Genomic DNA, 55,317 nt, shown 5'->3' with positions numbered 1-55,317 from the left:
AGACAGTATCCTTTGCAGTATATGATAATAGTGCAGATGCAGTCTTAAATGTATCTTACACGACCCAGACAATTCCAGGCGGAGATCTGGGTTATCCTCCGGATCTGTTACCTATTGCAGCAACAACCGAAATAACAACAGAAAGCTGTTTGACGGGAGAAATGCTAAGTGTATATTTCCCGATCGGAGAATATGAAATAACATTAACAGTAACGGATGATGGTGGAGCTACAGATAGTGAAACAACCACCGTAACCGTCACAGAATATAATAATCCCCCGGTAGCCGATACCGGCGGACCTTATGAAGAATCAGTTCTTGAAGGCGGAACAGGAGCATTTGTGGGACTTGACGGAACAGAATCTTATGATGTAGATGGTGAGATAGTAAGCTGGGAATGGTGCTGGATCGGAGAAGGTGGATTAAGCTTCCCGAGACCCTGGGATGTAGTATATTACACCAATAGCACCGTAGCTTATGGAGAAGTAACCATTGATGGTGAATTAGCAGCTACAGATGATGAAGTAGGAGCTTTTGTAGGAGAAGAATGCCGTGGTATTGGCTACGTAGTGAATGACGGCACAACAGCAATAACTACCTTGAACATTCAGGGAGAAGAAGTAGAGACCGTGAATTTTGCAGTATATGATATAAGTGCTGGCGAGTTATGTACAGTAACATTTAATACTCAAACCTCACCAGGAAATGATCTAGGTTATCCTCCAGACCTGCTTCCGATCTATGCCGTAAGTACAGGCGGCGGCGGTGGAGAAGAGCTAACGATCTTTCCACGTCCTTGGGATATGGTAACATACACCAACAGTACAGTAGCTTATTGCGAAGTAACTATCAATGGATCACCAGCAGAAGCCGGTGATGAAGTAGGAACCTTTGTAGATAGCGAGTGCCGTGGAGTTGGAACCGTAACTGTAAACGGCAGTCAGGCGATCTGTTCGATAAATATCCAGGGAGATAATCCCGAGACAGTAGAATTTAATGTATATGATGCAAGTGCATCGACGATATATGGAGTATCCTATACCACCCAGACAATTCCTGGTGGAGATCTAGGTTATCCACCAAACATGTTGCCAATAGCAGCAACCAGCAGTGGCGGAACGGGAACAGTTTCATTCCCACGCCCATGGGATATGGTAACATACACCAACAGTACTATAGCATATTGCGAAGTAACTATCAATGGATCACCAGCAGAAGCCGGAGATGAAGTAGGAACTTTTGTAAATAGCGAATGCCGTGGAATTGGAACCGTAACTATAAGTGGCAGTCAGGCGATCTGTTCGCTCAATATCCAGGGAGATAATTCCGAGACAGTAGAATTTGCAGTATATGATAATAGTGCAGATGCGGTCTTAAATGTATCTTACACGACCCAGACAATTCCAGGCGGAGATATAGGTTATCCACCGGATTTATTACCAATATCAGCAAGCAGTAGTCGAGGCAGTTTCACACTAAGAGAAGACTTCCCACGTCCCTGGAATTTTGTAACCTATACAAATAGCACAGTAGCATATTGTGAAGTAACCATAGACGGAGAATTAGCAGCAACAGGCGACGAAGTAGGAACCTTTGTAGATGGAGAGTGCCGTGGAGTAGGAACCGTAACTAATGACGGTACAATGGCAATAACAACCTTGAATATTCAGGGAGATAATCCTGAGACAGTATCCTTTGCAGTATATGATAATAGTGCAGATGCAGTCTTAAATGTATCTTACACGACCCAGACAATTCCAGGCGGAGATCTGGGTTATCCTCCGGATCTGTTACCTATTGCAGCAACAACTGAAGTAACAACAGAAAGCTGTTTGACGGGAGAAATGCTAAGTGTATATTTCCCGATCGGAGAATATGAAATAACATTGACAGTAACGGATGATGGTGGAGCTACAGATAGTGAAACAACAACCGTAACCGTCACAGAATATAATAATCCCCCGGTAGCAGATGCCAGCGGACCTTATGAAGAATCAGCCGAGGAAGGTGGAACATTTGCCTCTGTAGGATTAGACGGGACAGGATCCTATGATGTAGATGGTGAGATAGTAAGCTGGGAATGGTGTTGGATTGGTGAAGGTGCAGTTTACTATTCACGTCCATGGTTACCAGAGATCTATAGTAATAGTACGATCTGTTATGGTGAAGTACGCATAGATGGACTTGCAGCTATGGATGATGATGAAGTAGGAGCCTTTGTAGGTGAAGAATGCCGTGGAGTAGGTTATGTTCGTCGAGAAGGATCTGAAGCTTTAGTAACGCTTAATATTCAGGGAGAAGAAGTAGAGACCGTACATTTTGCCGTATATGATATAAGTGAGAGTACAATATGTACAGTAACTTATTATACCTTAACTAATCCAGGTGGAGATATAGGTTATCCACCAGCAGAAATACCGATCTATGCTTATTCAAGTGAAGGTCAGGAAACCGAGATCTTCCCGCGTCCCTGGGATGTAGTGAATTATACAAATAGTACAGTGGCATATTGCCTTGTAACGATAGATGGCAGTCCTGCTTCATTCGGTGATGAAGTAGGAGCCTTTGTAGAAAACGAATGTCGAGGAGTAGGTGTAGTTGTTGATAATAGTCGCGAGACGATCAGCAGCCTTAATATTCAGGGCGAGAGTGTTGAGACCGTAAACTTTGCCGTTTATGATCTAAGCGCTAATTCCGTATATGGAGTATCCTACAGTACCTTGACGAATCCCGGTGGAGACATAGGCTATCCTCCAAACATGTTGCCAATAGCAGCACTAAGTAATGGAGGTACAGGACCCGATGTATTCCCACGTCCCTGGAATATGGTAACATACACCAACAGTACGGTAGCGTATTGCGATGTAACTATCAATGGTTCAGCAGCAGCAGCCGGTGATGAAGTAGGTGTATTTGTAGATAGTGAATGTCGTGGAGTTGGCAATGTAGTGATAAGTGGATCAGATGCAATCTCTACAGTAACTATTCAGGGCGAGAGCGTTGAGACAGTGAACTTTGCCGTTTATGACCTAAGCGCAAATTCCGTATATGGAGTATCCTACAGTACCTTGACTAATCCCGGCAATGATATCGGTTATCCACCGAATTTATTACCAGTAGCAGCAAGCAGCAGTCGAGGCAGTTTCACCTTAAGAGAAGACTTCCCACTTCCGTGGAATGTAGTCAATTATACTAATAGTACAGTAGCATATTGTAATGTAACAATAGATGGCGAGATGGCAACAGAAGAAGATCAAGTAGGAGCATTTGTAGGAAGTGAATGCCGAGGAGTCGGAGATATCTCACTCCTTTCCGGTCAATCAATCAGCAGTCTTAATATTCAGGGTGAGTCAGCAGAGACAGTATCCTTTGCAGTGTATGATTATAGTGCAGATGCCGTCATAAATGTATCTTATACAACAATGACTAATCCTGGAAATGATATAGGTTATCCACCAGATCTGTTACCTATAGCAGCAGCAACCGAAGTAGTTCAGGAGCTTACCAACTGTTTCAGTGGTGAAACCCTTGATGTGATATTCCCAATTGGTGAATATGAAGTAACATTGACAGTAACGGATGATGATGGAGCCACAGATAGTGAAATAACAACTGTAACCGTTCTGGAATATAATGAAGCACCAGTAGCAGATGCCAGTGGACCTTATGAGGAATCAACCCAGGAAGGTGGAACATTTGCCTCTGTAGGATTAGACGGGACAGGATCCTATGATGTAGATGGTGAGATAGTAAGCTGGGAATGGTGCTGGATTGGAGAAGGTGCAGTTTACTATTCACGTCCATGGTTACCGGAGATCTATAGTAATAGTACGATCTGTTATGGTGAAGTACGCATAGATGGACTTGCAGCTATGGATGATGATGAAGTAGGAGCCTTTGTAGGTGAAGAATGCCGTGGAGTAGGTTATGTTCGTCGAGAAGGATCTGAAGCTTTAGTAACGCTTAATATTCAGGGAGAAGAAGTAGAGACCGTACATTTTGCCGTATATGATATAAGTGAGAGTACAATATGTACAGTAACTTATTATACCTTAACTAATCCAGGTGGAGATATAGGTTATCCACCAGCAGAAATACCGATCTATGCTTATTCAAGTGAAGGTCAGGAAACCGAGATCTTCCCGCGTCCCTGGGATGTAGTGAATTATACAAATAGTACAGTGGCATATTGCCTTGTAACGATAGATGGCAGTCCTGCTTCATTCGGTGATGAAGTAGGAGCCTTTGTAGAAAACGAATGTCGAGGAGTAGGTGTAGTTGTTGATAATAGTCGCGAGACGATCAGCAGCCTTAATATTCAGGGCGAGAGTGTTGAGACCGTAAACTTTGCCGTTTATGATCTAAGCGCTAATTCCGTATATGGAGTATCCTACAGTACCTTGACGAATCCCGGTGGAGACATAGGCTATCCTCCAAACATGTTGCCAATAGCAGCACTAAGTAATGGAGGTACAGGACCCGATGTATTCCCACGTCCCTGGAATATGGTAACATACACCAACAGTACGGTAGCGTATTGCGATGTAACTATCAATGGTTCAGCAGCAGCAGCCGGTGATGAAGTAGGTGTATTTGTAGATAGTGAATGTCGTGGAGTTGGCAATGTAGTGATGAGTGGATCAGATGCAATATCTACAGTAACTATTCAGGGCGAGAGCGTTGAGACCGTAAACTTTGCCGTTTATGATCTAAGCGCTAATTCCGTATATGGAGTATCCTACAGTACCTTGACGAATCCGGGCAATGATATCGGTTATCCACCGAATTTATTACCAGTAGCAGCCAGCAGCAGTCGAGGCATTTTCACACTAAGAGAAGACTTCCCACTTCCGTGGAATGTAGTCAATTATACTAATAGTACAGTAGCATATTGTAATGTAACAATAGATGGCGAACTGGCAACAGAAGAAGATCAAGTAGGAGCATTTGTAGGAAGTGAATGCCGAGGAGTCGGAGATATCTCACTCCTTTCAGGTCAATCGATCAGCAGTCTTAATATTCAGGGTGAGTCAGCAGAGACAGTATCCTTTGCCGTATATGATTATAGTGCAGATGCCGTCATAAATGTATCTTACACGACAATGACTAATCCCGGAAATGATATAGGTTATCCACCAGATCTGTTACCAATAGCAGCAGCAACGGAAGTAGTTCAGGAGCTTGCCAACTGTTTCAGTGGTGAAACCCTTGATGTGATATTCCCAATTGGTGAATATGAAGTAACATTGACAGTAACAGATGATGATGGCGCCACAGATAGTGAAACAACAACCGTAACCGTTCTGGAATATAATGAAGCACCAGTAGCAGATGCCGGCGGACCTTATGAAGAAGTAGCTGATCCAGAGAGCGAACTTGGAACAGTAAATCTTGATGGAAGTGGATCTCATGATGTAGATGGTGAGATAGTAAGCTGGGAATGGTGCTGGATTGGAGAAGGTGGATTATACTATTCACGTCCATGGCTACCGGAGATCTATAGTAATAGTACGATCTGTTATGGTGAAGTACGCATAGATGGACTTGCAGCTATGGATGATGATGAAGTAGGAGCCTTTGTAGGTGAAGAATGCCGTGGAGTAGGTTTTGTGCGTCGAGAAGGATCTGAAGCTTTAGTAACGCTCAATATTCAGGGTGAAGAAGTAGAGACCGTACATTTTGCAGTATATGATATAAGTGAGAGTACAATATGCAATGTAACGTATTATACCTCAACTAATCCAGGTGGAGATATTGGTTATCCGCCAGCAGAATTACCGATCTATGCTTATTCAGGTATCGGTCAGGAAGTAGAGATCTTCCCACGTCCCTGGAATGTAGTGAATTATACAAATAGTACAGTAGCTTATTGCCAGGTAACGATAGATGGAAATTCTGCCTCTGTTAATGATGAAGTAGGTGCATTTGTGGATGGAGAGTGTAGAAGTATAGGAAATATTGCTATTTATGAAGGCATGACTATATCTACAATGAACATTCAGGGAGAAAGCATTGAAACAGTACAATTTGCTGTTTATGATGCAAGTATGGATGAAGTCTATAGCGTCGCCTATATTACCCTTACGGCTCCAGGTGGAAATATTGGTTATCCGCCAGATCTTTTACCTATTAATGCGATCAGTGGAAGAAGCAGCAAATTCTCTCTTTCAAGAGAAAGTTTCCCACGTCCTTGGAATGTGGTCAATTATACTAATAGTACCGTGGCATATTGTAACGTAACAATAGATGGCGAACTGGCAACAGAAGAAGATCAAGTAGGAGCATTTGTGGGAAGTGAATGTCGAGGAGTAGGAGATATATCCCTGCTCTCCGGTCAATCAATAAGCAGTCTTAATATCCAGGGTGAGTTAGCAGAGACAGTATCCTTTGCAGTATATGATTATAGTGCAGATACAGTCTTAGATGTTTCTTACACAACGATGACAAATCCTGGAAATGATATTGGTTATCCACCAGACCTATTACCTATAGCAGCAGCAACAGAAGTTTTTCAGGAGCTTGCCAACTGTTTCAGTGGTGAAACCCTTGATGTGATATTCCCAATTGGTGAATATGAAGTAACCCTTACTGTCACAGATGATGATGGAGCCACAGATAGTGAAACAACAACAGTAATAATTACAGAATTCAACTATGAACCTGTAGCGGATGCTGATGGTCCATATCTGGAAGAAGCAGAAATAAATGGATTAGGTGAAATCGGTCTTGATGGAAGTGGATCTTATGATCTTGATGGAGAAATAGTCAGTTGGGAATGGTGCTGGTATGGTCAAGGTTCGGAATACTATCCAAGACCATGGTCACCAGAAGTATATTCTAATAGTACTATAGCCTATGGTATTGTAACTATTGATGGTGAAAATGCAGCCGAATATGATGAGGTAGGAGCATTTATAAATGGAGAATGCCGAGGTTTGGGATATGTAAGTATAATTAATAGTGATGGCATGGTGACAATGAATATTCAGGGAGAAGAACCAGAAATAGTACATTTTGCAGTTTATGATGTGAGTGAAGATGAGATTTGTATGGTCTCATTTTTCACAATAACAGATCCTGGAAATGATATTGGATATCCACCAGATTTATTACCATTAGCAGGATATTCAGTTGGTAATACACCTGGGTATCAAGTCTTCCCACGCCCCTGGAATGTTGTAAATTACACTAATAGCACTGTTGCTTATGGTGAGGTTACAATCGATGGAATCCCTGCATCTCCTGGCGATGAAGTTGGTGCTTTTGTTGAAGATGAATGTAGAGCAATTGGAAATGTAGTAGATAATGGTGGTCAGTCGATTGTTACTATGAATATTCAAGGTGAATCGGTTGAAGTAGTCAATTTTGCAGTTTGGGATTTAAGTGTGGGAGAGGTGATTGGTGTTACATTTGCTACTTACACAAATCCGGGTGGTAATATTGGTTATCCACCGGATCTTCTACCAATTGCTGCTTCAGGATCAATTAATCGGACAATATTCCCGCGTCCATGGAATGTAGTGAATTATACAAATAGTACCGTAGCCTATGGAGAGGTGACAATCAATGGAATTCCTGCATCTCCTGGAGACGAAGTAGGTGCTTTTGTTAATGGTGAATGTAGGGGAAATGGTGTTGTGACTGATGTTGCAAGAACTTCAATAGTGAGTCTAAACATTCAAGGTGAAGTAGTTGAGATTGTCAATTTTGCGGTCTGGGATAGTAGTGAAGATGAAGTATTACAGGTAATATATACAACAATGACTGATCCAGGACATGATATTGGCTATCCACCCTATTTATTGCCAATTGCTGCATCCACTGAGGTCCCAAATGAAACATTGAACTGTGTATATGGTGAGAATGTTGATGTCTTCTTCCCAACAGGTACTTATGAAGTGACTTTGACTGTGACTGATGATGATGGAGCAACTGCAACTGATCAAACTACAGTAACAATCACTGATTATAATTATCCACCTGTAGCTGATGCTGATGGCCCTTATGAAGCCGAGGCTCAGGAAGGTGGAGTAGCAGGTGTTCAGCTTGATGGTAGCGGATCATATGATCTGGATGGATCAATTGTAAGTTATGAATGGTGCTGGGCTGGTGATGGTAGTACCATCTTCCCGCGTCCATGGAATGTTGTAAATTACACAAATAGTACTATTGCTTATTCTCGTGTTACAATTGATGGGGAAAATGCCACAATTCGCGATGAAGTAGGTGCTTTTGTACAAGGTGAATGTAGAGCCGTTGGATCAGTTTTTGTTGATAATAATAGTTCATATTCAACCTTTAATATCCAGGGAGAAATTGAAGAGACAGTAAACTTTGCTGTTTACGATTATAGTGAAAATCAGGTTTGGTCTGTATCATATTATACTCAAACTAATCCGGGTAATGATATAGGTTATCCCCCAGATTTTCTACCAATAAATGCGATATCGACAACTGGTTCGTATGGCTACGTATTCCCTCGTCCCTGGAATGTAATGAATTATACTAATAGCACAGTTACTTACGGAAGAGTTACAATTGATGGAGTTTCAGCAGAAATCGGAGACGAAGTATGTGCATTTGCTGATGATGAATGCCGGGGAGTCGGTTTTGTGACACTTAATAGAACAGAGGCAATTGTGACCTTTAATATCCAGGGTGAAACGATTGAAACTGTGAACTTTGCAGTTTATGACCAAAGTGCAGATGCTGTATATGGTGTTATCTATTCAACTCAAAGTAATCCTGGTGGAGATCTGGGATATCCTCCGAATCTATTACCGATAGCAGCTACCTCAAATAGAACGTCTCTAGGTAATAGTCGTAGCAGGAATTTCCCAAGACCTTGGGAGCCAGTTTATTATACAAATAGTACTGTAGCTTATGGAAGAGTCACTATTGATGGACAAAATGCAACTTTAGATGATGAGGTTGGTGCGTTTATAAATGGTGAATGCCGTGGAGTTGGCAATATAGCTATGGTTGAAGGAACGTCAATAGCAACGCTGAATATTCAGGGTGAAACGATTGAAACGGTTAATTTTGCAGTTTATGATGCAAGTGAAGATGCAATTTTAACAGTTAATTATTCCACTCAGACTAATCCAGGTAATGATATTGGTCTGCCTCCTGATTTGTTACCAATTGCAGCAGTTACAGAGATTAATTATAATTGCGTATATGGTGAAAATCCGTTGGTTTATTATCCAGTAGGTAATTACTTCGTAACTCTTACTGTTACTGATGACCGAGGTGCCACTGATACAGATTTAACTACAGTAACTGTAACAGAATATAATAATCCACCAATTGCCGTTGCCGGTGGTCCTTATGAAGAGATTGCTTCTACGGAGACGGGAGTGGCAACAGTTAATTTCGATGGATCCGGAAGTTATGATATTGATGGTGAAATCGTAAGTTATGAATGGTGTTGGGGTGGTACACCAGGTAGTTCAGGCAATATCCCAAGACCTTGGGATATAGTTTTCTACACAAACAGCACCGTGGCTTATGGTGAAGTAACCATAGATGGTGAACCTGCATCCCCAGGTGATGAAGTTGGTGCCTTTGTAAGTAACGAATGTAGAGGGATTGGGGTTGTTGTAGATAATTCTCGTAATTCTATTATAACAATGAATATCCAGGGTGAAACCGTAGAAACAGTTCATTTTGCAGTCTGGGATCAGAGTAGTGATCAAGTATATAATGTGAGCTATTCCACACAAACCAGTCCTGGAAATGATATTGGTCTTCCACCAGATCTATTACCCATAGCAGTTATTACAAATTCAAGATTTAGTAAGACATCATTAGTAAGAACTGCTTTCCCAAGACCTTGGAATATAGTTAATTATACAAATACAACAGTTGCATATGGTGAAGTTACAATAGATGGAGAACCAGCTTCTCCAGGTGATGAAGTGGGAGCATTCGTAAGTAATGAATGCAGGGGTATTGGTTTTGTAACCGATAATAGTAGAAATTCGATAGTGAGTTTGAATATTCAGGGAGAATCAGTGGAATTGGTTCACTTTGCAGTTTACGATGTTAGTGAAGCTGAAGTAATTTCGGTTTATTATACTACAATGACCAATCCAGGTTATGATATTGGTTATCCTCCCAATCTTCTACCGATAGCAGCGTATACAGAATCAACAGAAGAAACCTGCATATATGGTGAATTTCCAAGTTATGATTTTCTACCTGGAGACTATGAAGTTACATTAACAGTTACTGATAATGATGGAGATACAGCTACCGACGTAACAACAGTTAGTGTGATTGCAGAAAATCTCAGTCCTGTAGCAGATGCAGGTGAAGATTATTTTGAACAGGCTCAAGATGGATATGCAGAAGTTACCCTTGATGGATCGGGATCTTATGATACTGATGGAACTATTGTCAGTTACTATTGGAACTGGGATGGCGGCGGAGTCGTTGTTTTCCCAAGACCTTGGGAACCTGTAGTTTATACTAACAGTACTATTGCTTACGGTATCGTAACCATTGATGGAGAACCGGCCGGAATGGGCGATCAGGTTGCTGCTTTTGTTGGTAATGAATGTCGAGGTGTAGCTGATATAACATTGGATAACAGTAGAAAAAGAAACTCAAAAACTCGGAGAGATTTAACTTCTCTAGTAACTCTGAATATTCAGGGTGAAGAAGTTGAACAAGTTCAATTTGCTGTTTGGGATAGCAGTACAGACCAGGTATATTCTGTAAGTAATACTTATATGACTGATCCTGGTGGAGATATTGGTTATCCACCTAACGAACTTCAAATCAATGCATCTTCATTTAATGGAGCGCGTATTAGTGCCATTGGTGAATTCGTTTCTGTTGTATTCCCGATAGGTATTTATAATGTTCAGCTTACTGTTACCGATAATTATGGAGCAACAGATTCTGATGAAGCTATTGTTACTGTTGGAGCACAGGCAGAACCATCACAGATTTTCCCCAAACCATGGGATATTGTTACTTACACAAATAGTACAATAGCTTATGGAATAGTTACAATTGATGAAGAACCTGCAGCAATTGGAGATGAAGTAGGTGCTTTTGTGGGTAACCAGTGTAGAGCAGTTGCAAGTGTTTATCACATAGATGATGGAAGAAATCGCGAGATCAGTGCCCATGTAACAATGAATATTCAGGGTGAAACTATCGAACAGGTTCGTTTTGCCGTCTGGGATGCCAGTGTAGATGAAGTACTCAGTGTTGCCTTTAGCACATATACAAATCCCGGGTACGATATTGGTTATCCTCCTGATGAATTGCCCATTGCTGCTACAAGATATGCAAGACCAGATCTTCCAGATTATCCCTGGTATATAAATCCGAATATCTGGGATGATTATACTACTGCGGTGTGTACCGTGTATATTGATGATTATCCTGCAGCTTCGGGTGATATGGTGGGTGTATTTGATCTCAATGGTATTCCTCGTGGTGAAGGTGAAGTAATCAATAATGGAACTCAAGGCCTTACAACTTTCGAAATACTCGGTGATTATTCAGAGATTATCTATTTCTCAGTCTGGGATGAAAGTGCTGACTTCATGTGCTTTGTTCAAGAATACACTTATTCAGCTCCAGGAGATACATTATATCTCACGATTAATGCCTATACAAATATGTTACCAGTAGCTGTTCCAGGAGGTCCTTATATAGCTCAGGCTGATTTATCTGGAATGGCAGATGTTGCATTAGATGGATCAGAATCCTATGATTTTGATGGTGAGATCGTTTCCTATCAATGGTTATTAAATGATAATATCATATCTGAAACAGCAGTATTTACCTATACCTTTGATGTTGGAATTCATAATATGACTCTTGTTGTTACTGATGATGATGATGGTATTGGTTCAGCTGATTTCACGGTTGAAATCATATCTATGACTAATGAGCCACCAGTCGCTATAGGTGATAATTATTCAATTGCAGAAGACACTCAACTACTTGTTATTTCAGAAAATGGTGTTCTGGCAAATGATATTGATACAGTTCCAGGTGGCTGGCCTGATTCTCTGACGGCTGTCCTGACTGATTCTGTAATACACGGTAGCCTTGAATTCAATTCTGATGGATCATTTAGTTATATACCTGTTATGAATTTCAATGGTCAGGATAGATTCCGTTACATAGCCTTTGATGGTCTTGATTATTCTGAAGAAGCATTAGTCTTAATTAATATTACTGCTGTAAATGATGCCCCGGTAGCTGATGCAGATGGACCTTATCCAGGACAGGCAGATCTTTCAGGATTTGCAGAAGTTACTCTTGATGCTTCTGCTTCTTATGATCTTGATGGTGAAATAATTTCTTACCTGTGGTCATGGAATGATACTCTATCAATTACTGGTGTTAATGCTACAGCATCATTCCCTGTAGGACCAACAACAGTATATCTTACCGTTACGGATAATAATGGTGCAACAGATAGAGACTCAAGTTATGTAGGAATTTCAGATTATATTAATATTACACCAGTTGCTGTAGCTGATTCGTTCTATACTTTAGAAGATCAAAATCTTGTTGTTACTTCTTCAACAGGTATAATGGTCAATGATACGGATGATGGATATCCTGGTCGTTTAGTTGCGATCTTAGCTGATAGTACTACTCATGGTACCCTGGTTTATGAAATTGATGGATGGGATGGAGCATTCACTTACATCCCTGATAGCAATTATTATGGAACAGACATGTTCAGATATTATTTATTTGATGGTCAAACCTTTTCTAATGTGGTGCAGGTAACAATCTATGTAGAATCTGTAAACGATCTACCAGTTGCCGAAGCTGGAGGACCTTATCAAACTCAGGCAGATAACACGGGATATGCTACAATTACGCTCGACGCGAGTGAGAGCGATGACATTGATGGGTCAATAGTGCTTTATCAGTGGACATGGGATGATAATAATGTAGCTACTGGAATGATTCTGGAAGCAGTATTCCCATTAGGAACTACGACTGTCACTTTAACAGTAACCGATGATAGTGGTGATTCCGATACTGATAGCACCTACGTTGGAGTTGCTCAATACGATAACCAGATCCCTGTAGCTTTACCTGATAATTACAATATTGATGAAGACACAATTCTCATTGCTGATACTGCTCAGGGAGTTTTAGCTAATGATACAGATGATGGTTACCCTGAAATACTAACAGCAATATTGGCTGACAGCACTATTTATGGTTCAATAAGTTTAAATTCTGATGGTTCATTTACTTATATTCCAATGAGTAATTACTATGGTTCTGATTCATTTACCTATGTTGCTTACGATGGACAGGTGATTTCAACATCAACACTAGTTACGATTTCAATAAATTCGATTAATGACGAACCTGTAGCTGATGCTGGAGGTCCCTATAATGCCCAGGCCGATGAGACTGATTCCGCAGTGATCACTTTGGATGCTTCAGGAAGTTTTGATGCTGAAAATTCCATTGTTAGTTACCTATGGACATGGTCTGGAGGATCCGCTAATGGTGAAATTGTTTCTGCAAGCTTCCCAGTTAATACTACAATAGTAACTCTTACAATAACTGATTCAGAAGGTGCAATTGATACAGATACAGCCCTGGTGGGAATAGCTGCATATAATAATCAGATACCTGTTACCGAGATGGATCAATATGAAACTGATGAAGATGTTGTTCTCACAGTGCTTTCTGCTCAGGGTGTTCTTGCTAATGACAGTGATGACGGTTATCCAGAAATACTAACCGCAATATTGGATGAAGGCACTACGTATGGTTCAATTAGTTTAAATTCTGATGGTTCATTTGAATATACTTCTCAATTGAATTATTTCGGAAGTGATCAATTTACTTATGTTGCCTTTGATGGTCAGGTTTATTCAGATATTACTTATGCTTATATTACAATCAATTCTGTTAATGATAATCCTGTAGCTGATGCTGGTGACCCTTATAATGGGATTGCTGATACTACTGATACTGCAGTTATTACGCTCGATGGTAGCGGCTCATATGATCTTGATGGTGAGATAGTTTCCTGGTTGTGGAGCTGGGAAACCGGCATTGCATCCAGAGACAGAAATAGAGAGTCAATGGAAGGTGAAATTGTTTCTGCTACCTTCCCAACAGGAACTACCAATGTTACTCTAATCGTAACTGATGATCAGGGTGGAACAGATACGGATGATACTATAGTGAGTGTTTCATCTTACGATAATCAAACTCCAGTTGCTTATCCAGAAAACTATTCTGTACTGGAAGATGAGATTCTTGTTGTAGGTGCGATAAATGGTGTTCTTGTTAACGATTCTGATGATAATTATCCAGAGTTATTAACTGCTGTTCTAGCACCGAACGGTGATGTACAACACGGTAATTTGGATCTGCAGGCTTCAGGTGCATTTATTTATACGCCTGATGCGGGATTTGTTGGTTATGATTTCTTTGATTATATGGCTTATGATGGAGAAGTAAATTCTCCTGCAGTTACCGTTACAATCGAAGTGATCAATGTTAATGATCCCCCGGAGATTGTATTACCAGATTTCTTCACCTTTAATGAAGATTCGCAATTGATCGAAGACTTTGCATCATACATTTCCGATGTCGATTCACCGGAATTAGAACTGACTGCAGAAGGTAATATTAATATCAATATCAGTATCGATCAACTGGTAGTAACTTTCTCAGTACCAGAAAACTGGTATGGAAATGAAGTTATCTATTTCACTGTAGATGATATGCAGACAAGGTTAATTGCTACTGATAGCGTGAATGTTATTGTAAATTCAGTTAACGATGATCCCGTGTTAGTTCAGGAAATACCTGATTATTATCTTATAGAAGATTTTGATCCATTCGATGTCGATCTTAGTGATTACTTCCAGGATGTGGATAATGAATTAACCTATATAGTAGATTATGAAACTTTCCAGATTTCAGCAATGATCAACCAGGAATGGCTGACAATATCCTCAATACTTAACTGGTATGGCACAACCGAGGTAGTGGTAACTGCTGAAGATGGTATGTATCGTTCAGCAGTTAGTGATACTTTCATGGTCTTTGTTGCTATGGGTGGTAATCAGGTGCTTGATTTGATTGAAAACTGGAACTGGATATCATTCTATATTCATCCTGAAGATACAAGCTTAAGTGGTGTCTTTGGTCCTTTAGATGATAATGTTAATGTAGTTAAATATCAGACCCAATCAGCTCAATATATTCCTGAATATAATGATTGGATGGGTGATTTGGAATATGTTACCGATGGTCAGGGTTATCTGGTTCAGATGAACCAGGAATTCCAGGATTTCACAGTTATTGGTTCTGTTATTCCAGTTGCTACTCCAATTGAGATGACTGAGGATTGGAACTGGATAGCTTATTATCCACAAACTCCTGACAGTTTGAATAGTGCCCTGGCAACTATCCTGGATAATGTGGAAACTGTTAAAGATCAGCAGCATTCCGCTGATTACTATCCAGAATGGAATATTTGGCTTGGAGATCTTGACGTAATGCAGGCAGGAGTTGGTTACAAAGTAAAATTAGCAAGTCCTGATACTTTAACTTATCCTGAGATATTCACAAGGCAGAAGCACCGGGATGATAGTCAGGATTCAAATAACAGCACTGACAATACGTTAAACAGGCGCTGGGAAATAATGCCGGGTACTGAAAACAATATGATCGTAATGGCACAGATGACAACTCCTTCTGGCAATATTCTGCCACTGAATGATATTTCATGTGCCGTATTTGATCTTGATGGTAATTGTAGAAGCAATGGTTACTGGCAATATGTACCTCAATTAGATTGCGGTTTCTGGTATTTCACTGTCGTTGGTAATTTGGAAAATGAACCTCTTCACTTTGCTTATTATGATGCAGAAGGCAATGAATATATAAGTGATTATGAGTTGATCTTTGATTCAGATAGCAAATTAGGTGATCCTTATAATCTGCTTACTGTAGAATTCCTTATAACTGAAGGCAACGAAGATCTTGATGTTCCTTCCAGTTATTCATTAAACCAGAACTACCCCAATCCATTTAATCTAAAATCAGGAGAGAGAGATTTTAATACCTGCATAAGGTATGGTTTACCCGTTTCAGGAGATGTCAAATTGTCCCTCTATAATATAAGAGGACAAAAGGTGTGTGATATTGTTAATGAGGTTCAGGAAGCTGGATTCCATACTATTGAGTGGGATGGGACTGATAAGTTTGGTAATTCGGTTTCTGCAGGTTTGTATTTCTATTATCTCAAATCTGGTGAAACTTCATTACACCGTAAATTGATCATCTTAAAATAATTAAGTAAATGGCTGATAGCCTGCAAAGGCTATCAGCCAAATGAAGAGCCAAATGAAACCAGATGAAAATAACTCGTTCGAGGGGGTTTATTAAAATGAAGATGTTAAAAATTGTTGTTCTTAGTGTTATCATGATTTTGTGCGTGAATGTGTCTGCTGAAATACCAGATTGGGAAATAATTCCTGGTACTCAGTATAGTATGCAAGTCTATTCTCAGGTAGAATTCATGGCTCAATATTTCACAAACTCAAATCCAGATAACATCGTTGCTGCCTTTGGACCAGGTGGCGTTACAGATTGTCGTGCTATTGCGTATTGGAATGAATACAACCAGTTTCAGCTCTGGTACATGACTATCGTAAGTAATGCAGAACCTGATACTGAGCTCATTACTTATAAAGTCTATGATGCAGATAGTGATCAAGTTCTGGATTGCCGTGAAAGCTCAATGTTTGCAGATAATACTATTATTGGCTCCTATAATAGTGCTTTCCTGCTCACGATTCCTTATGTAATAGATGATTTCTATGGAGCTTATGAAGATTCACTTTTAACTATATTGCCAGCATCAGGAGTATTAATAAATGATTTCATTTCGCAGGTTTATATTGATGAATTCGAGGTAGTTTTGGATCAAGATGTTAGCCATGGTTATCTTACATTAATTGATAACGGCTCATTTACTTATCGACCATATCCAAATTATTTCGGTAGCGATTTCTTTGAATATTATGCTACTGATGGTGTGTATCAAACCAATATTGCTGTTGTGGAAATCCAGGTTCAGAATGTTAACGATCCGCCGATTATTAATTTACCAGATAGTTTCATTTTCCCAGAAGACACTGTCTATGGAGTGGATTTCACGCAATATATTTACGATAGTGATAATACTGAACTTGTTTTAAATTTTAGTGGCAATGTACATGTTGATGTTGATATTGTTGGTTTTTATGTCACTTTCACACCTGAACTAAATTTTAATGGTATCGAAAATATCACATTTACAATCAATGACAGTCCTGTCAGATTGATCGATAGTGATATTGTTCAAATTGAAGTTACCCCAGTTAATGATCCACCCTATGTAGAAAATCCGATTGCCGATTTCAATTTCAATGAAGATACAGTGGACAATCACATAAACCTTGATTTTGCCTTCTCAGATATTGAAGGCGATTCTCTTGAATACAATGTTTTGGATAACATCAATCTAAATATTGTCATAGACAGCTTGGCAAATGTAACAATTTCCACATTCCAGGAGAATTGGAACGGCTCAGAAACTGTTGTTTTTACAGCAGAAGATCTGGAATACACTGTTTATGACACAGTTTTTATCACAGTTAATCCAGTAAATGACGCTCCAGAAGTAATCTTACCTTTGCCGGATATCGAGCTTATAGAAGACTTCGAAGATCAGATAACTGACCTTGATGATCATTTCATTGATGTTGACGGAGATGATCTTCATTTTTCTGCTAATTATGATTTTAATCATGTCACTATTGCAATTGATGAAAATATCATGACTATTTCTTCTGTAGAAAACTGGCATGGGATTACTGACGTGACTATTACTGCGCAGGATGATTATAACCGTCTCATAGCATCTGATACTTTCCAGATCACAGTTCTGGAAGAAAATGATCCTCCCATATTACTGGTCGATCTTCCTGATACATATATGAACGAAGATGATGACCAAATTGCCAGAAACCTTAATTATTACTTTGTAGATTACGATAACGATCCACTTGATTTTTCAGTTGATTTCGAGTCTAATGATTTGAATGTCTGGATTGATAATGATTTCCTTTATTTCCAACCAATTGCTGACTGGTATGGTACTTCCACGGTTACTGTTACTGCGGCAGACCTTTTTAATGATGTCTCTGATTCTTTTGATGTAATTGTAACTCCCGTTAATGATCCCCCTTATGTATATTTGGAGATTCCTGACTATATATTAGAAGAAGCATTCCCAGCATTCGATATTAATCTCTATGATCACTTTATTGACGTTGATAATGACACACTATTATTCTCTGCTTCTTTAAATGAGAATAATTCTATAATTGTTGATATTGTTGGAGAAATCATGACGATTGCTTCTCTTCCTCAATGGAATGGCTCAGTTGATGTTACGGTAACTGCACAGGATGAATTCGGTCGTTTAACAACTAACGATACCCTTACTGTTCAAGTGAATCCTGTTAATGATCCTCCTGTTCTTGCTTCACCTGTTGATGATCAAAACGTGAATGAGGATTTCCTGCCTTTTGATCTTGATCTAAGCACTCATTTTAGTGACCCGGAAGATGATCCCATTACATATTCAGTTGATTTTAACGATAACCAGATTGGCATTACTGTAAATGACAGCATTCTTGCTATTAGCTCTGTATTTAACTGGTATGGTACAGCTAACGTAACCGTTTACGCCTCAGATAACATCCCTGGTAATGATCCGGCAGTTGATCAATTCGATGTAATTGTCCAGCCTGTTAATGATCCACCGTATGTAGATGTTCCGATAGACGATCAATATGTTGATGAGGATTTTGAAGCAATAGTTATTGATTTAAACCAGCACTTTGTTGACTATGATGATTCTCTTAGTTATGACGTTGAGTATGATATAGACCTTATAAATGCTTCTATTGATCAAAATACTCTCACAATTTATTCACGTTTAAATAAATCTGGCGATACAGAAGTTTCTGTTACTGCCAGTGATGGAAATAGAGTTACTGTAACTGATGATTTCTGGGTTTATATTGCCCCTGTTAATGATGAACCGGTTATTGCTTTACCAGAAACCTTTGAATTTTATGAAGATAATATCTTAGATGTAGATTTTTCTCAGTATGTTACTGATGTTGACAGCGATAGTCTTTTTCTTGAAGCTACTGGTAATACCAATGTCTTGATCGATATTGTGGGTTTGATGGTTAGTTTTTCTAATGTAGAAAACTGGAATGGTCAAGAGCTTGTTACTTTCAGTATTTCTGATGAAGAATTCACTAATTCTGACCAGGTTCAGGTTATTGTTCTTCCACAGGCAGATGAATTAACTATTATATTACCTCAAAACTTCACTTTTGATGAAGATGAATCTCTTCCTGTTAATTTTGCTCCCTATATAAGCAATCCTGATAATTTCGATATTCAACTAACTTACCAAAATGCAAACTATATCACAGTTGAAATAAATGAATTTGTTGTCACGTTTGGGGCTTATCCGGACTGGAATGGTCAGGAACAGATCACCTTTGAAGTTTCCAATATCAATGGACCAGAAAATTCATCCGATTCTGTTGATGTTATTGTACTGCCGGTTAATGACCCGCCAACTGTAACTCCTATCCCTGATCAGTATATTCTGGAAGATTCTGGTACTCATAGTCTTGACTTGGATTATTATTTTGATGATGTAGATGGTGATATTCTGGAATATGCAGCTTCTTTTGAAAATACTGCTATTAATGTGGATATTATCTCAAATATGCTGTATTTTGAACCTGAAACTAACTGGAATGGAACAACCTCGGTTACCGTTACTGCTCAAGATGGAAATGATCGGGTAACTGTCAGCGATACCTTTGATGTCATTGTTCAGCCTGTCAATAATCCTCCAGAAATAGTTACATATTTCAATGATGTTACTAAAGCAGAGGACTTTGCTACTTTCCAGATTGATTTTACCGGATATTTTATTGATGTTGACGGAGACCCGCTTACTTATAGCGTCGATTTCGTATCAGAAGAAGTCAATATTAACTTGATTGGAGCTGTTCTGGAATTATCAGCAGTTTCTGACTGGTTTGGTACTACAACTATTGAAGTAACTGCCAGCGATGAAATCAACAGGTTATCTGTCTCAGATCAGTTTGATCTTGTTGTTACTCCTGTAAATGATCCTCCCGAATTAATTATTCCTCTTGAAGATTTGTATCTGCAGGAAGACTTCGTAGCCTTTGATATTGATCTGGACTATCATTTCAATGACGTTGACCAGAATCTTACCTATTATGTAAACTATAATGAAGATGATATTTCAGCCAGCATAAACCAGAATTTCCTTAATCTAAATTCTCTTGATAACTGGTATGGAACTACTACGATCGAAGTTATTGCCAATGATCTGCAAAATAGAGCAGTGGTTACCGATACTTTCGATGTGTTTATTGACCCAGTTAATGATCCTCCTGTTGTTCAGGTTCCATTAGGAGATATCACTATCGATGAAGATACTGTCTCTGATCCAGTTAATCTTGATTCTAATTTCTTTGATATAGATGGAGATCCCCTGGTTTATTCAGCTCAGGTCTCTGATCCTGGTGGTGTGATTATTATTGAAGATAATATTATGACAATAACAGCTATCGAAAATTGGTTTGGATCCTTCGATGCATATATCACAGCAGATGATCAAATGGGTAGAGCTACTGTTACTGATACATTCCACGTTTTGATTATGCCGGTTAATGATCCACCAGTCATAATAACTCCATTAGAAGATCTCTTTTTTGATGAAGACTTTGAGCCTTACCAGTATGATATGGCTCCGAATTATGCTGATGTTGATAACAGTCAGTTATATTTCTACGCTGATTATATCAGTGATCACCTCACAGTGACGCTTAATGGTTCTTTGATGCAGATTAATTCTGTAAATGACTGGACGGGAGATACTGAGGTTGTTATTCATATCTCCGATCAAGTAGTTAGAGCTGCAATTGCTGATACTTTCCAGGTTACTGTTAATCCACTCAACGATCCTCCTTATGTTGCAGCTCCAATTCCTAATCAGAGTAAACTTGAAGACTTCGATACTTACAGTATTGATCTCGACCTGTATTTTGATGATATTGATGGTGATGTTCTCTCTTATGAAGCAGTAGCCAGTGACACAATAGTAACACTCGATATACAGGATAATCTACTCTATTTCTACTCTGTTCCTAATCTTAATGGATCAGTGAATATTACAGTTACAGCAGATGACGGGATCAATAGACTTACTGCAGAGGATACATTTATTTTGACTATTTCTGCTGTTAATGATCCTCCTATGCTTCTTCTTCCCGAAGAATTCACCTTTGATGAAGATACTATTTTGATCCTTGATTTTATAGATATGGGTTATGTCTTTGATGTAGATACTGATCTAGCAAATCTTACGTTGACATCTGCTGACGGTGAAAATGTTATCGTAGTTATTAACGGCACAATTGTCACTTTCTCTGCTGACTTGAACTGGTTTGGAACTGAAGTTATCACTTTCTCACTTGCAGATGAATCGCGTCGTTTTGTAGTCACAGATACTGTTAATGTAGTAGTTAATCCTGTTAATGATCCACCATATTTCGCTTTCCAGATTCCTGATCAACAGGTCCAGGAAGGGAATCTCTTCAATACCATTGATCTTGATTACTATGTAAATGATGTGGATGATGAAGATGAAACTCTGACCTGGCAATATTCCGGTAATACGGATTTACTGGTTGATATTGATCCAGTAACTCATTTTGCAGTAGTCACAGCTCCTGATCCTGACTGGAATGGTGATGAGGATATCACTTTCACTGTTACGGATACTTATGGGGAAAATGCTTCTGATCTTGTAAACTTCGAGATTATTCCCGTAAATGATGCACCTGTTGTCTTAGTTCCTATTCCTGACCAGTTTGTTGAAATCAATTTCTCTGATTTTGATATTGATCTTTCACCTCATTTCTATGATGTCGATGGAGATATGTTAACTTATCAGGTTGATTTTAATGACGAGCAAATTAGCGTTACTGAATTAGATGGAATTCTTACCATATCTTCTATCATCAACTGGAATGGAGTTTCTGAGGTTATTGTTACTGCCGATGATAATGTCACTCGTGCCTCTGTTACAGATACTTTCATGGTTGATGTAACTTACAATATAACTCAAACGATGAGCCTTATGACAAACTGGAACTGGATCTCATTTTATGTCCAGCCTGAAGACTATTCACTGGAATATGTATTCAGTGATACACTTGGCGAAAATGTAAATACTGTTAAATATCAAACACAAACTGCTGATTATTATCCAGAAATCCCTGGATGGTTTGGAGATCTGGAATTTATTATAGATGGCGGTGGATACCTGGTTAACGTTGATGATTCGGTCTCTGTATTCTCTCTTACGGGAAACCGGATAATGTCTGACACTCCGATTGAGATGATAGCAGATTGGAATTGGATAGGATATTATCCTCCCACTGAAGATTCTTTAACTTCTGCTTTAAATTCAATACTGGATAATGTTCATATTGTAAAAAATCAAACCCAGTCTGCTGAATATTTCCCGGAAGTAGGCAGCGGTATCTGGTTTGGTGATTTGAAGATAATGGCACCGGGAATAGGATACAAAGTTCAAATGACTAACCCTGATATTCTGATATACCCACTTTATCCATTGATTACAAGAGATAGAAATGGTCATGCTCAATCAATGCCAGATAATTCTCCTGCAGAATGGGAAATCTTATCTGGTACTTCGGATAATATGATCCTGATGCTTAGTGCTCAGTATGATAATGAAATCTATGAGTGGGCAGATGATAGAGCAATGGGTATCTTTGATGCTGAAGGAATTTGCCGTGCTCATGGTATCTGGCAGGAAAGCTCATATCTTGAACAGGGATTTTGGTACTTCACTATCGTAGGTATTACTACCGGTGACCCTCTTTATATTCGCCTTATAGACGAAAATAATTGTGAAAGTACCTGCCTCGATATGATCTCATTCCAGGCTGATACTAAAATCGGTACCCCATTTGAACCTTTCCAGGCTGCTTTCTATCCTGTTGATGAAGAGGATGATCAAATTGTTACCGCAAATGTTCTCAACCAAAACTATCCAAATCCGTTTAATCCTGTTACCACTATTTCATTCGAATTAGCTGCTCAGGATTTCGTGACCATAAATATCTTCAATTTGAGAGGAGAGAAGATAAAGGCTCTCGTGAGAGAACCAAGGGAAGCTGGATCACATAGCGTCATCTGGGACGGTACAGATGATAATGGAAATCAGGTTGCCAGTGGCATCTATTTCTATTCGCTTAATTCTTCTCAATTTTCAGCGACCCGTAAAATGGTGATGATCAAATAATCATTCACCAGATTGTCCGGGCTGCTGCGGCAGTCCGGACACACATAAAATTATTATAAAAAAGTATAAGTGAATTATTAAAAGGAATGAAAATGAAAAAAAAAATAAATTTGGAGGTACGGGATGTATAAACAAAAAATATTATTATTTGCTTTAGCTTTAGTACTTACCTGCCTGGTATTCGCTGATCCACCACTATGGACTCCTATGACTGGTAATCAGTACAATATGCAGGTATACACTGAGGTTTCCTTATATGGGCAAGAGTTTAATAACGAAAATCCCGATAACATTCTGGCAGCATTTGGACCCGGCGGTGTAGATGATTGCCGGGCAATTGCTGTCTGGGACCAGGTAGGTCCTTATGCTATGTGGTATCTTACTGTTCGCAGTAATGCCGAATCTGGTGATCAGGAACTTATTACATTTATGATCTATGATGCTGCTGCAGATGTGGTTTATGATTGCGAAGGAGATTACCCGATCTATTTCGCTGATAACTCTGCTGCTGGTTCGCTTTATGATCCTTACCAGCTCTATGCTCCTGCTGATCTGCCCCCTGTTTCTGTGCAGGATGCCTATAATGTCAATGAAGACATGCTTCTTGAAGTAAGTGCTGATAATGGAGTTCTGGCTAATGATTATGATCCGGATGGGCTTGATTTAACGGCAATATTAGTTAACAATGCAGTAAATGGTGTTTTGGAATTTAATAGTGATGGCTCGTTTAGTTATCAACCTGATCTTAATTTCTTTGGTAATGATCAATTTACTTATCAGGCATCAGATGGTTCACTTATTGGTGATGAGACCCTGGTTGAAATTACTGTCTTGCCGGAAAATGATCCACCTCAATTTCAATTCCCTCCTCTGGGATTCAGTTTTGATGAAGATAGTGATTTAATTGAATATTTTGATACATATATTTCTGATCCAGAAGGTGATGCCATTGATGATCTCACTGTCTTCCAAACAGAAAATATCATTATTGATATTGCCGGGCTGGTAGTTCAATTCTCTGCCGCTGCAAACTGGTTTGGCTCAGAAACAGTGACTTTCGAGGCTACAGATATTTATGGCGCTACCAATACTCAAGAAGTCCTGGTAACTGTTAATTCCGTGAATGATCCTCCAGTGATCGAAATTCCTTTTGATCAATTTATCATGACTGAAGATGTTGAGGAAACTATTGATCTAACCCAATATATCTCTGATATTGATAGTGATCAACTTGTCCTTTCAGTAATGGATAATGATAATATCTATGCTGATATTGATGGCTTCTTTGTAACTCTGATACCACTTAATAACTGGAATGGTTCGGAAGTTTTGAATTTCGTTGTTTCAGATGGGGTTTCACGCTTAACTGATAACGACTTTGTTGAGATCGTTGTTGAACCACAAAATGATGCACCTGTAATTAATATCCCCCAGGAAGAATACAGCTTTTATGAAGATGAATCTCTGATTCTTGATATTTCCGATTATGTCATTGATGTGGATGATATTGATTTATCAATATCTTTTTCTGGTAATATTGACCTGAATTTTGAGACCATTGCCTTTGCTGTTTATAATGTAACTGCTCCTGGTAACTGGTTTGGTTCAGAATTAATAACATTCACGGTTATCGATACTGCCGGACTTTCGGATACTGATGCAGTCACAATCAATGTTATTTCTGTTCCTGATAGTCCGGTAATTCAATTACCAGATTACTTTGAAATAGTTGAAGATGAAAATCTTATAGTCGATTTTGAGGCAATGGATTACGTATATGATGTAGATAGTGATTCTCTAACCCTTATTGCAGAAGGTGTAAATATTCAGGTAAATATCAATGGACTTATAGTTGAATTTATCCCTCTGCCAGATTGGAATGGTTCTGAGATGATCACATTCACTGTATATGATGAAACTCTTATGGCAGATGATAATGTGGATGTTATTGTTAGTCCTGTTAATGATCCGCCTACTATTGATATAGATGATTCTTACACATTGCATGAAGACGAATCTTTAATGGTTGATTTTGCTCCCTATATAAATGACATTGATCTGGATACTATTACTCTTTCGGTATCCGGCAATATGAATGTACTGATAGATATTGATCAACTCATAGTTACATTCAGTGCAATACCAGACTGGTTTGGTTCAGAGATCCTCACTTTCACCGTGGATGATAATCAGGGTAGAGCAATTGCATCAGATACAACTGAAGTTTTTGTTATACCGATTAATGATCCTCCGCTCATTGATCTGCCACCAGTAATTTCTTTTTATGAAGACCAGCCTTTGGAGCTTGATTTTGATCAGTATATCACTGATGACAGCGATTCACTTTCATTATCAGTTACCGGCAATGAGAATATTTTCGTTAATATTGATCAGTTGATGGTTACTTTCAATCCTGATTACAACTGGTATGGTTTTGAGACTATGACTTTTACAGTTTTTGATGGTGAATTCTCTGGTTTCGATGTTGTTGATGTAAGTGTGATCCCCGTAAATGATCCACCTCAGATCAATCTGCCTCTGGAATTTGTCTTCAATCCTAATCAGAATTATAATGTCAATTTTGTAAATTATGTCTTTGATCTTGATGGAGATGATCTTATTCTCACACATTCAGGGAATCAGAATATCGGTATTGAAATTAATGGTCTGATGGTCACATTTATCACTAATGAATGGTTGGGCGTAGAAAGAATCACTTTCACGGTAGATGATGGTCAAGATCGCGCTACTTCGTTTGATTTAGTAGATATTATCATTACCGATGATACTATAATGCCAGTTATCTACTTACCTGATCTCTTCTCATTCAATGAGGATTCCTCACAAACTATAGATTTCAATCAATACATTTATAATGATTACAATATTCAGGTTAATTTATCTGCCGAAGGAAACGATAATGTTATCGTAGAAATTGATTCTCTCACTAATCAGGTCACTTTTTCTGCGGTAGAGGACTGGTTTGGTTCAGAAGTTATCACCTTCACGATTTATGCTCCCGGATATGACTATTATAATTCGGATATAACTACTGTCACTTTTAATCCCGTAAATGATGCTCCTGTAATTAACCTTCCTTATGAAGGTTTCTCATTCCAGGAAGATGAATCTCTGCTAGTTGATTTCAATCTCGGAAGTGGATATGTATCTGATATTGATAGTGACTCTCTATTTATCAACCTGTATGCAAATGCTGCTGAACCCAATATTGATGTAGTATTTGTGAATAACATTGCAACATTTACTGCTGCTCAGGATTGGTTCGGTGAAGAACAATTTACCATTTCAGTTAATGATGGATTAATTTACTTGGAACAGGCCTTCATCGTTGTAGTAACCCCGGTTAATGATACTCCTGTGATAGATCTTCCTGATGATGGATTCACATTCCCTGAAAATAATGATCTAATAGTTGATTTCAATCAGTTCATCTTTGATGTTGATCAGGATATTCTCACTGTTAACCTTGTTAATTTCTCGGAATTTGTGTTCTCTGAAATTAACGGCACAATTGTAACTTTATCGGCTTTATCAAATTGGAATGGAAATGATGCTCTGGTATATTCTGTAAATGATGGGATGGGTAGAGCAATTGGTATTGATACTGTGATGGTCTATATTACTCCAGTTAATACACCACCTTATGTTCAAAATCCTCTGCTAGATCTTGAAATAATGGAAAATAGCACCGATAACTCCATAAATTTAAACAATGTATTTGCTGATTATGATACCGATCCTGAACTCAATGAAGTTGTTACTGATTACCTGGTTTATTCCTATCTGGAACCAGGCGATATGGTTTTCAATATTTCTATAGTTGATGGCAGCGTAACTCTCACTCCGGAGCAAAACTGGTTTGGTGAAAAAACTATATTCTTTTATGCTACCGATAGCGCCGGACTTATGGTAGCTGATTCTACTCTGATAACTGTTATTTCAGTTAATTATCCACCTGTAGTAATTCTTGATATTCCAGATATTGATAAACTTGAGGATTTTGCTGATTTCAATGTTGACCTTGAGCAATATTTCTTCGATCAGGATGGTGATGATCTGGTTTATTCTGCCCAGTTTGACCCGGCTCAGGTGATTGCGCAAATAAATGGTACTATCCTTACTATCTCGTCTCTGGATGACTGGTTTGGACAGGCGGGTATTATAATTACTGCCACTGACATAGATAGCTTAACAGCATCTGATGGTTTTGTGGTAAATGTAGCTCCTGTTAATGACGCACCGGTAATCGTTCTTCCTGATCAATTTGATCTAATGGAAGATGTTGAATATATCTCAGATTTCAGTAATTATGCCAGTGATGGCGATAATGATGAGATCACGATCTTCCATGATGCTACTCAAAATCTGAATATTACTTACGGTGTTGAAGATCCACTGGAAGTACATATCATAGGAAATCCTGACTGGTTTGGTGCAGAAACGGTCACTTTCTATGTAAGTGACCAGACGACCGGAAGATTACTTGATTCTGATGATGTGCTGGTAGTAGTTACTCCCGTGAATGATCCTCCCCAGATTAATGTGCCTGATGAGGGGTTCACTTTTGCTGAAGATGGACAATTGGTTGTAGATTTCACGCCTTATATCTCAGATATTGATTCAGAAGATCTCTTAATTAATGTTTCTGAAGGTGATAATATTCAGACCATTGTAAATGCTTATCAGGTAACTTTTATTTCTAATGAAAACTGGTTTGGCTCTGAACCCCATGAATTTACTGTTGCTGATGGTGAGTTATATGCTTCTGAAAATGCACCTGTAACTGTTACACCAGTCAATGACCCGCCAATATTTAATCTGCCTGCTGCCTTTAATGCTGTGGAAGATACACCTTTAGTCGAAGATTTTACTGAATATATTACTCTGATAGATAATCTCATTGGAGATATTACTATTACTGCCGTGGGAACCTATCCTAATGTGGGCATCAATGTTTCGGGTACTCAGGTAACATTTACACCAGCCCTTAACTTTAATGGAACGGTCAATATTGGCTTCCAGGTTGATGATAATGCTGGGGGAATTAGCTCAGATAATGTTGATCTTATCATTGCTTCTGTAAATGATGCTCCTACTATTGATTTACCCGCGACATATACTTTTGGTGAAGATCTAAGTTTAGAAGTTAATTTTGAACCATTTATAAATGATGTTGACGGTGATAATCTTGTGCTTTCTTCACAGAATGCTGTTAATATTAATGTAAATATTGATCAATTTATGGTAACATTTAGTGCCGGAGCAAACTGGAATGGTAATGAAGATATCACTTTCATTGTAAGTGACGATCTAACTCGTGCTACTGATGATGATATAGTGAATGTGATCGTTACCCCCATTAATGATGCTCCAGATATCAATTTACCAGACCAATTCAGATTTAATGAGGATAATACTCATGAAAGAGATTTCCTCTCATATATCTCTGATGTTGATACTCCAATTGATGACCTTTCGCTTATGGTCTCTGGAAATACGAATATCATAGTAGGTATTACTGAATTGAATGTTTTATTCTCGACTAATGCCAACTGGTATGGCAATGAAACAATTACCTTCACCGTTTTCGAGGATGGTGCCAGACTTCAGGATTCTGATGATGTGCTGGTAGTAGTTACTCCTGTGAATGATGCACCCGTTATTAACCTGCCTGAAAGCGTAAACGTTAATGAAGGTGGGTCAATTACGCTGGATTTCTCAGATTATATCTCTGATGTTGATAATAATTATTCTGATCTTATACTGGTTGAAGTAGGTGGACTGGATGATTCTCTTACTGTAGAGATCGATAGTCTTAATGTTACGATTTCTGCCCTGACTGATTGGACTGGCTTTGGTATGATCGAATTCTCTGTCAGTGATCCTCAATATAGTGATAATGATAATATGAGGGTTGTTGTTCTTCCGATCAATGATGCCCCGACTATCGAATTACCGGATCAGTTTGAGGCATTAGAGGATACTCCACTGACAATTGATTTCACCAGCTTTGTAGATGATGTTGATAATAACCCTCTTACTCTTACTGTAACAGGTAATGAAAACATGTTGGTGATCATTGATGGACTAGCCATAACTATTCTGGGAGATCTTAACTGGCATGGTGAGGAAACTCTCCAATTTACTGTTGATGATAATTTTTCCAGACTTACTGATACTGATTCCGTTTTAATTGTTGTCCAGTCAGTAAACGATGCTCCAGTGATCAATTTACCTGCTTTCATTATCGCCATTGAGGATTCGGTGGAAACATTTGATTTCTCTGAGTATATCTATGATGTGGATGGAGATTCCCTCACCCTAACCTATGAAGGTAATGATTATATTGATGAATTTATCATAGATGGTCTCACTATCACTATCGTAGATGATACGTGGGGTGTTAATGAAAATGTTCTCTTCCGTGTTTCTGATGGAATTGATTCCAGAACCGATATTGTTAATTTCACCCTGTTAACTGCTGAATTCCCACCACTTACCGGAGATGTTGTTATCACCTTGCCAAACCTTGATGGTCTGGAACCCGGTGAAGATTTTGATTTGCCGGTTAATGTAAATCTATTGATAGAAAATTGGGAAGTATTTGGTTTCGAGTTCTGGTTACTCTTTGATCCTGAAATCCTGGAATTTTTAGGGTTTAACTTTGATGGGACTATTATAGATACCACACGATTTGCAAGATCGGGTAATCACTTTTCGTTCCGTGAAACTTTCATCAATTATGATCTGCCAGATACCACTCAGTCAATCATTGGAACCGGAGCCATGGTAAATCTGGAATTTAAATATATATCTACTGAATATGAACAGGCTGTCGTGGAGCTCGATGAATTTGAATTCCATGCTCCAGCTCCATTCTTCCCCACTGTATTTGATGGTGTGATAAATAATGATTTCCCAACTCTGGCAATTCCTTTGCAAGATCAGGGTTTAATTGAAGATTTCCAGACTGTCAGTGTCGGTCTGCAAGATTTCTTCTTCGATAACACTCCTCAAAGTGAACTGCAATTCAGTGTAGCATCTGCATCGCTGGATTTTGCTGTTACTATTGATAATGACAGCCTGCATATCATATCCATGCAGGATGAATACACTACGCAGCAATGGCCCGTAAAGGTTGTTTGCTGGGATAGATTCATGTATTCAGTTCGTGATACTTTCTTCGTATGGATTGATCCTGTTAATGATGCACCGGCGATCTCCTTTGTTAATGATTTCCAGGTGGCTACAAATAGCCAGCTTGATGTTGATTTCAATGATTATATCACTGATGTAGATAATAACGTGGCTACTGAGGTTACTATTGATATTGTAAATACTACTGATACAAGTGATCCTGATATTCAGATCATTCCATTTACTTTCCTGCCTGATCTTAAAACAGCTACTTTCTATGGATTGCCTAATTGGACTGGCGAAAATAGCTTTGAAATTACTGCCTCTGACCTGTTGTCAGATTCCACGGCAGTATTCAAGGTAACTGTAATTTACGAGGGTAGCGATGATATTCACTGCTATCCTAATCCTTTTAGTACATCTACTGGTACAAATTTTGTGATCAATACCGTGACTCCACTTGCTGATGTATCGATCGAGATATATGATTTTGCCGGCAGGAAAGTGTGCTCAGAGGACTTCCATGGACGAGGGGCGAATGAGATTAACTGGATGGGCTATACTAAAGGATGGAATGGCTCCACTGCCGGTACTAAGCTGGCTCGTGGTGTGTATTTCGCGCACGTAACCGGAAAAGATGACTATGGGGCAAAAGCCCTGGAGAGCGTCGTCAAACTGGTAATAAAGGATTAAGGGGGTACATGATGAAAAAGACAACAATAATTATCTTTGTTATCCTGATGGTTTCCTGGTTGCTTTTTGCTGATAATAATCACGCTGCCTCTTATATGAGAATGGGTACTGATGCCAAAGCTATGGGTATGGGCGGTGCTGTTACTGCCAGTATAGATAATATCAATGCCGCTTACTGGAATCCGGCAAACTTGAATTTACTGAACACCTATGAATTTGCTACTACCATGAATGATCTCGGACTCGATCGTGACCTTAATTATTTTGCTCTCGGGCAAAAATTTGATTTTGGTGTTCTTGCCCTTAGCTTGATGAGTGCTGGTGTGAATGACATAGAAGGTTATGATGTAAATAATCAATTTACTGGTGATTTTGACAGCAGTGAAAACAACATCGCTCTCAGTTATGCTAATAGTTTTAAAGCCGTAGATGCCGGTATTACACTCAAATATTATCTCTCAACTATAGATGAAGATACTGAAACCGGTTTTGGTATGGATCTGGGATTTGGTTATATGATCACAAAATACAACCTGAGACTTGCTTTGATGCTGCGTGATCTATATTCATCTGAGATAGCTGGAGAAGCAGTGCCAATGCAGTATAATATTGGAACTGCCTGGATGCCTTATGAATATCTTACTGTTGTAGCTGATCTGAATGGTGAATCCGGTGAAGATTTAGGGCTTGCACTTGGTGCTGAATACTGGAACTGGATCATGCCTGTTTATGAAGAAGATAGTTTCCTGAATAACACTAAGGGTGGGCTCAGATTGGGTTTAAGGAACGGTCACTTCACGGCAGGATTTGGAATCAAAATACGCTGGATAGAATTTAATTACGCATTTATAAATGAGGAATATGACGAACTCTTTAGCGATACTCACCAGTTCTCATTTGTATTCCGTCCCTGGGATGATGAACAAAGACCAGCTCCGGAGCCAGTTGTTATCTATGAGACGATTGTAGATACAACTTATATTGAACCAGAGATCATAGAAGAGGTCACGATAGTTCAGATATCAGGTAACCTGATGGATGAGATGGGAAAACCTGTCTCTGCCCGGATGGATTGGAGAATTGTGGGTGATGAAGACTATTCTGAATCATTGATAACAGATGCTGACGGATATTATGAAGTCTATCTTGAAAAAAATGAAACTTATGAATATCTGGTAAATGCCGATGACTATTTCGTAGAAAAAGGCTATATAGATATTGGTGAGGGAGATATTAATGATTTCAATATCATGCTCACAAAGCTTGATTTCTCACGCTTCAGTATTAATTTTGATTATGATAGCGCCGTAATTAGACCCGAATCATATCAAACTCTTGATAATGTCGCCGCTGTATTGGCAGAATATGGTGATACAAAGATTGAGATCGCGGGACATTCTGATGATACTGGTGGTGAACAGTACAATAAAAATCTTGCTCTCTATCGTGCTGAAGCGGTTAAAGATTATATCGTGAATAAAGGTATTTCTGCGGATAATGTTCTTGCCGTAGGTTATGGATATGATTATCCAATTGCTACAAACAAAACTGAAGAAGGACGCGCTAAGAATCGTCGTATTGAGCTCAAGATACTCGAAAGTGGCTCGATCAAAGAAGGCGTCCTGGGATGTGTTGGCTTCGCAACGGGTAAAGCATCAATCAATTCTTACAGTGAAGCATGTCTTGATATGCTCGCTGAATTATTGCTTGATAATCCTGCCGTTAAGATCGAAATTGCTGCCTATACTGATAACGTCGGAAATGAAAACAATAATCTCACGCTTTCCCAGAAAAGAGCTCAGGCTGTGGTGGACTACCTGATTGAAAAGGGTATTGATCCCACTGTCTTACAGGCAAAAGGCTATGGTGAAGCTAATCCTATAGCTCCTAATGACACTAAGGAAGGTAGAGAGAAAAACCGCCGTATCGAAATTAAGATCCTGGAAGTCGAAAGTATGAAAACCGGTATCCTGGAAAATATCTACTTTGAATCTGGTAATGCCATTCTCTCCAGAGAATCTTACCCATCTCTGAACAAACTTGCTGCTCAGATGATCGCTAATCCCAAAATGAAACTCGAAGTTTGTGGTTATACTGATAATACCGGTAATAAAAATGATAATATTGACCTTTCGCAAAAACGCGCTGAAGCTGTGGTTTCATACCTCATCTCAGCTGGTATTTCCGAAGATAGACTGATCGCTACAGGATATGGCGCTGCAAATCCAATCGCTTCTAATGATACCTTTGAAGGTAGAGCTAAGAATCGAAGGATTGAGGTGAAGATCCTGGAGCAGTAATTATCGAGTGAGAGAGAGAGATCAAAGAGCCGGAACTAGTTCCGGCTCTTCTCTTTTTGCGTATACAGACCATCCCTGGTCTGAATTCTAAGTACCCAGAGCTTCCAGCTCTGGATTACATTCATATTATCCTAAACCCATCTAAGTCAAATGGGCAGCAACAGTGTACCCAAAGGTGCAGCAAAGATGAGGACTACTCTCATTCGATTAAAAAATTGCTTGATAAATCTATAAAACTAAAATTCCATCTCTAATTTTTACTCCGTAGGAGTTTGCTATTTGTAGAAAAAAACACAACCCGACAAAAAGATTTTCCCTGTAGGGGATATGTATCAGGAAATTTATCCCCATTATCCGGTTAAATAACCCCTATGGGGTAAAGGGTGCCCATGGGATAGAATATTACTACAATTACTTAACTCCTACGGTGTAAAAAAGCAATAAATATAATTTTGCTATCTCTCCACTTCGTTTTGTTAGTACTTGTTCGTTGCTCAAATCCTCTTTATTCTTACATTACATTCCCATTCAAAATTCAAAACTTGTCCGCCTTTGGCGGATTCAAATCTTCCCCTCCGTCACCGCTCCCCTCATCTTGAGGATATACTTCGCCCGGTCAAGAGGGTTCACTCCTTTATAGGACCTCGTTCTTCCTAAATCTATATCACATGCCTCATAGCCATAAAAACTCGTCTGAAACGCTGATTTACCCCCGGAAATAGAACTTAATGCTATCTGGTAATCAGCAGAAGTAGCAGCCGGGACTTTGCCTTTGATCATTGCATAGCCGTTTTTGCTTACTGGCGGCTCATAGCTGCCCCGCATCATCAGGATATCACTCATGATCTTTCCGCTTAGTTCTTCTGCTATGGTAATGCTGATAGAAAGGATCGGTTCCAGAAGAGTTGTTTTACTTTTTTCAAGTGCTTTCATGAGTGCAATATTAGTGGCAATAGCAAAATTACCGGGACGACTGTGGATCTCATGATCTTCGCCGTAGGTGAGGGTGATGATAATATCAGTAACTTCCCAGCCTAATATACCCTGATCCAGTGCTCCGTGAATGGCGCGACGGACTTCTTTCTGATATTTTACTGCGATCTTATCAACAGAAACTATAGAATTATAAACAACTCCGCTGCCCCTTGCTCCTGGCATAATTTTAAATCTCACAATTGCCCAGCAGGGTTTGGGCATGGTATATTCATCATAACCTTCAGCAATGCGTAAAGGTGTCTCTTTATAGATTATTTCCGGATCAGAAAGTTTTGCATCTATATTGAACCTGTCTTTTATAGTTTGCTCCAAAATCTGGATATGGATATAACCCATCACCTTAAGGCTCAAATGTCGTTCTTCTTTATCCCAATTGAAATCAAGATTAGGCTCTTCGATGTTCAGAATAGCAAGTGCTTCTGCCAAAGCTGAATAATAGCTGGGGTTTTCAGCATTTATCTGGACCATAAAGGGTGAAACCGTCAGCTCCGGAGTAATCTCTGACGGCAGAACGCCCAGATAGTCTCCGGTCTGAGATGTTTTTAATCCAGTGACAATTCCTACTTCTCCTGCCTGCAATTCATCTGTCATCTGAGGAGACCTGGTTTTGGACACAAATACGGCATTCACCTTTTCCTCAACATCGCGAGTGGCATTGAATAAAATGTCACGCGGTTTCAGGTTGCCATTAAATACCCTTATATAGCACAATTTACCCAGAGTTGGATGGAAGCTTATCTTAAATATCCTACCGGAAAATTTAGTGGTTTTTTCAAAAATCTCTGGCTCTGGAAGATAGTTGACTATACCATCAAGTAGCTTTTTTATCCCCACTCCGTTTTTGGCAGCGCCCATCAGCACCGGATACAGTTTACCTGCCTGGCAAGATTTCTTTAAACTGTTATCTAATTCCGCATCCGAAATTTCTATCCCTTCCAGATATTTCATTATAAGCTCATCATCCTGCTCACAGATAGTTTCTGTATTGTCTGTCTGCCAGGACTCTATGCTTGCTTCCGGTTTTGCTTCCAGCACGGGCTTCTGCATCACAATGATGCGGTCAGTAAGTTCCTGATTGATATTTTCTATCACTTTCTCCACATCAGAATTCATGCGGTCAATTTTATTGATAAAGATAATCGCAGGAATTTTGAGGAGCTGCAGGAAATGCCATAATAAGGGGGTTTGTGCTTCAATACCTTCAGCAGCAGAAAGAACTATGATCGCTCCATCCAGACCGGATAAAGACCTTTCCACCTCTCCAATGAAATCAGCATGCCCGGGAGTATCAATCAGATTGATAAGCGCATTCTCATATGCAAATTGAATAGCTGCTGCTTTAACAGTTATACCGCGATCCTTCTCCACGCTCAGATTGTCCATCACACTCGTCCCGTTATCCACACTGCCAGGCTTGCGTAACTCACCGGTCAAATATAGCATCTGTTCCGTTATTGTGGTCTTGCCAGCATCCACATGTGCTATAATTCCAATATTCCTGATTGATCTCATAATTTCCCTTATTTACTGTCCCAAAATCAGGACACTTTTATTTCCGGTCATTTTTTACAACACTGATAATTTTTAGCAACAGCAATTATTCCCAGCCCAAAATCACCCATAAATCTCCCTATATATCCCAGGTGACCTATAAGACCTATAAAAACAAATAAGTTAGCCCCTTTTCCGGCATCAAGGAGGAACAACAAAGCACGTACTGACATTTTTTTGTTAGATAGTGCTAAGTTGTTCTTCTTTGGTTTTAGGAAGGGGTTATTTTAGGCTAATTATCAATGCTGAAAGTGGTGTCTCGGAGCATGATCTCGCACAGCGTTTTAGTGTCACTAATATGTAACACCAGGGCTCCATCATAGGCAGCTATCACCAGATGATCATCAAGAAAATCATAGCGTTGCACTACAATCTGATGAGGAAAGCGGAACCTGTTATTTTTTCCGGCAGGGATAAAGCAGACTTTGGGACTCACTGCCTGGATGAAATCCACTGTATTAGAAGAAATACTGCCATGATGTGGAGCTTTCAAAAAATCACTATCCAGCAGGTCATAATAATTTGTCAAAAGCCAGTTTTCAGCTTCTTCTTCAATATCACCGGTAAATAAGGCGGAGAAATCATCGTGAGAAAGCTTGATAACCAGAGATTTATTGTTCTGATTATTGGCAGTAAATGATGAGTCCGGGAGCAGGAATTGTAATCTGGTGTTTCCCAGCCAGAGGCTGGTGGTATCAGAGATAGTAATGAGCTGGGATTTTTCTCTGGCAAAGGCAGTTTTCAGCTCAATATCATTAAGATCCTGCCAGAACTGATCACTAGTGACAACGGCGTTCACTCTGAGAGTTTCAAATATCGCCACTAATCCGCCATAATGATCATCATGAGCATGTGTTACTATTACATAATTAAGCTCGCTAATACCCCTTTGGGAGAGCCAGGGAAGTAAACTGGTGCTGGCAGTGCCCCGTTGATGATCATTTGGTCCGGTATCTATGAGAAGTTTTTCACCGGAGGGCAGTTCCACAAAGCTTAGATCACCCTGACCGCAATCAATACAGGTGATCTTAAATTCATCTCTGTTATCATAATGGATATAAGGTATTAATAATATGCAGGGAATGAGCAAGAGAAAGATCAGTGCTTTGATCTTACTCCGGTTTTTATAGCAGACTGCTGTCATCAAAAGCATAAGATAGATCAAGCCAGTCTGCCAGAACTCAATTTTGAAGTTTTGCATATAGAATGGAAGATTCGCTGAAATCCCGAGCCATTTGTAAAATAGGTAAAGCAGGAATTTAAAGCTGTGGGCAAATGGCTGCCATCCCCAGGGCAGGATGATGAGTGTGAAAGCGAGTGGCAGAAGCAGACTGAATAGAATGGAAGCCGGGATAATGCAGATAATACCATTAGCAGAGAATGTACCGAAATTTGCCAGGCTGATGGGTGAGATAAACAGGATAATGGCAGTAGTGAGTAATATTGTCTGTAAAATCCTGCCAGCCATTATATTCCTCATTACCAGTCGTCTGTAAAATAACTGCAGCTCTATAAGCGAAGCAAGATTGATGATCACCAGTGTGGCAGCAAAGCTGAGCTGTAAGCCGGGGGAGAACAGGTGATATGGAGCAATAAGCGTAATCAGTAAAAGACTCAGGAGCAATATTTGATTGAGATTAACTGGTCTTTCCAGCAATTGGCACAGGGTATAAAGTCCCAGCATGATGATCGCGCGGGATACGGAAGGAGTCCAGTGGCACAAAAATCCATATATCAGCAGCATGATGATCATAGCGATGCGAGTTGCTTTATAAGGAAAGAAGGTCATTAATATGCTGTACATGATCAGGGCGATGATGCCCACATGCAGTCCGCTTACAGCAAAGAGGTGACTAAGTCCTGCTCTGCGGATATTCTTATGGAAATCCCAGTTCGTAGCTGAGGTTTTTCCCAGAGTGACAGCCAGGGCAAAAGGGGCAGCACTTCCCAGCCGTTTATTGAGCCTGTCTTCGATAGCATGTGCCAATCGATAAAACAAGTCCGGCTGATGATCAGTATCACGGGTCATAGAAATTTTAGCTTCAGCAAACCCGCTGATCCCTTTCAATTGATAGTAGGATCTCTTATCTGGCTGTCCCGGATTTCGAGCGCCTTCTGGTTTTTCCAGCACAACGGTTCCCTGTATCTTATCCCCTGAGTAAAAAGAATTATCTGCTTTCAGGTAGATATTGCCTCTGGCTTTTTGTTCATCGAGGCTGAGGACTTTTACCAGGTAATTACCGGAATATTCATCTTTGCGGATTTCTCTTTTTATCATACCTGTTAATCTGGTTTCTACTTTCTGGCTTGGTTTCAGAATATTGTCAAGATGGTGGGCAGGTCTGATATCTGCCAGTTCCATTCTAAAAAAAGCGAGCCAGAAAATTAATAGGAGTAGTAAAATATTATTATATTTTGAGAGGATAAGGATGATAATATTTATAGAGATAACGGCAATCAGCAAAGCAGCTGAAAGTTCAAAGAACTGCCCGGCAACCAACCCGCCTACCCAACCCAGTACCGGCAGTATCAGAGTGCAGGGAGCTGAGCGTATAATCATATTTTATCAGATCATGCTTTAGTTCTCATTGATTTATAAGCATTTATCAGGCTATTGGTGGAATCGTCATGAGAACTAATCTTTTCATTACCGGATAATTCCGGTAAAATCCTGCCGGCAAGCTGTTTACCCAATTCTACGCCCCATTGATCAAAGCTGTAGATATTCCAGATCACACCCTGAACGAAAATCTTATGCTCATACATGGCAATCAGTGAACCCAGGGTTCTGGGGGTGAGTCTCTGATAAAGGATGGAATTTGTGGGCTTATTACCTTTAAAGGCTTTATAAGGTAATAATGCTTCAATTTCAGCATCAGTTTTTCCCTGGCGCATCATTTCCTGACGAGCTTCTTCGGCAGTTTTACCTTTCATTAAGGCTTCTGTTTGAGCAAAGAAATTTGCCAGCAGTTTTTGATGATGATCTCCCAGAGGATTATTGGTTTGAGCTCCAGCCAGAAAGTCACAGGGTATGAGCCTGGTTCCCTGATGGATCAATTGATAAAATGCGTGCTGACCGTTAGTTCCCGGTTCACCCCAGATGATGGGACCGGTATTATAATTGATCTTTTGCCCGTTGCGGTCGCAATCTTTGCCGTTGCTCTCCATATCACCCTGCTGCAGATAGGCAGCAAAACGATGCAGATATTGCTCATAAGGCAGGATGGCAATAGTATCAGCGCTCCAAAAATTATTATACCAGATGCCGATCAGGGCTAAGATCACGGGGATATTAGCAGAGAATTCAGCATTTCGGAAATGCTCATCCATCTGCCAGGCACCCTTTAGCAGCTGACTAAAATTATCATATCCAACATAGCACATTATGGGCAAACCAATAGCAGACCAGAGTGAATATCTGCCCCCTACCCAGTTCCAGAATACAAACATGTTGGCAGGATCAATGCCAAAATCTGAAACTGCGCTTTCATTGGTAGATACAGCCACAAAATGACTGCTGATATTATCTGATTTTCCACCACTACTAAGGAACCAGTCTCTGGCAGTATGGGCATTGGTCATGGTTTCCTGAGTAGTAAATGTTTTGGAAGCTATGATGAACAGTGTGGTTTCGGGATCAAGATCCTTGAGAGTTTCTGCTATATGAGTTCCATCCACGTTGGAAACGAAGTGCACATCAAGGTCTGATGAGCCGTAAAATTTTAATGCCTCGCAGACCATCTTAGGACCCAGGTCGCTTCCACCAATGCCGATATTTACTACATTAGTGATTTTTTTTCCTGTGAACCCCAGCCATTCTCCGGAACGGAGTTTGTCCGTGAATAGTTTCATTTTAGCCAATTCAGTTCTGATAGCAGGCATCACATCTTTGCTATCAATAAATACTGGCTCTTTGCTTTGATTTCGCAGGGCGGTATGCAGCACAGCCCGGTTTTCAGTCACATTGATATGTTCACCGGAAAACATCTCATTTATAGCATCAGCAAGCTGACATTCGATAGCCAGATCATGCAATAACTCCATTGTTTCTGAATTTATCAGATTCTTGGAATAATCTATTAGCAGGTCATTCCAGGTAAGAGAGAATTTATGAAATCTATCAGGATCATGATCAAATTCTTTTTTAAGATCGAAATTTTTCATGGACTGAAAATAGATATTAAGCTTCTGCCAGGCTGCAGTTTCAGCCGGATTGATATTGTATTTCAAGTAATATCTCCTAAGGTTTATATCTCGCCGATCACTCTATTAATTAAAACCGACAGATAATCTGCTTTTTTGGGTAATTCCAGAATTACAGGTATGCCATTTTCACGTTCAATACGAATTCCATCTGAATAGGGTACGAAATTAATAACATCTTTCAGATCAATAGATTTTCTTCCCTCTCTTCCAACAAATACCAAATGAAAATTGGTCAGGATCATTTTGCCGGTATCAATGAATTCCCAGTTCTCATTAGGATCTTCCACTTCTCCTGGATAACCGGTATGCCATGATTCCTCGCCTGGAAGCTTTATCTGACCTGAAAGAGTATTAAAATTCTTAACCCGTGTACTAATATTAGATTCGTACCATTTGCCGGGAGCAGTAAAACAGGCTTTCTCGGAGTCTCTCAACTGGATGTCAGTGGTCACTAATGGAAGAGGATCATTTTCTAATTGCCAGTATATTTTGTATTTTTCGTAGATTTCCTGAGTTTGCATTCCAATATCGGGTCTTAAGCCCAGGTTTTGTACTAATGCCCGAAAATCTTCTTCTTCCTCAGGGGTTATTCTACCATCTTCCATGATCTCATCCAGCTTTTCATCAACCCTTATTCTTGCCTGTTTGGCTATGATCTCGTCTGTTCTTTCTCTGGAAAGCAACAGGTTCTGGCTGAGTTTATTCAGGAATATCTGCTCTTCATCACTGAGATTTCCGTCATTATATTTGCGACCCACTTCTTTGCTGAAAAGTCTCTCAATTACTGAGGAATGGATTTCCTTGATCACTCGATCAGATAAACCAAGCAGCAAACGCAGTCTGGCAAGTTCAGCAATTTCCTGATCTGTAAGTTTCTTATCTTCAAGACATTCCTGTAGATAGAGGTGATAATAGCCCATGAAACGACGTTGACTTTTGGCCATTGTAACAGCATCATATTTTTGACAAATTGCCTTGAATTCTGAGGCAGAAACTTCCAGGATCGGTCTATCTGCCATTAAATTATTGATCTCTATTACTAAATTCTCCGGTATCTGCTTTTTCAATAATTTTTGCATAGCACTTCGCTTCTGAACAGGTTTTTTAATAAATACAGCCACTATTTCCTCCTATTGGATACTGATTTTCAGCTTTATCTGTCAATTCGATATATTTCAAATTGGTCAAAAGCAGGCAAGTAAAATTATTATTTTGTTATATTTCTTGACTCTGAATTTTGAATATTGTGGCTGGACATTGAGGTGAATATGGCATTTATAAAAGTTATTTCAGAAGAAAAGGCAGATAAAAAACTGGCAAAATTGTATAAGCAATTATCCGGACCACAGGGCAAAGTAGCAAATATACTGAAAATCCATAGTCTTTTACCGGAAACTCTGCAGGCACATTTGCAAATGTATCGCTCTATCGTATTTGCGAAAGAAGTGCTCAGTAGAAGTCAGCGGGAAATGATCGCAGTTGTTGTTTCGGCTGCTAATAAGTGCGGTTACTGAGTATTGCATCACTGCGAAGCTCTTCGCAGAAGTGGGATAGCTGCTGATCTTGCCTGGCAGATTGCTGCAGATTATGCCAACTCCCAGATTTCCACAGCAGATAAATTGATGCTGGAATATGCCCGACAATTGACCATATCTCCTTTTAATATCCAGGAAAGCAATATAGTGGAATTGAGGGAGGCTGGTTTTACTGATGAGCAGATTTTATTGATAAATTTAACTGCATCCTATTTCAATTTCGTCAATCGCCTGGCAACAGGATTAGGTGTGAAGCTGGAAGCAAGCTGGGATAAGGATGAACTGGCAAAATTGGCTGGGATAACCGGATAATAAAATATGGAATATCAGGAAATCAGCAGAGAGAATTTTTGTACCGTGCTGGTATCTGCTAACCCTCATCTTGATCTGGGAGCTATTCGAAAAGCTGTATTGCTTGCTGACGAGGCACATCAGACTCAGAAACGGGTATCTGGAGAAAGCTATATCATTCATCCGCTGACGGTTGCGGTGATAATTGCTGAATTGGGATTTGATACTCAAACCGTGATTGCCGGTATTCTGCATGATGTGGTGGAAGATTCTGATATAACCACTGAGGTTATTTCGGAAAATTTTGGTGAAGAAATAGCATATTTGGTGGATGCGGTAACAAAAATTGGCTATCTGCCATACTCCACCGGGAAATCTGAACGGAAAGCGGAAAACTATCGGAAACTGCTGCTGGCGATTACTAATGACGTGCGGGTTGTGTTCATCAAAATTGCTGACAGGCTGCATAATATGCGCACCCTGGAGCATTTAAGCAAGCATAAGCAAAAAGATATCTCTCAGGAAACTCTGGAGATATATGTCCCCCTGGCAAACAGATTTGGATTGATCAGTATCAAAAGAGAACTGGAAGATCTTTGCCTGAAATACCTTTATCCCTCCATATATCGCGAACTTCATCATGTTGTGAAAGATAAAAAGTCTATCCGAGATGAATTTATCAAATATTTCTGTGCTGAAGTTAGTGAATTATTGGCTGCTGAGAAAATTGCTGCCCAGGTTACAGGACGCAGCAAACATTTCTGGTCAATATTCCGGAAAAAGGTGCAGAATAATCTCAATTATAATGATATTAATGATTATTATGCAATCAGGATCATCACAGAAAATATTGAAGACTGTTTTTCTGCTCTGGGCATAATAAACACTCACTACCAGCCTTTGCCCAATACATATAAGGATTATATAACCCAGCCGAAACCTAATGGTTACAGGTCACTTCATCAGGTGATAGTATCTGCTGAAGGGCGGAAAATCGAGATCCAGATCCGTACTCAGGAAATGCACCAGATTGCAGAAGAAGGCTCAGCAGCTCACTGGAAATATAAGGAATTTGCCGATCTCAGGAGTATTGATACGTCTTCTGCAAATAAACTGGATAGGGCTTTTGATGATCAGGTAAACTGGCTGCGTGACCTGCTGAAACTTTATCAGCAGGAACAGCCGGAAGAATTTATCACTGCACTTAAGGATAAATTGTTTCGCGATAAAATCATCGTGAAAACTCCTGATGATGATTATGTAGAGCTGCCAATTGGTTCAACTCCGCTTGATTTTGCCTTTGCAGTGCACACTGATGTTGGTCTGCATTGCCAGTCTGCACGGGTTAACGGCAAGCATGTGCCACTGAAATATCAATTAAATGACGGTGATCTGGTGGAAGTGAAAACTGCCAGGAATGTGACACCCGGCAGGGATTGGATCGAGATTCTTAGTTCACCCCGGGCAAGGCAGCGGGTTCGTGCCTGGTTCAGACGGCAGGAATTAGAAGATGCTGTATCACTGGGAAAGAGTATTTTTGAAAAAGAAGTGAAAAAGAATGAACTGAAACTCAATGATCAGGTTATCACAGAACTGGCACATAAATTGAAATATTCCGGTGCTCAGAACTTCTTTGCTGATCTGGGACAGGGCAATCTGATGATGGATAAGGTGCTGGAAATCCTTATGCCTGATAAAGAACCCCCTGAAAGCGCGACTTTACCTGGTCAAGATCGGGAGTATTCCAGTGAAGAATCAAAGTCCTTTATTGAGATCGAAGGACTGGAAAATCTGATGGTGCATTTTGCCAGGTGTTGTATTCCGCTGCCCGGTGATGATATCATTGGCTATATCACGCGGGGAAGAGGCTTAAGTGTGCATAAAAAGGATTGCGGAAATCCTGCATTTCAGCAGCTTTGCCTCAGAGAGCCTGAAAGATTGATGCACCTGCACTGGCAGAAAAATTCTCCTGATAACTATCAGGTAGCAAGATTAAAGATCATTGCCAGACCTCGTCCCAAGCTTAATTATGAGATCACTTCACTGCTTGCTAAACACAAGATCACCACTCTCACCAGCTCTTCTCGGCTTTCGGGAGATCATGAAGAGATTGAATTTGTTCTGGAAATTAAGGATAAAAAACAGTTGCAAAGATTTAAAAAATCCCTATTATCCATAAAAAGCATTATTGAAGTTAATTAGTCATATGTGCAGCGCCGGTGTACTCACAGGTGCGGCGCAAATGACGACCATAATCAACCGATTACAGCAGGGATTATGCCTTACCTGCAATAAATATTGACGTTTTTTACTTGTCATCAAATCTTTAAACTAATGGAGGTAAATTATGAATTCTTTTACTAAATATGCAGTTGAGCAGATGAAAACCCTCTGTTCGATCCCTAGTCCATCCGGTTTCACGCACAAAGTAACGGATTACCTGATGGAAACCCTCACCGATATGGGATGCGAACCTCAAAAGACCAATAAAGGTTCTGTGCTGGTTACATTAGGTGGAGAAGAAGATCATCTGGTGCTGGCAGCTCATATTGACACATTAGGCGGTATGGTTCGCGCCATAAAATCTAATGGCAGACTGCGTCTCACCACAATAGGCGGCTTCCCCTTTCAGAATATTGAAAATGAAAATGTGACCATTCATACCCGTAAAGGCAAAGAATATTCCGGAACAATGCACCTTTGCGAACCTGCTGCCCACGTGAATAAAGACCTGTCCACAGAAAAAAGGAATGACAGCACAGTGGAACTGGTAATTGATGAGATCGTGAAATCAGTAGAAGATACGCAAAAACTGGGCATTTCTGCCGGAGATTTTGTCTCCTTTGATCCCCGTACAAGGGTAACTGGATCCGGCTTTATTAAATCCCGTCATCTGGATGATAAACTCTCAGCAGCTATCCTACTTGCGCTGGCTAAAATGATCATTGAAGGTAAATTGAAGATTTCCCGAAAGCTGACTCTCTTATTTACTACTTACGAAGAAGTGGGTCATGGCGGCAGCAGCGGATTGCCTGCTGATACCACGGAAATGATCTCGGTAGATATGGGGGCTGTAGGAGATGATCTTTCCACTGATGAACTGGTAGTTTCCATTTGTGCCAAGGATTCCGGTGGACCTTATGATTATGAAATCACAAATCGTCTGATTGACCTGGCAGAAGATAACAAGCTGGATTATGCGGTGGATATTTATCCCTATTATGGCAGTGATGTGGAAGCATCATTACGCGCCGGATATGATATTCGTCATGGCTTGATAGGTCCCGGAGTGGCAGCATCACACGGCTATGAACGCTCACATATCAATGCCGTATCAGCTACCCTAAAACTCCTGTCACTCTACCTGGGAATGAAGTAATCATCAACGAAATACGCTAAAAGCACTAAAAAGAAATTCTTCTATTTTCCTTTTCGCGCCTTTAGTGTTTTTCGTTGATAAAAAAAAAGAGCCGGCAGATGCCGGCTCCATTTCATTTGCATTGGAATAAGCTATAATGTAATAGCCTCTACGGGACATTCACTAACGCATGCTCCACAATCTACACATGTATCTCCGTCACATACTGCTTTGTCATCAACCATTGATAATGCTTCAACTGGGCATACTGCCACGCATGCTCCGCATCCAACACAAGCATCACTTATTTTTACTGCCATTATTACCTCCTTCTTTTATGTCTTTATTGTCCAGACGACATAGAGCCTCTTTGATAATAGAGTTTTTTTTGTAAAGTTTTTTTCATAATATTTTTATTCATTATTCGATCAGGTATTAAATATCCGGTCTCCAGCATCTCCCAGACCAGGCAGGATATAGCCATTTTCATTCAAATGATCATCTTTGGCTGCCACAAATACCTGCACACCCGGCGCTTCCTTTTCCAACCGCTTAATCCCTTCCGGTGATGCTACTATTGCCAGAATAGTAATTCTTTCGCAGTTATGCTTCTTCAGCTCCAGCACAGCATCCACAAGGGTTCCACCTGTTGCCAGCATCGGGTCTATCAAGATCGCATGCTGATCTTTCATATCTTTAGGAAGTTTATTATAATACCACACGGGCTGCAAAGTATCTTCATTGCGAAACATTCCCAATATCTGCACCTGAGCAGCAGGCAGCAGATGCCTTGCTCCATCCAGCATCCCAATTCCAGCTCTCAAAATGGGCATGATCACTATTTTCTTCTGATCAAAAACCGAAGCTGAATATTTATCCCCAGTCCACATGGGAATGTCCTTATGCTCATATTCTTCACCCTTAAGCGCTTCATAAGTGAGTAATTGCGAGATCAATAATGTGATGCGATAGAATTCTGCCGGTTCCGTTCCTGTATGGCGTAATTGATCAACCAGCGATGTCATGAAACTATTATCTATGATATTTATCATGCTACCTCCTGAACTGACTGATAAAAAAATATCTCTTATAAAACTGGCAATAATAAAAAAGTGGACAACTCATCTTTAAGCGCGTTTTTTGGAACTGATTTTTAAGGAGATTTAACTATGGTTGAATATTATCGCAGGTGACTTTGAATAATGGAACCCAGACCTGGCAGGTTTGGTCATAAAGAAATAATTTCAGCTATAATGCTATAATCGTATTTGTCCTCCGGTTTGGCATTAGGCTGATTGATAAACTGGAGGTTTTATAATGATCTATCTTGATAATGCTGCCACAAGCTTCCCCAAAGCTCCGGGTGTGGCTGATACTGTCAGCAGATTTATCACTGATATCGGGGCTAATGCAGGACGCTCTTCTTATTCCACTGCCCGGCAGTCTTCCCGGATCATCTATCAAACCCGCAAACTGCTGGCAAAACTACTCAATACCGATAATTCATCTAATATCTGCTTTACGATGAATACGACCCAGGCTTTGAATATTGCCCTCAAAGGCATTGTAAAACCAGGGTTCAAGGTACTCACTTCACCCTTTGAGCACAATTCCGTAATGCGACCCCTGCGTCAGCTGGAATCACAAATGAATATCTCACTTGACTTCATTAAAATAATTGATTATGATATTGACTGGCAGCACCTGCTTTTCCAGCTTGAACAAAAACCTGATCTGCTCATCCTCACTGCTGCTTCCAATGTAAATGGCTATTTGCTGCCTTATAATAAAATTGCCCGGATGGCTCATAAATATGATATTCCCGTGATCCTTGATGCTGCCCAGGTGCTGGGCTCAAATCCGGTTGATGCCGCTGATTTTGACATCATCTGTTTTCCTGGTCACAAAGGTCTGCTGGGTCCCATGGGCACAGGAGGTTTATACGTGTCGGAAGAAATAGAGTTGTTATCCTTGATGCCAGGCGGCACGGGCAGCCGCAGCTCCACTGAATATCAGCCGGATGAAATGCCTGACCTGCTGGAAGGAGGAACTCCCAATCTTCCTGGTCTGGCGGGATTGCAGGTAAGTCTGCAATTTATTCTCGATACCGGAATTGATGCGATCGCTGCCAGAAAATTGCAACTTACCAGCCAATTACTCCAGGAACTTGCCAATATTGACGATATCATTATCCACAGTCCTATTGATCCCAATTTGCAGGCAGGTGTGGTCTCATTCACTTCGCTCAGATATAGCATTTCTGATCTCGCCTGGGAACTTGATAAAGCAGATATCGCCTGCCGCATGGGCATGCACTGTGCTCCCGCTGCCCATAAGCAGCTTGGCACTTACGAACAGGGCGGTACTCTGCGCCTATCTCCCGGCTACTTCAATACTGCCGCTGAAATTGATAGTGCCGTCAAACTGCTCAAGGATCTGCATAAATGAACCTCCAGATAGTGATCACCTTTCACAGCACTCATTCTGCCATGGCAGCAGAAGATATATTTAAAGAGCTGAAACTCGATTTCGAACTTATCCCCACTCCCCGCGAGATCTCTGCAGAATGCGGCTTTGCTCTGCTGGTGCGTGGGTTAGATACTGCTAAGATAAAACTGATCTGCAATAAAAACCAGATCAAATATGATAATATTTACTTAATAAAATTTACTGATGGAGGAAAAGAATATGAAAAAAGTAATTGATGCCAGGGGACTCGATTGCCCCAAGCCAGTATTAAGAACAAAAAAAGCCCTGGAACAGGGAGGATTTGATAAACTGGAAATTCTCGTTGATAATAAAGCTGCCCGGGATAATATTAGCAGTTTTCTCGAAAAATCCGGTCAAAAAATTGACCAGGTCAAAGAAACTATCGGTGATTTCACTATCTATGCCACAATCAAAAAAGCAGAAACCATAGTACCCAGGCAGAATGAAGCTGCCAGCACAGCAGGAAAAACAGTGTTCATCAGTTCAGACAGCCTCGGCATCGGCTCAGACGACCTGGGCAGAAAATTGATGAAAGCTTTCACATTTACCCTCACAGAACTGGATACGCCCCCCAATCGCTTATTATTTATGAATTCAGGCGTATATCTCTGCCTGAATGACTCAGATTCCCTGCCTAATCTCAAAATCCTGGCAGATCGTGGTACAGATATCCTCGTCTGCGGCACTTGCCTCAATTTCTTTGGCGTCTCAGAAAAACTCGCCATCGGCAAAGTCAGCAACATGTACGACATCGCAGATCACCTCCTGAAGGATGAGGGAGTAATAAAAATATAAATAAACATCTTAGAAAGTTAGCTTAATCTTGTAGCTTAATCTTTCCAGATTAAGTCCTTAATTTAAGATCAAACTGGAAAGTTTGATCTACGTTAAACCCCACTTACAACCCTGAAATAGTACACTTATTTAAGAATAAAAACACATCCACCCCACCCCATTTCACCCCATCAAGTGCCTATAACCCACAACAACAAAGCACTATCTCACATAAAAATGTCACTACGTGCTTTGTTGTTCAACCTCTATTCCACCTGGTGACATCTAAGAAGGATAAGTATCTGTTATATATCGTGTTATTGAAGTGGAATGGTAAATAAGGCAAAATTCTGCTGTTTTTGGGACAATTATCCGGATAAGCAGATATTAGTAAATCTAACGATAGTTGATAATTTTGTGTAGTTGCAGAAAGATTTGATAATTTTTCGTTAACAATGTTAACCTGGTTAACGGGAAAAGGAGTACCTTGTGCTGATAACATAAAGGGTTTGACTGAGATTTGTAAAAAGGTTGGGTTGACTTATAGGAATAATTTTTCTAGGAGGAAACATGTCAAAACTGCTAGGAAACCAGGGGGGATATCGCAAGATGATGAGTTTCCAGATGGCACAACTGGTTTATGATGTGGCAGACTGGATAATCAAAAACCGCCCGGATAAGAAACAATATCCCGAATACTCAGCAAATGCGGTATTAGTTTTGATAAAAGTAGCCTGTGCCCTATTGAATACCCATGTAGAGGGATTGGCAGATGATTTTGAATAGAAAGGCGGATTCACAGAAAGATTATACCGAGTACGGAAAGAAGCAAGAAATAAAAATCAAAATAATGAGAAACAAAATTACAAAGAAAAACGTTTACCGGGTTAACCGGGTTTACATTGTTAACAGAATAATTAATAAAAAGGAGATATTATGAGAGCTATTGCAATAGTTGGAAGTGCGCGGAAGGATGGTAATACTGCGGCATTGGCGCGGATCGTTTTGGGGGAAATGGAGAATGTGGGGATTGAGACTGAGCTGATTGAGCTGGCCGGGATGGATATCAAGAGTTGTAAAGCCTGCTATGGGTGTTTTAAGAATAAGGATGGAAAGTGCATCATAAAGGGTGATGGGGTGAATGATTTGCTTGGTAAGATGGCGGAAGCTGATGCTATTATTATTGGTTCTCCTACGTATTTCAGTAATGTGAGTTCTGAGATCAAGGCTTTGATAGATCGGGCTGGACTGGTGGGGATCGCTAATGACTATATGTTCAAGCGCAAGGTGGGAGCAGCTGTCGTAGCAGTACGTCGGGCAGGGAGCGTTAATGCTTTTGATGCTATCAATAAGCTCTTTTTTATCAATCAGATGATAGTGCCGGGTTCTGTTTACTGGAATATGGGGATCGGGCGTGCTCCTGGAGAGGTTAATGATGATGAGGAAGGGATCAGGACAATGAAGATATTGGGTGAGAATATGGGGTGGCTACTGAAGAAACTATAAAATTAGTGATCCGAAGATAATATGACTTAAAGAAAAATTATGTTCTTATTGATTGGAATATTTTGTATGTTCAATATCTGCTCTGCTGAGGGTGATTTTTCGGTGGATTTGAGTACTGATAAGGCGGTTTATCATCCGGGAGAGAGTGTGAGATTCAGTTTTAACGGGACAATGCCGGCTGGTGCGAAAATCAGGTATCGGCAATTAGATAAGACGTAGGAAGTGGTTGATCTTGTGAATGCAAGCCGAGAATGGGTGGCACGATTATACGGGATATCTAGTTGATATTTATGGTTATGAGAATGCTATTATTCAAAGCAATCTCCTGGACATTTATAGATAATTGCTACTTGATATTTATGGGTAGATGTCGACGATGTAGATATAGTAATGTATTTTCCAGAGGAAGTGTTTCTAATAGTTGTATAAATTCCACCAATATCCATAATTTCAACAACGTTGCCTTCCATTTTCACCGCATGTATACGTAATTGGCTTTCAGTATAACCTTCTACAACATCTACAAAATAATATACAACATCTACAACTTCACAATTTTTCTTCAATTTCAGGTTATCATCCGGATTATTAAAAATTATCTTAACTGCTTTCTGCTGTTCCGTTAATTCCTGTAATTCTGGCCAAATTATTGATGGGAATGGATTTACTGAACAACTTGTACATAAGATAAGAATTATTATTACATTTATAATCATCATCAATATTTTCATCATGTTTTCATCCTCTATCTCTATTAGGAATTTCCTCGTTTAAAACTTTTCGTCTGACAATATCTCCTTTAACTTCAACAGAACAATATCCAGGTAAGATTCCTAAACTCAGAAATCCTGAACTTTGATTCCAGGGGTTTTTATAGCAAAGAATCTCCAAATTTATTATTGCTTCTCCATGTACCTCTTTTATCTGGCTGTTTAACTCTTGAGATATATCCATTTTTACTTTCGTCAAAGGAATAGTTTCCATAAGCATATGAACTGATTTATATTTATAGTAAAATGTTCCGACTACGTCAAACTCATCCTCATATAAAATACTACCATCATTATTTCTAACAGAACCAGAAAATGACACTGGATACAGAACAGTAGGTGCTTCGACAAAACTTTTACTACCAACAGCACATCCGCATATGAACAAGCAAATACAGAAGCACGAACATATCATGATTAATTTACGTATTTTTTTTACTCTACATAGATGTTCCATGATGCTTACTCCTTATTTAGTATGGGAGTTTTTACTAAATCAGAGGCTTCTTGTGAAATAGCAGTCATCTTCACATAGTATTCTTCTTTAGCAAGAAAGACAAGAAGATACACACCACTCCATAAATTATTTACTTCTAATTCTATTACATTAACGTTTAGGTTCTTGTCTCCCAGTGTGTTCTTTAAAATTTTGGCATCAATATTTGTTGAATCGAGATGTGTTATTACTGTGTTTTCTGAAATTATTCTTTTTCGATATAATGTTGTGGCATAAATCATTTGATCATCGGTATACTTCACTGTTTCGCAAAGACCAGGATCTTGATTATTATTGATGCGATCTATTTTACTGAGTAAAACTGGTATTCCTGTGTTTGCCGCAGTAAAACATACATATCGTGAACTACTACATCCCGATATTATCAGAACAATGGTAATGATCAACGAAAAATTGATTAATTTTCTTTCTATTTGTTTGATGAGTAATAATTGCATAGAATTTCTCCTTTTTTACTTCATGTAGTTTTTCGGCAACCTGCTTGCCACTAACATCAATACCAGTTTCTCACAAAAAACTTCACATAATATATTATAGTTAACCGAAAATGTTCGTGATAACTAAGGTAAATAGGTTCATAATACTTCTTATTCACATAGTCCCAAGCTCTTATATTTTATATATTTATTACTGAGTTCACAATATTCGTTCTGTTCACAAATCTTCAATAGCAAAAAAACACTTCCAAACTCCCATTACTCAAAACCGTTCACCTCTTAAAACTTCCCTCACCGATTGCTGTTTACCCATCACCATTAAACCAATAGCACTAATTATATTTAATTACTATCCTGTCAATGAAAATAAGAACTACGGCAGTTATCAGCAGCAATCGATGTTTTTCACCTCAGCAATTCTGTTTCAGAGATTGGTTGATATCGGTCGTTATCTGCGCCCCACCTGGAAATACCAGGCGGGGCACATGCACTTAGATGGGAGGGGCAAAGTGCTTGACAGGAAACAGGTTGAAATTGGAAGAGGAGAGGAGGAGGCATAGATGGAAGATAGAGAATTAATCAGTTATGTGTGTCCCAAGTGTGGGGATACGAGTTATGTGAAGGATGAGATGCGGGCTACCGGGTCTTATCTTGCCAAGTTGTTTGATCTGCAGAATAAGAAATTTATCACGATAAGTTGTGAGAGATGCGGATATACGGAGTTTTATAAGCGTCAATCGAATTTGCTGGGAAATATCTTTGATTTTTTAGCGGATTAGTTTAATTGGAAATAGCTGTATTTGAGATAGAGCAATACCGGAGAATTGCCGAGAAGTTTCTGGCGCATCATGGTATTGCGGAGATCAAACCCGATTTCAATGGTTTGAACCAGGTATTGCAAGCCTTTCGATCCATACCCTATGAGAATGTGTCTAAATTGATCAAATACGGGCGCAGATTTGGTAATGGTGAGGTGGAAATCAGGTTACCTGATACTATCTGGCAGGAATATCAGGAATTTGGATTAGGGGGCACCTGTTATTCGCTGACTTTTTTTCTGGAGACTATTCTGGCAAATTCAGGATTTATTTGTTATCCTGTTTCGGCAGATATGAAATGGGGTAAAGATGTCCATTGCGGACTGGTAGTGCTGCTTGATGGAGTCCACTGGTGGTGTGATCCGGGCTATCTGCTGCTGACACCGCTGCAATTATCCGGGCGAAGGCAGCAGGTTTACCGGACAGAGAGCAGTGGAGTGATCCTTGAATATGATGGAGTAAAATATAGTTTGATAACCTTTAATGGCAGACAGAAAAAGAGGCGATATACATTCAAAGATAGAGTCTGCAACCGGGAAGAATTTTTAAAGTTCTGGCTGAAATCTTTTGAGCAACCGGGGATGAATGGAATCTGTTTAACGCGTCAGGAACGCGAGGGGATGATTTATATTCACAATAATTATTTCAGGGAAGTGAGTAGAGACGGGATAAAGAAAAAGAGGATGGATGCCAACTGGTTTAAGCAGATCGAGAAGGTGTTTGGAGTACCGGAGATACTTCTGGAAGAGGCACATGATTTTGCCCGGCAGAGGAGGAAGAAATGAAACCACAGGAAGTGCAGCAGGTGAAACTTGTGATCGGATTTTTGTATCATGAGCGCAATATGTATCGCAAAGCAATGGAAAAGGTGCAGGAGCGCTGGGGCATAGGCGATTATCAGAGCCAGGAATATTTTTTTGATCTCACTGATTACTATGAACCCGAAATGGGAAAACCGATTTTCAGGAGTATTAATTCATATAGTATGCTGATAAATCCGGGCAGTCTGGCAGAGATCAAGCTGGCAACTAATCAGATAGAAGAAGAATTAGCTGAATCAGGTAAGCGAAAAGTTAACCTTGATCCAGGATATCTGGATTATGATAAACTGGTGCTGGCATCGGCAAAATATAATTATCAGAAGATATATTTGAGTGAAGGGATCTATGCAGATATTACGATGTTTTACAGAAAGGGAAGATATATCGCCGCGGACTGGGCATTTCCAGATTTTAAGCAGGGGATATATGAGAATGATCTTTTACAGATAAGGCATCTTTATAAGCAACAGTTAAAAGAGTTGCTGAAGAAGTAAAGAGAGTATTAGTGCCAACCATTACGGAGGTCAAGACCATTCGTAAGGTTTTACAAGGGTTAGTGATATATCTTGACAGGAGATGTAATCAGAGAAAAAGACATTATTTAGAGGTTATAGATGTATAAATATTTGATGATAGGATTGATATTATTGCTGATGATAGTTAATAGCTGTTCATATTCGGTATATTCGAATAGTTTACCGCATTTGAAGACGATAGCAATAGAGCGTTTTGAAAATAAATCTGACCAGTTTGAACTGGAAGAGGAATTATGGATTTATCTTAATTCGGAATATAATTCAGATGGCAGATTGAGGGTGGTATCCCTGTCACCAGATTGCATGCTGGAAGGCGTGATAATGGATTACAGCCGCAAGATAGACACCTATGATGAGAGTGGAATAGAGGAATATAACGTGAAGCTGCTATTCCGATTGAATTTTACAGATATGACCACTGGCGAAGTTATCTGGGAGAAGGATAGTCTGATATTATCTGAAGTGTATTCAGAGACGAATGAGGAATCAGAATATCATTCAGAGGAAGAAGCCCAGGAAGCAATTTATGAGAAATTATTTAATGAGATAATGAAAAATACCCTGGAGCAATGGTAAAATAGTAATGATAAGAATAAATAAATACCTGGCGAGATGTAATCTGGGATCGAGGCGTCAGGTAGAAGATCTGGTGCGTGAAGGCAGGATTGCAGTAAATGGAGAGGTGACCACCGATCTGGCAACTATGATAGATTCAGAGAATGATAAAGTGAGTAATAATGGCAAGTTGATAGAGGTGATAGCTGATAAGATATATCTGATGCTAAATAAGCCGAAAAATTACCTGGTATCAACGCGAGATGATTTTGGCAGGAAAATGGTTTATGAATTACTGCCGGATTTTGGAGTACATTTATTTGCGATAGGGAGACTGGATTATAATAGTGAAGGACTGCTATTATTCACCAGTGACGGAGATTTTGCTAATAAAATAATGCATCCTCGCTATAAACTGGCAAAGGTTTACAAAGTAGCTGTGAAGGGACAATTACTGCAGGAGCAGGTAGAGCAATTGCGCAAGGGAGTGAGGATAAAGAGTGGTAAAACGCAGCCAGCGCAGGTTTTT

General features: G+C 39.7%; 28 protein-coding genes. 19 read left to right on the top strand and 9 right to left on the bottom strand.

The features are described 5' to 3' along the window. Positions 1-161: 161 nt before the first annotated feature. The 4 genes from RAO94_08285 (at position 162) to RAO94_08270 (ending at position 33,627) form a co-directional block, all read left to right on the top strand. Complete coding sequence (locus tag RAO94_08285; protein ID MDP8322335.1) at positions 162-16,319, top strand: PKD domain-containing protein; 16,158 nt, start codon at positions 162-164, stop codon at positions 16,317-16,319. A gap of 95 nt (positions 16,320-16,414) precedes the next feature. After that, positions 16,415-23,476: a tandem-95 repeat protein gene (locus RAO94_08280; GenBank protein ID MDP8322334.1), complete on the top strand. Its 7,062-nt coding sequence runs from the start codon at positions 16,415-16,417 to the stop codon at positions 23,474-23,476. A gap of 123 nt (positions 23,477-23,599) precedes the next feature. After that, a complete protein-coding gene (locus RAO94_08275; GenBank protein MDP8322333.1) occupies positions 23,600-31,327 on the top strand; it encodes a tandem-95 repeat protein in 7,728 nt (2,575 codons plus the stop codon). An 8-nt stretch (positions 31,328-31,335) separates the two neighbouring features. After that, positions 31,336-33,627 carry an OmpA family protein gene (locus tag RAO94_08270; protein MDP8322332.1) on the top strand — a complete coding sequence of 764 codons (2,292 nt, stop codon included), beginning with the start codon at positions 31,336-31,338 and terminating at the stop codon, positions 33,625-33,627. A gap of 561 nt (positions 33,628-34,188) precedes the next feature. Here the strand turns inward: RAO94_08270 and RAO94_08265 are convergent. The 4 genes from RAO94_08265 to RAO94_08250 all read right to left on the bottom strand — a co-directional run bounded on the left by RAO94_08265 (position 34,189) and on the right by RAO94_08250 (position 41,501). Continuing rightward, positions 34,189-36,135: a TetM/TetW/TetO/TetS family tetracycline resistance ribosomal protection protein gene (locus RAO94_08265; GenBank protein MDP8322331.1), complete on the bottom strand. Its 1,947-nt coding sequence runs from the start codon at positions 36,133-36,135 to the stop codon at positions 34,189-34,191. Positions 36,136-36,406: 271 nt separating this feature from the next. Beyond that, positions 36,407-38,734: a DNA internalization-related competence protein ComEC/Rec2 gene (locus tag RAO94_08260; protein ID MDP8322330.1), complete on the bottom strand. Its 2,328-nt coding sequence runs from the start codon at positions 38,732-38,734 to the stop codon at positions 36,407-36,409. An 11-nt stretch (positions 38,735-38,745) separates the two neighbouring features. Further along, on the bottom strand, positions 38,746-40,404 hold the full coding sequence (gene pgi, locus RAO94_08255) for a glucose-6-phosphate isomerase (protein MDP8322329.1): 1,659 nt from the start codon (positions 40,402-40,404) through the stop codon (positions 38,746-38,748). A gap of 17 nt (positions 40,405-40,421) precedes the next feature. Next, positions 40,422-41,501: a hypothetical protein gene (locus RAO94_08250; GenBank protein ID MDP8322328.1), complete on the bottom strand. Its 1,080-nt coding sequence runs from the start codon at positions 41,499-41,501 to the stop codon at positions 40,422-40,424. A 147-nt stretch (positions 41,502-41,648) separates the two neighbouring features. Between RAO94_08250 and RAO94_08245 the strand changes: the two genes are divergently transcribed. The 4 genes from RAO94_08245 to RAO94_08230 all read left to right on the top strand — a co-directional run bounded on the left by RAO94_08245 (position 41,649) and on the right by RAO94_08230 (position 45,585). Next, on the top strand, positions 41,649-41,894 hold the full coding sequence (locus RAO94_08245) for a carboxymuconolactone decarboxylase family protein (GenBank protein MDP8322327.1): 246 nt from the start codon (positions 41,649-41,651) through the stop codon (positions 41,892-41,894). A gap of 3 nt (positions 41,895-41,897) precedes the next feature. Next, positions 41,898-42,227, top strand: coding sequence for a hypothetical protein (locus RAO94_08240; protein MDP8322326.1), 330 nt, complete (start codon positions 41,898-41,900; stop codon positions 42,225-42,227). 6 nt (positions 42,228-42,233) lie between these two features. Then, the gene (locus RAO94_08235; GenBank protein ID MDP8322325.1) at positions 42,234-44,408 is read left to right on the top strand and encodes a bifunctional (p)ppGpp synthetase/guanosine-3',5'-bis(diphosphate) 3'-pyrophosphohydrolase; all 2,175 of its coding nucleotides are present in this window, start codon (positions 42,234-42,236) and stop codon (positions 44,406-44,408) included. Between the two features lie 145 nt (positions 44,409-44,553). Further along, positions 44,554-45,585: a M42 family metallopeptidase gene (locus RAO94_08230; protein ID MDP8322324.1), complete on the top strand. Its 1,032-nt coding sequence runs from the start codon at positions 44,554-44,556 to the stop codon at positions 45,583-45,585. A 131-nt stretch (positions 45,586-45,716) separates the two neighbouring features. Here the strand turns inward: RAO94_08230 and RAO94_08225 are convergent, their stop codons facing one another. Continuing rightward, positions 45,717-45,884: a 4Fe-4S binding protein gene (locus tag RAO94_08225; protein ID MDP8322323.1), complete on the bottom strand. Its 168-nt coding sequence runs from the start codon at positions 45,882-45,884 to the stop codon at positions 45,717-45,719. 108 nt (positions 45,885-45,992) lie between these two features. After that, positions 45,993-46,616 carry a uracil phosphoribosyltransferase gene (upp, locus tag RAO94_08220; GenBank protein MDP8322322.1) on the bottom strand — a complete coding sequence of 208 codons (624 nt, stop codon included), beginning with the start codon at positions 46,614-46,616 and terminating at the stop codon, positions 45,993-45,995. A 265-nt stretch (positions 46,617-46,881) separates the two neighbouring features. Here upp and RAO94_08215 point away from each other — a divergent pair, with 265 nt between their 5' ends. The 6 genes from RAO94_08215 to RAO94_08190 all read left to right on the top strand — a co-directional run bounded on the left by RAO94_08215 (position 46,882) and on the right by RAO94_08190 (position 50,553). Further along, the gene (locus RAO94_08215; GenBank protein ID MDP8322321.1) at positions 46,882-48,012 is read left to right on the top strand and encodes an aminotransferase class V-fold PLP-dependent enzyme; all 1,131 of its coding nucleotides are present in this window, start codon (positions 46,882-46,884) and stop codon (positions 48,010-48,012) included. Then, on the top strand, positions 48,009-48,269 hold the full coding sequence (locus tag RAO94_08210) for a DUF3343 domain-containing protein (GenBank protein ID MDP8322320.1): 261 nt from the start codon (positions 48,009-48,011) through the stop codon (positions 48,267-48,269). Before RAO94_08215 ends, RAO94_08210 begins: the two co-directional genes overlap by 4 nt. After that, entirely contained in the window at positions 48,253-48,849 is a 597-nt protein-coding gene (gene yedF, locus RAO94_08205) for a sulfurtransferase-like selenium metabolism protein YedF (GenBank protein MDP8322319.1), read from the top strand. The genes RAO94_08210 and yedF overlap by 17 nt, the downstream gene beginning before the upstream one ends. 549 nt (positions 48,850-49,398) lie before the next feature. Beyond that, entirely contained in the window at positions 49,399-49,614 is a 216-nt protein-coding gene (locus RAO94_08200; protein ID MDP8322318.1) for a hypothetical protein, read from the top strand. Between the two features lie 150 nt (positions 49,615-49,764). Next, on the top strand, positions 49,765-50,334 hold the full coding sequence (locus RAO94_08195) for a flavodoxin family protein (GenBank protein ID MDP8322317.1): 570 nt from the start codon (positions 49,765-49,767) through the stop codon (positions 50,332-50,334). Between the two features lie 39 nt (positions 50,335-50,373). Beyond that, positions 50,374-50,553: a hypothetical protein gene (locus RAO94_08190; protein MDP8322316.1), complete on the top strand. Its 180-nt coding sequence runs from the start codon at positions 50,374-50,376 to the stop codon at positions 50,551-50,553. A gap of 89 nt (positions 50,554-50,642) precedes the next feature. Here the strand turns inward: RAO94_08190 and RAO94_08185 are convergent, their stop codons facing one another. Genes RAO94_08185 through RAO94_08175 form a run of 3 tightly spaced genes read right to left on the bottom strand, consistent with a single transcriptional unit; the run spans position 50,643 to position 52,058 of the window. After that, positions 50,643-51,068 carry a hypothetical protein gene (locus tag RAO94_08185; protein MDP8322315.1) on the bottom strand — a complete coding sequence of 142 codons (426 nt, stop codon included), beginning with the start codon at positions 51,066-51,068 and terminating at the stop codon, positions 50,643-50,645. Between the two features lie 4 nt (positions 51,069-51,072). After that, positions 51,073-51,561, bottom strand: coding sequence for a hypothetical protein (locus tag RAO94_08180; protein MDP8322314.1), 489 nt, complete (start codon positions 51,559-51,561; stop codon positions 51,073-51,075). A gap of 5 nt (positions 51,562-51,566) precedes the next feature. Beyond that, the gene (locus RAO94_08175) at positions 51,567-52,058 is read right to left on the bottom strand and encodes a hypothetical protein (protein ID MDP8322313.1); all 492 of its coding nucleotides are present in this window, start codon (positions 52,056-52,058) and stop codon (positions 51,567-51,569) included. Between the two features lie 560 nt (positions 52,059-52,618). Here RAO94_08175 and RAO94_08170 point away from each other — a divergent pair. From RAO94_08170 to RAO94_08150, 5 genes are all read left to right on the top strand, one after another. Continuing rightward, positions 52,619-52,837 carry a zinc ribbon domain-containing protein gene (locus tag RAO94_08170; GenBank protein ID MDP8322312.1) on the top strand — a complete coding sequence of 73 codons (219 nt, stop codon included), beginning with the start codon at positions 52,619-52,621 and terminating at the stop codon, positions 52,835-52,837. 5 nt (positions 52,838-52,842) lie between these two features. After that, the gene (locus tag RAO94_08165) at positions 52,843-53,661 is read left to right on the top strand and encodes an arylamine N-acetyltransferase (GenBank protein MDP8322311.1); all 819 of its coding nucleotides are present in this window, start codon (positions 52,843-52,845) and stop codon (positions 53,659-53,661) included. Next, entirely contained in the window at positions 53,658-54,191 is a 534-nt protein-coding gene (locus RAO94_08160; GenBank protein ID MDP8322310.1) for a DUF4416 family protein, read from the top strand. Before RAO94_08165 ends, RAO94_08160 begins: the two co-directional genes overlap by 4 nt. Positions 54,192-54,311: 120 nt before the next feature. Then, positions 54,312-54,809: an LPS assembly lipoprotein LptE gene (gene lptE / locus RAO94_08155; GenBank protein ID MDP8322309.1), complete on the top strand. Its 498-nt coding sequence runs from the start codon at positions 54,312-54,314 to the stop codon at positions 54,807-54,809. A 7-nt stretch (positions 54,810-54,816) separates the two neighbouring features. Next, on the top strand, positions 54,817-55,317 hold a 501-nt coding region (locus RAO94_08150), incomplete at its 3' end, for a pseudouridine synthase (GenBank protein ID MDP8322308.1).

Source organism: Candidatus Stygibacter australis (genome assembly GCA_030765845.1).
Classification (GTDB): Bacteria; Cloacimonadota; Cloacimonadia; order Cloacimonadales; family TCS61; genus Stygibacter; species Stygibacter australis.
The sequence above is the reverse complement of the archived record's forward strand: the minus strand, read 5'-3'. Positions and strand labels throughout refer to the sequence as shown.

What these genes read in the sequence shown, in the direction of transcription:
- RAO94_08285 (MDP8322335.1), top strand. Translation starts at nt 162, where the DNA reads ATGCTAAGTGTATATTTCCCGATCGGAGAATATGAAATAACATTAACA.
- RAO94_08280 (MDP8322334.1), top strand. Translation starts at nt 16,415, where the DNA reads ATGAAGATGTTAAAAATTGTTGTTCTTAGTGTTATCATGATTTTGTGC.
- RAO94_08275 (MDP8322333.1), top strand. Translation starts at nt 23,600, where the DNA reads ATGTATAAACAAAAAATATTATTATTTGCTTTAGCTTTAGTACTTACC.
- RAO94_08270 (MDP8322332.1), top strand. Translation starts at nt 31,336, where the DNA reads ATGATGAAAAAGACAACAATAATTATCTTTGTTATCCTGATGGTTTCC.
- RAO94_08265 (MDP8322331.1), bottom strand. Translation starts at nt 36,135, where the DNA reads ATGAGATCAATCAGGAATATTGGAATTATAGCACATGTGGATGCTGGC.
- RAO94_08260 (MDP8322330.1), bottom strand. Translation starts at nt 38,734, where the DNA reads ATGATTATACGCTCAGCTCCCTGCACTCTGATACTGCCGGTACTGGGT.
- RAO94_08245 (MDP8322327.1), top strand. Translation starts at nt 41,649, where the DNA reads ATGGCATTTATAAAAGTTATTTCAGAAGAAAAGGCAGATAAAAAACTG.
- RAO94_08235 (MDP8322325.1), top strand. Translation starts at nt 42,234, where the DNA reads ATGGAATATCAGGAAATCAGCAGAGAGAATTTTTGTACCGTGCTGGTA.
- RAO94_08230 (MDP8322324.1), top strand. Translation starts at nt 44,554, where the DNA reads ATGAATTCTTTTACTAAATATGCAGTTGAGCAGATGAAAACCCTCTGT.
- RAO94_08225 (MDP8322323.1), bottom strand. Translation starts at nt 45,884, where the DNA reads ATGGCAGTAAAAATAAGTGATGCTTGTGTTGGATGCGGAGCATGCGTG.
- upp (MDP8322322.1), bottom strand. Translation starts at nt 46,616, where the DNA reads ATGATAAATATCATAGATAATAGTTTCATGACATCGCTGGTTGATCAA.
- RAO94_08215 (MDP8322321.1), top strand. Translation starts at nt 46,882, where the DNA reads ATGATCTATCTTGATAATGCTGCCACAAGCTTCCCCAAAGCTCCGGGT.
- RAO94_08210 (MDP8322320.1), top strand. Translation starts at nt 48,009, where the DNA reads ATGAACCTCCAGATAGTGATCACCTTTCACAGCACTCATTCTGCCATG.
- yedF (MDP8322319.1), top strand. Translation starts at nt 48,253, where the DNA reads ATGAAAAAAGTAATTGATGCCAGGGGACTCGATTGCCCCAAGCCAGTA.
- RAO94_08200 (MDP8322318.1), top strand. Translation starts at nt 49,399, where the DNA reads ATGTCAAAACTGCTAGGAAACCAGGGGGGATATCGCAAGATGATGAGT.
- RAO94_08195 (MDP8322317.1), top strand. Translation starts at nt 49,765, where the DNA reads ATGAGAGCTATTGCAATAGTTGGAAGTGCGCGGAAGGATGGTAATACT.
- RAO94_08190 (MDP8322316.1), top strand. Translation starts at nt 50,374, where the DNA reads ATGTTCTTATTGATTGGAATATTTTGTATGTTCAATATCTGCTCTGCT.
- RAO94_08185 (MDP8322315.1), bottom strand. Translation starts at nt 51,068, where the DNA reads ATGATGAAAATATTGATGATGATTATAAATGTAATAATAATTCTTATC.
- RAO94_08180 (MDP8322314.1), bottom strand. Translation starts at nt 51,561, where the DNA reads ATGGAACATCTATGTAGAGTAAAAAAAATACGTAAATTAATCATGATA.
- RAO94_08175 (MDP8322313.1), bottom strand. Translation starts at nt 52,058, where the DNA reads ATGCAATTATTACTCATCAAACAAATAGAAAGAAAATTAATCAATTTT.
- RAO94_08170 (MDP8322312.1), top strand. Translation starts at nt 52,619, where the DNA reads ATGGAAGATAGAGAATTAATCAGTTATGTGTGTCCCAAGTGTGGGGAT.
- RAO94_08160 (MDP8322310.1), top strand. Translation starts at nt 53,658, where the DNA reads ATGAAACCACAGGAAGTGCAGCAGGTGAAACTTGTGATCGGATTTTTG.
- lptE (MDP8322309.1), top strand. Translation starts at nt 54,312, where the DNA reads ATGTATAAATATTTGATGATAGGATTGATATTATTGCTGATGATAGTT.